The 53,959-nt window shown below is 69.5% G+C and carries 68 protein-coding genes and 2 pseudogenes (2 of these 70 cut by a window edge); 62 read left to right on the top strand and 8 right to left on the bottom strand.

The window, feature by feature from the left end:
* The 32 genes and pseudogenes from H490_RS30500 to rplQ all read left to right on the top strand — a co-directional run.
* Positions 1–715 carry the 3' portion of a polysaccharide biosynthesis protein gene (locus H490_RS30500; RefSeq protein ID WP_017885329.1) on the top strand. Its footprint begins 1,085 nt before the window's first position, so the window shows 715 of its 1,800 coding nt (coding positions 1,086–1,800); the start codon falls outside the window, past its left edge; the stop codon is at positions 713–715.
* The gene (locus H490_RS30495; RefSeq protein WP_017885328.1) at positions 712–1,812 is read left to right on the top strand and encodes a hypothetical protein; all 1,101 of its coding nucleotides are present in this window, start codon (positions 712–714) and stop codon (positions 1,810–1,812) included. The genes H490_RS30500 and H490_RS30495 overlap by 4 nt, the downstream gene beginning before the upstream one ends.
* 571 nt (positions 1,813–2,383) lie before the next feature.
* Positions 2,384–2,692: a 30S ribosomal protein S10 gene (gene rpsJ, locus H490_RS30490; RefSeq protein WP_010156393.1), complete on the top strand. Its 309-nt coding sequence runs from the start codon at positions 2,384–2,386 to the stop codon at positions 2,690–2,692.
* A 14-nt stretch (positions 2,693–2,706) separates the two neighbouring features.
* Positions 2,707–3,360 (top strand): 50S ribosomal protein L3, encoded by a 654-nt coding sequence (gene rplC / locus H490_RS30485; protein WP_017885327.1) that lies wholly within the window; start codon positions 2,707–2,709, stop codon positions 3,358–3,360.
* A gap of 3 nt (positions 3,361–3,363) precedes the next feature.
* Complete coding sequence (rplD, locus tag H490_RS30480) at positions 3,364–4,017, top strand: 50S ribosomal protein L4 (RefSeq protein ID WP_017885326.1); 654 nt, start codon at positions 3,364–3,366, stop codon at positions 4,015–4,017.
* A complete protein-coding gene (rplW, locus tag H490_RS30475; RefSeq protein ID WP_017885325.1) occupies positions 4,014–4,313 on the top strand; it encodes a 50S ribosomal protein L23 in 300 nt (99 codons plus the stop codon). The genes rplD and rplW overlap by 4 nt, the downstream gene beginning before the upstream one ends.
* 22 nt (positions 4,314–4,335) lie before the next feature.
* The gene (rplB, locus tag H490_RS30470) at positions 4,336–5,172 is read left to right on the top strand and encodes a 50S ribosomal protein L2 (protein ID WP_017885324.1); all 837 of its coding nucleotides are present in this window, start codon (positions 4,336–4,338) and stop codon (positions 5,170–5,172) included.
* Positions 5,173–5,196: 24 nt separating this feature from the next.
* The gene (gene rpsS / locus H490_RS30465; RefSeq protein WP_017885323.1) at positions 5,197–5,478 is read left to right on the top strand and encodes a 30S ribosomal protein S19; all 282 of its coding nucleotides are present in this window, start codon (positions 5,197–5,199) and stop codon (positions 5,476–5,478) included.
* Between the two features lie 25 nt (positions 5,479–5,503).
* A complete protein-coding gene (gene rplV, locus H490_RS30460; protein WP_017885322.1) occupies positions 5,504–5,884 on the top strand; it encodes a 50S ribosomal protein L22 in 381 nt (126 codons plus the stop codon).
* Positions 5,885–5,888: 4 nt separating this feature from the next.
* Complete coding sequence (rpsC, locus tag H490_RS30455) at positions 5,889–6,647, top strand: 30S ribosomal protein S3 (RefSeq protein ID WP_017885321.1); 759 nt, start codon at positions 5,889–5,891, stop codon at positions 6,645–6,647.
* Positions 6,648–6,649: 2 nt separating this feature from the next.
* On the top strand, positions 6,650–7,069 hold the full coding sequence (gene rplP, locus H490_RS30450) for a 50S ribosomal protein L16 (protein ID WP_017885320.1): 420 nt from the start codon (positions 6,650–6,652) through the stop codon (positions 7,067–7,069).
* The gene (gene rpmC / locus H490_RS30445; RefSeq protein ID WP_017885319.1) at positions 7,069–7,380 is read left to right on the top strand and encodes a 50S ribosomal protein L29; all 312 of its coding nucleotides are present in this window, start codon (positions 7,069–7,071) and stop codon (positions 7,378–7,380) included. The genes rplP and rpmC overlap by 1 nt, the downstream gene beginning before the upstream one ends.
* A gap of 2 nt (positions 7,381–7,382) precedes the next feature.
* A complete protein-coding gene (gene rpsQ / locus H490_RS30440) occupies positions 7,383–7,655 on the top strand; it encodes a 30S ribosomal protein S17 (RefSeq protein WP_017885318.1) in 273 nt (90 codons plus the stop codon).
* Positions 7,656–7,686: 31 nt separating this feature from the next.
* A complete protein-coding gene (gene rplN, locus H490_RS30435; protein WP_017885317.1) occupies positions 7,687–8,055 on the top strand; it encodes a 50S ribosomal protein L14 in 369 nt (122 codons plus the stop codon).
* A gap of 4 nt (positions 8,056–8,059) precedes the next feature.
* Positions 8,060–8,422, top strand: a complete 363-nt coding sequence (gene rplX, locus H490_RS30430; RefSeq protein ID WP_017885316.1) for a 50S ribosomal protein L24 — start codon at positions 8,060–8,062, stop codon at positions 8,420–8,422.
* A complete protein-coding gene (gene rplE / locus H490_RS0116460) occupies positions 8,423–8,977 on the top strand; it encodes a 50S ribosomal protein L5 (protein ID WP_017885315.1) in 555 nt (184 codons plus the stop codon).
* Positions 8,878–9,210: pseudogene (gene rplE / locus H490_RS31405) on the top strand (50S ribosomal protein L5); the annotation flags it as partial. The gene rplE (H490_RS0116460) and the pseudogene rplE (H490_RS31405), both read left to right, overlap by 100 nt.
* A gap of 117 nt (positions 9,211–9,327) precedes the next feature.
* The gene (gene rpsH / locus H490_RS30420) at positions 9,328–9,726 is read left to right on the top strand and encodes a 30S ribosomal protein S8 (RefSeq protein ID WP_017885313.1); all 399 of its coding nucleotides are present in this window, start codon (positions 9,328–9,330) and stop codon (positions 9,724–9,726) included.
* A 6-nt stretch (positions 9,727–9,732) separates the two neighbouring features.
* Positions 9,733–10,269: a 50S ribosomal protein L6 gene (gene rplF, locus H490_RS30415; protein ID WP_017885312.1), complete on the top strand. Its 537-nt coding sequence runs from the start codon at positions 9,733–9,735 to the stop codon at positions 10,267–10,269.
* A gap of 3 nt (positions 10,270–10,272) precedes the next feature.
* The gene (rplR, locus tag H490_RS30410; protein ID WP_017885311.1) at positions 10,273–10,647 is read left to right on the top strand and encodes a 50S ribosomal protein L18; all 375 of its coding nucleotides are present in this window, start codon (positions 10,273–10,275) and stop codon (positions 10,645–10,647) included.
* Positions 10,648–10,670: 23 nt separating this feature from the next.
* The gene (gene rpsE / locus H490_RS30405) at positions 10,671–11,339 is read left to right on the top strand and encodes a 30S ribosomal protein S5 (protein WP_228407258.1); all 669 of its coding nucleotides are present in this window, start codon (positions 10,671–10,673) and stop codon (positions 11,337–11,339) included.
* On the top strand, positions 11,339–11,527 hold the full coding sequence (gene rpmD, locus H490_RS30400) for a 50S ribosomal protein L30 (RefSeq protein WP_017885309.1): 189 nt from the start codon (positions 11,339–11,341) through the stop codon (positions 11,525–11,527). The genes rpsE and rpmD overlap by 1 nt, the downstream gene beginning before the upstream one ends.
* A complete protein-coding gene (rplO, locus tag H490_RS30395) occupies positions 11,524–11,985 on the top strand; it encodes a 50S ribosomal protein L15 (RefSeq protein WP_017885308.1) in 462 nt (153 codons plus the stop codon). The genes rpmD and rplO overlap by 4 nt, the downstream gene beginning before the upstream one ends.
* Before the next feature lie 212 nt (positions 11,986–12,197).
* A complete protein-coding gene (gene secY / locus H490_RS30390; protein ID WP_017885307.1) occupies positions 12,198–13,520 on the top strand; it encodes a preprotein translocase subunit SecY in 1,323 nt (440 codons plus the stop codon).
* Complete coding sequence (locus tag H490_RS30385; protein WP_017885306.1) at positions 13,517–14,116, top strand: adenylate kinase; 600 nt, start codon at positions 13,517–13,519, stop codon at positions 14,114–14,116. The genes secY and H490_RS30385 overlap by 4 nt, the downstream gene beginning before the upstream one ends.
* Positions 14,117–14,119: 3 nt before the next feature.
* On the top strand, positions 14,120–14,962 hold the full coding sequence (map, locus tag H490_RS30380; protein WP_017885305.1) for a type I methionyl aminopeptidase: 843 nt from the start codon (positions 14,120–14,122) through the stop codon (positions 14,960–14,962).
* 176 nt (positions 14,963–15,138) lie between these two features.
* Positions 15,139–15,360 carry a translation initiation factor IF-1 gene (gene infA, locus H490_RS30375; RefSeq protein WP_017885304.1) on the top strand — a complete coding sequence of 74 codons (222 nt, stop codon included), beginning with the start codon at positions 15,139–15,141 and terminating at the stop codon, positions 15,358–15,360.
* Between the two features lie 67 nt (positions 15,361–15,427).
* Complete coding sequence (gene rpmJ, locus H490_RS30370) at positions 15,428–15,544, top strand: 50S ribosomal protein L36 (RefSeq protein WP_017885303.1); 117 nt, start codon at positions 15,428–15,430, stop codon at positions 15,542–15,544.
* A 228-nt stretch (positions 15,545–15,772) separates the two neighbouring features.
* Positions 15,773–16,141, top strand: coding sequence for a 30S ribosomal protein S13 (gene rpsM / locus H490_RS30365; RefSeq protein WP_017885302.1), 369 nt, complete (start codon positions 15,773–15,775; stop codon positions 16,139–16,141).
* 48 nt (positions 16,142–16,189) lie between these two features.
* Positions 16,190–16,588 carry a 30S ribosomal protein S11 gene (gene rpsK, locus H490_RS30360; protein ID WP_017885301.1) on the top strand — a complete coding sequence of 133 codons (399 nt, stop codon included), beginning with the start codon at positions 16,190–16,192 and terminating at the stop codon, positions 16,586–16,588.
* A 139-nt stretch (positions 16,589–16,727) separates the two neighbouring features.
* Entirely contained in the window at positions 16,728–17,714 is a 987-nt protein-coding gene (locus H490_RS30355) for a DNA-directed RNA polymerase subunit alpha (protein ID WP_017885300.1), read from the top strand.
* Positions 17,715–17,759: 45 nt separating this feature from the next.
* Positions 17,760–18,272, top strand: coding sequence for a 50S ribosomal protein L17 (gene rplQ, locus H490_RS30350; RefSeq protein WP_017885299.1), 513 nt, complete (start codon positions 17,760–17,762; stop codon positions 18,270–18,272).
* Between the two features lie 85 nt (positions 18,273–18,357).
* Here the strand turns inward: rplQ and H490_RS30345 are convergent, their stop codons facing one another.
* Positions 18,358–20,295, bottom strand: coding sequence for an acyltransferase family protein (locus H490_RS30345; RefSeq protein ID WP_017885298.1), 1,938 nt, complete (start codon positions 20,293–20,295; stop codon positions 18,358–18,360).
* Between the two features lie 204 nt (positions 20,296–20,499).
* On the opposite strand from H490_RS30345, the gene truA reads away from it, so the two are divergent.
* From truA to H490_RS32775, 6 genes are all read left to right on the top strand, one after another.
* Positions 20,500–21,411, top strand: coding sequence for a tRNA pseudouridine(38-40) synthase TruA (gene truA, locus H490_RS30340; protein WP_017885297.1), 912 nt, complete (start codon positions 20,500–20,502; stop codon positions 21,409–21,411).
* Between the two features lie 294 nt (positions 21,412–21,705).
* A complete protein-coding gene (rplM, locus tag H490_RS30335; protein ID WP_017885296.1) occupies positions 21,706–22,152 on the top strand; it encodes a 50S ribosomal protein L13 in 447 nt (148 codons plus the stop codon).
* Positions 22,153–22,190: 38 nt separating this feature from the next.
* Positions 22,191–22,670 carry a 30S ribosomal protein S9 gene (gene rpsI / locus H490_RS30330; RefSeq protein ID WP_017885295.1) on the top strand — a complete coding sequence of 160 codons (480 nt, stop codon included), beginning with the start codon at positions 22,191–22,193 and terminating at the stop codon, positions 22,668–22,670.
* Positions 22,671–22,687: 17 nt separating this feature from the next.
* Entirely contained in the window at positions 22,688–24,037 is a 1,350-nt protein-coding gene (gene glmM, locus H490_RS30325; protein ID WP_031290369.1) for a phosphoglucosamine mutase, read from the top strand.
* 199 nt (positions 24,038–24,236) lie between these two features.
* Positions 24,237–24,470 carry a type IV toxin-antitoxin system AbiEi family antitoxin domain-containing protein gene (locus H490_RS32780; protein ID WP_152424349.1) on the top strand — a complete coding sequence of 78 codons (234 nt, stop codon included), beginning with the start codon at positions 24,237–24,239 and terminating at the stop codon, positions 24,468–24,470.
* Positions 24,471–24,538: 68 nt separating this feature from the next.
* Positions 24,539–25,057, top strand: coding sequence for an endonuclease domain-containing protein (locus H490_RS32775; protein ID WP_051066260.1), 519 nt, complete (start codon positions 24,539–24,541; stop codon positions 25,055–25,057).
* 124 nt (positions 25,058–25,181) lie between these two features.
* Here H490_RS32775 and H490_RS30315 read toward each other — a convergent pair whose 3' ends face one another.
* Positions 25,182–26,123 carry a helix-turn-helix transcriptional regulator gene (locus tag H490_RS30315; protein WP_017885293.1) on the bottom strand — a complete coding sequence of 314 codons (942 nt, stop codon included), beginning with the start codon at positions 26,121–26,123 and terminating at the stop codon, positions 25,182–25,184.
* A 78-nt stretch (positions 26,124–26,201) separates the two neighbouring features.
* On the opposite strand from H490_RS30315, the gene H490_RS30310 reads away from it, so the two are divergent.
* Entirely contained in the window at positions 26,202–26,750 is a 549-nt protein-coding gene (locus H490_RS30310) for a DinB family protein (RefSeq protein ID WP_017885292.1), read from the top strand.
* A gap of 165 nt (positions 26,751–26,915) precedes the next feature.
* Here H490_RS30310 and coaA read toward each other — a convergent pair whose 3' ends face one another.
* Positions 26,916–27,938 (bottom strand): type I pantothenate kinase, encoded by a 1,023-nt coding sequence (coaA, locus tag H490_RS30305; protein ID WP_017885291.1) that lies wholly within the window; start codon positions 27,936–27,938, stop codon positions 26,916–26,918.
* 32 nt (positions 27,939–27,970) lie between these two features.
* Here coaA and glmS point away from each other — a divergent pair, with 32 nt between their 5' ends.
* The 8 genes from glmS (at position 27,971) to H490_RS0116440 (ending at position 35,040) form a co-directional block, all read left to right on the top strand.
* Entirely contained in the window at positions 27,971–29,821 is a 1,851-nt protein-coding gene (glmS, locus tag H490_RS30300; RefSeq protein ID WP_017885290.1) for a glutamine--fructose-6-phosphate transaminase (isomerizing), read from the top strand.
* A 241-nt stretch (positions 29,822–30,062) separates the two neighbouring features.
* Complete coding sequence (locus H490_RS32925) at positions 30,063–30,338, top strand: hypothetical protein (RefSeq protein ID WP_017885289.1); 276 nt, start codon at positions 30,063–30,065, stop codon at positions 30,336–30,338.
* 11 nt (positions 30,339–30,349) lie between these two features.
* Positions 30,350–31,471, top strand: a complete 1,122-nt coding sequence (gene alr / locus H490_RS30290; protein ID WP_017885288.1) for an alanine racemase — start codon at positions 30,350–30,352, stop codon at positions 31,469–31,471.
* Positions 31,468–32,151: a tRNA (adenosine(37)-N6)-threonylcarbamoyltransferase complex ATPase subunit type 1 TsaE gene (gene tsaE / locus H490_RS31845; protein ID WP_017885287.1), complete on the top strand. Its 684-nt coding sequence runs from the start codon at positions 31,468–31,470 to the stop codon at positions 32,149–32,151. Before alr ends, tsaE begins: the two co-directional genes overlap by 4 nt.
* A complete protein-coding gene (gene tsaB / locus H490_RS30280; RefSeq protein WP_017885286.1) occupies positions 32,148–32,834 on the top strand; it encodes a tRNA (adenosine(37)-N6)-threonylcarbamoyltransferase complex dimerization subunit type 1 TsaB in 687 nt (228 codons plus the stop codon). Before tsaE ends, tsaB begins: the two co-directional genes overlap by 4 nt.
* The gene (gene rimI / locus H490_RS30275; RefSeq protein ID WP_017885285.1) at positions 32,831–33,379 is read left to right on the top strand and encodes a ribosomal protein S18-alanine N-acetyltransferase; all 549 of its coding nucleotides are present in this window, start codon (positions 32,831–32,833) and stop codon (positions 33,377–33,379) included. Before tsaB ends, rimI begins: the two co-directional genes overlap by 4 nt.
* Positions 33,376–34,491, top strand: coding sequence for a tRNA (adenosine(37)-N6)-threonylcarbamoyltransferase complex transferase subunit TsaD (tsaD, locus tag H490_RS30270; protein WP_017885284.1), 1,116 nt, complete (start codon positions 33,376–33,378; stop codon positions 34,489–34,491). Before rimI ends, tsaD begins: the two co-directional genes overlap by 4 nt.
* A gap of 114 nt (positions 34,492–34,605) precedes the next feature.
* On the top strand, positions 34,606–35,040 hold the full coding sequence (locus tag H490_RS0116440) for a hypothetical protein (protein ID WP_017885283.1): 435 nt from the start codon (positions 34,606–34,608) through the stop codon (positions 35,038–35,040).
* Between the two features lie 130 nt (positions 35,041–35,170).
* Here H490_RS0116440 and H490_RS32770 read toward each other — a convergent pair whose 3' ends face one another.
* The 4 genes and pseudogenes from H490_RS32770 to H490_RS30255 all read right to left on the bottom strand — a co-directional run bounded on the left by H490_RS32770 (position 35,171) and on the right by H490_RS30255 (position 37,499).
* Complete coding sequence (locus H490_RS32770; protein WP_238560360.1) at positions 35,171–35,308, bottom strand: THUMP-like domain-containing protein; 138 nt, start codon at positions 35,306–35,308, stop codon at positions 35,171–35,173.
* 76 nt (positions 35,309–35,384) lie between these two features.
* Positions 35,385–35,627: pseudogene (locus H490_RS32765) on the bottom strand (THUMP-like domain-containing protein); the annotation flags it as partial.
* A gap of 962 nt (positions 35,628–36,589) precedes the next feature.
* On the bottom strand, positions 36,590–37,042 hold the full coding sequence (locus H490_RS30260; RefSeq protein WP_017885281.1) for a DUF4190 domain-containing protein: 453 nt from the start codon (positions 37,040–37,042) through the stop codon (positions 36,590–36,592).
* A gap of 46 nt (positions 37,043–37,088) precedes the next feature.
* Complete coding sequence (locus H490_RS30255; RefSeq protein ID WP_017885280.1) at positions 37,089–37,499, bottom strand: DUF4190 domain-containing protein; 411 nt, start codon at positions 37,497–37,499, stop codon at positions 37,089–37,091.
* 254 nt (positions 37,500–37,753) lie between these two features.
* Here H490_RS30255 and groES point away from each other — a divergent pair, with 254 nt between their 5' ends.
* The 4 genes from groES (at position 37,754) to H490_RS0116425 (ending at position 41,293) form a co-directional block, all read left to right on the top strand.
* Entirely contained in the window at positions 37,754–38,050 is a 297-nt protein-coding gene (groES, locus tag H490_RS30250; RefSeq protein WP_017885279.1) for a co-chaperone GroES, read from the top strand.
* Positions 38,051–38,250: 200 nt separating this feature from the next.
* Positions 38,251–39,285, top strand: coding sequence for a zinc-binding dehydrogenase (locus tag H490_RS30245; RefSeq protein WP_017885278.1), 1,035 nt, complete (start codon positions 38,251–38,253; stop codon positions 39,283–39,285).
* Positions 39,282–39,716, top strand: coding sequence for a PaaI family thioesterase (locus H490_RS31255; protein ID WP_017885277.1), 435 nt, complete (start codon positions 39,282–39,284; stop codon positions 39,714–39,716). The genes H490_RS30245 and H490_RS31255 overlap by 4 nt, the downstream gene beginning before the upstream one ends.
* A gap of 23 nt (positions 39,717–39,739) precedes the next feature.
* Positions 39,740–41,293: a class I adenylate-forming enzyme family protein gene (locus H490_RS0116425; protein ID WP_017885276.1), complete on the top strand. Its 1,554-nt coding sequence runs from the start codon at positions 39,740–39,742 to the stop codon at positions 41,291–41,293.
* Here H490_RS0116425 and H490_RS30235 read toward each other — a convergent pair.
* The gene (locus H490_RS30235; RefSeq protein WP_017885275.1) at positions 41,265–41,909 is read right to left on the bottom strand and encodes a GntR family transcriptional regulator; all 645 of its coding nucleotides are present in this window, start codon (positions 41,907–41,909) and stop codon (positions 41,265–41,267) included. The two genes, H490_RS0116425 and H490_RS30235, sit on opposite strands and share 29 nt — an antisense overlap.
* A gap of 124 nt (positions 41,910–42,033) precedes the next feature.
* Between H490_RS30235 and H490_RS30230 the strand changes: the two genes are divergently transcribed.
* The 11 genes from H490_RS30230 to guaB all read left to right on the top strand — a co-directional run.
* Positions 42,034–43,080 (top strand): ABC transporter substrate-binding protein, encoded by a 1,047-nt coding sequence (locus tag H490_RS30230; protein ID WP_017885274.1) that lies wholly within the window; start codon positions 42,034–42,036, stop codon positions 43,078–43,080.
* Positions 43,081–43,137: 57 nt separating this feature from the next.
* Positions 43,138–43,917: an ABC transporter ATP-binding protein gene (locus tag H490_RS30225; RefSeq protein ID WP_017885273.1), complete on the top strand. Its 780-nt coding sequence runs from the start codon at positions 43,138–43,140 to the stop codon at positions 43,915–43,917.
* Entirely contained in the window at positions 43,910–44,728 is an 819-nt protein-coding gene (locus H490_RS30220) for an ABC transporter permease (RefSeq protein WP_017885272.1), read from the top strand. Before H490_RS30225 ends, H490_RS30220 begins: the two co-directional genes overlap by 8 nt.
* Before the next feature lie 3 nt (positions 44,729–44,731).
* Positions 44,732–45,946, top strand: coding sequence for a M24 family metallopeptidase (locus H490_RS30215; RefSeq protein ID WP_017885271.1), 1,215 nt, complete (start codon positions 44,732–44,734; stop codon positions 45,944–45,946).
* 16 nt (positions 45,947–45,962) lie between these two features.
* Positions 45,963–47,147, top strand: coding sequence for a hypothetical protein (locus tag H490_RS30210; RefSeq protein ID WP_017885270.1), 1,185 nt, complete (start codon positions 45,963–45,965; stop codon positions 47,145–47,147).
* Positions 47,119–48,408: an amidohydrolase gene (locus H490_RS30205; protein WP_017885269.1), complete on the top strand. Its 1,290-nt coding sequence runs from the start codon at positions 47,119–47,121 to the stop codon at positions 48,406–48,408. The genes H490_RS30210 and H490_RS30205 overlap by 29 nt, the downstream gene beginning before the upstream one ends.
* A complete protein-coding gene (locus H490_RS30200; RefSeq protein ID WP_017885268.1) occupies positions 48,405–49,547 on the top strand; it encodes an NAD(P)/FAD-dependent oxidoreductase in 1,143 nt (380 codons plus the stop codon). The genes H490_RS30205 and H490_RS30200 overlap by 4 nt, the downstream gene beginning before the upstream one ends.
* A 9-nt stretch (positions 49,548–49,556) precedes the next feature.
* Positions 49,557–50,666, top strand: coding sequence for a saccharopine dehydrogenase NADP-binding domain-containing protein (locus tag H490_RS30195; RefSeq protein WP_017885267.1), 1,110 nt, complete (start codon positions 49,557–49,559; stop codon positions 50,664–50,666).
* A 31-nt stretch (positions 50,667–50,697) separates the two neighbouring features.
* Positions 50,698–51,804 carry a mandelate racemase/muconate lactonizing enzyme family protein gene (locus H490_RS30190; RefSeq protein WP_017885266.1) on the top strand — a complete coding sequence of 369 codons (1,107 nt, stop codon included), beginning with the start codon at positions 50,698–50,700 and terminating at the stop codon, positions 51,802–51,804.
* Positions 51,805–51,940: 136 nt separating this feature from the next.
* Positions 51,941–52,858, top strand: coding sequence for an EamA family transporter RarD (gene rarD / locus H490_RS30185; protein WP_041205910.1), 918 nt, complete (start codon positions 51,941–51,943; stop codon positions 52,856–52,858).
* 67 nt (positions 52,859–52,925) lie between these two features.
* On the top strand, positions 52,926–53,959 hold the 5' portion of the coding sequence (guaB, locus tag H490_RS30180) for an IMP dehydrogenase (protein WP_017885264.1). Its footprint extends 469 nt past the window's final position; 1,034 of the gene's 1,503 nt are visible here — the first part of the coding sequence; the start codon lies at positions 52,926–52,928; the stop codon falls past the right edge of the window.

Here is a 53,959-nt window from a genome sequence, read left to right as displayed (position 1 = left end):
GCGCCCCGAGGTCGTGTTCCACGCGGCGGCGCTCAAGCACCTGCCGATGCTCGAGCAGTACCCCGATGAGGCCTGGAAGACCAACGTGATCGGCACGCTCAACGTGCTGCGCGCCGCCCGCAGCGCCGGCGTCGGCACGTTCGTCAACATCTCCACCGACAAGGCCGCGAACCCCACGAGCGTGCTCGGCCACTCGAAGCGGGTCGCCGAGAAGCTGACCGCCTGGATGGCCGAGCAGACGGGGCAGCGCTACCTCTCCGTGCGCTTCGGCAACGTGATCGGCAGCCGCGGGTCCATGCTGCCCACCTTCCGCAAGCTCATCGAGGCCGGAGGCCCGCTCACCGTCACTCACCCCGACGTCACCCGCTTCTTCATGACGATCCCCGAGGCCTGCCAGCTCGTCGTGCAGGCCGGCGGCATCGGGCGACCCGGCGAGGTGCTGATCCTCGACATGGGTGACCCCGTGCGCATCGTCGACGTCGCACGTCGCATGATCGCGCAGTCCGGCAAAGACATCGAGATCGTCTACACCGGTCTGCGCCACGGCGAGAAGCTGCACGAAGAGCTCGTGGGCCGCGGCGAGGGCGACGAGCGCCCGTTCCACCCCAAGATCTCCCACGCCCACGTCGACACGATCTCGCCCGACGTGCTCGATCACGAAGGCTGGATCGCCCGCCTCGACCTCACCGAAGCCGCTGAGGAGCGGGTGCAGTGACGGGCCTCGGCACGGTGCTCGGGATCGGGGCGCTGACGCTCGCGCTCAGCCTGCTGCTGCCGTTCGCGGTAAAGCCGCTGCTCATGAAGCTCGGCATCATGGACGTGCCCAACGAGCGATCCTCGCACGAGCGCCCCGTGCTGCGCGGGCTCGGGCTCGCCGTGCTCATCGCGATGGCGGCCGGCGGGATCCTCGCGGCGCTCGTCTACCCGCTGCTCGGTTACCCGTACGTCTCGACCAACACGATCACCGTGGTCGCCGGCTCGATCGCGGCCGGTCTGCTCGGCCTGGCCGAGGACCTGCGCGGATTGAGCGTCAGGGTGCGCAGCCTCTGCCTGCTGCTCATCGCTTCGGGCGTGGCCGCATCGCTGCTCTGGCAGCCCCAGCTCTTCGGCGGCTCGTCGGGGCTCGTGAGCCCCGTCTTCCTGCAGTGGGTGAGCGGATGGCTGGAGACCGACCTGCCGCTGTGGGGGCTGCTGCTGCTCGCCGTCTACGCGGTGCTGTTCATCTCGAGCTACATCAACGTCGCGAACTTCATGGACGGGCTCAACGGCATCAGCGGCTTCCACGGGGTCATCGCGGGTCTCACGTTCGCGGTTGTCGGATACCTCACCGGTCACGGGTGGCTGCTGGTCGTCGGTCTCGTGCTCGCAGCGGGTTTCGGCGGGTTCCTGCCCTGGAACCTCACGAAGCCGGGCGCCTTCCTGGGCGACGTCGGCAGTTACCTGCTCGGCGGTTCGGTCGCGGTGACGAGCTTCGCCGCCCTCGTCGCAGGGATACCGTTCCTGGCCACCATCGGGCCGATGGTGATCTACTTCGGTGACGTCGGCGCGACGCTGGTGAAGCGGGTGCGCGCCGGCAAGCGGTGGGACGAACCCCACAAGGAGCACGTCTACCAGCGCATCCAGCAGCTCGGCTACACGCACGTGCAGGCCTCGGCGATCACCGCCGGGTGCACGGCGGTCGCCTCGCTGCTCGGCATCGGTTCGCTCTTCACCGGGCTCTGGGGCACGCTCGCGCTGCTCGTCGCGGGGCTCGCCGTGGTGGTCTGCTACTCGCTGCTGCCGCGAGTGCTGCCCGCGCGCACACAGCCGTAGCCGCGGTCCATCGGCCTCTCCCTGAAGGGCGGTGAGGAGACTGGAGTTCTGCGCGTATCGGGGAGCCGTTCTCAGGCGGTGAGGGATCGCGGAGAGCGAGCGCATCGGGGTTGGCGCGGCTGAGCGAAGCGAGGACGCGCCGGGGGTCCCCGCCTAGCGAGCGCGCGATCCCGAACCGCGACACGCCCGGGTTGCATCAACCAACTTTCCCGTGCGAGAATAGACAGGTTCAGTACTCCGCGCCTCGGTGCGGATCACTGCCAGGCAGTGCATAACCGCCGCTTCGGCACTCCGACATGATCGGGGAGCGAGACGGTTCGGGTTAGGCCGCGGGTAGCGAACACCACCCGTGCATCGAAGCGGCTCGGCGAAAGCCCGGTCGCTTCATGTGTGCGGGGCCGTCCCTGCGCACGTCGCAGGCGCGGTTCTTGACAGGTGAACAGAGACCCAGCACGGCGCGCTCATCGGAGTGCGTGTGCCAGGGCGCTGGTACGCAAGACGTCCAATGCCGCCGGCCCTTCGACACGCTCAGGGGCATGCGGTACGACGCAAGTAGAAAGTAGAGAGTCACATGGCGGGACAGAAGATCCGCATTCGACTGAAGTCGTATGACCACGAGGTCATCGACAGCTCCGCACGTAAGATCGTCGACACGGTGACCCGCGCGGGTGCGACCGTGATCGGCCCCGTGCCGCTCCCCACGGAGAAGAACGTGATCGCCGTGATCCGTTCGCCTCACAAGTACAAGGACAGCCGCGAGCACTTCGAGAAGCGCACGCACAAGCGCCTGATCGACATCGTCGATCCCACCCCGAAGGCCGTCGATTCGCTCATGCGTCTCGATCTGCCTGCCGACGTCAACATCGAGATCAAGCTCTAAGGGGGGATCCGAACATGTCAGTAGCACGCAACGTGAAGGGTCTTCTGGGCACCAAGCTCGGTATGACGCAGGTCTGGGATGAGAACGGCAACGTCGTTCCCGTGACCGTCATCGAGGTGGCCCCCAACGTGGTCACCCAGATCCGCACCCCCGAGGTCGACGGCTACAGCGCCGTGCAGATCGCCGCGGGTCAGATCGATCCCCGCAAGGTGAACAAGCCTTCGGCCGGTCACTTCGAGAAGGCGGGCGTCACGCCCCGCCGTCACCTCACCGAGGTGCGCACGGCCGACGCGGCCGAGTACGCCCTCGGCCAGGAGCTCACCGTCGACGCCACCTTCGAGGCCGGTCAGCAGATCGACGTCGTGGGCACCTCGAAGGGCAAGGGCTTCGCCGGCACCATGAAGCGCCACAACTTCAAGGGCGTCTCGGCTTCGCACGGTGCTCACCGCAACCACCGCAAGCCCGGCTCCATCGGCGGCGCCGCGACCCCCGGTCGCGTCTTCAAGGGCCAGCGCATGGCCGGTCGCATGGGTGGCGAGCGCGTCACCGTGCAGAACCTCACCGTGCAGGCGATCGACGCCGAGAAGGGTCTCATCCTGGTCAAGGGTGCGGTTCCCGGCGCTCGCGGTCGTCTCGTTTTCGTTCGCAACGCAGTGAAGGGGGCGTAGTTCATGGCTACCGCTACCAAGCTCGAGGTGCTCGACGCCAAGGGTAAGAAGGCCGGCTCGGTCGACCTTCCCGAGGCCATCTTCGGCGCCGAGACCAACGTCCCGCTGATCCACCAGGTGGTCACCGCTCAGCTCGCAGCTGCGCGTCAGGGTACGCACAAGACCAAGAACCGCGGCGAGCGCTCCGGTTCGGGTGTCAAGCCGTTCAAGCAGAAGGGCACCGGCCGCGCCCGCCAGGGTTCGGTCCGCATGCCGCAGCACCGCGGCGGCGGCATCGTGCACGGCCCCGTGCCGCGCGACTACTCGCAGCGCACCCCCAAGAAGATGATCGCTGCCGCGCTCACCGGTCTGCTCTCGGATCGCGCCCGCGCGAGCCGTCTGCACATCGTCGAGTCGTTCGGCATCGGCGACAAGCCCAGCACCAAGTCGGCTCGCGAGTTCCTCGCGTCGGTCGCGCCGGGCAAGCGCGTGCTCGTGGTCGTCGTCCGCGAGGACGAGAACACCGTGCTCAGCGTTCGCAACCTGCAGCACGTCCACGTGCTGTACCAGGATCAGCTCAACGCCTACGACGTGGTCGTCAGCGACGATCTCGTCTTCACCAAGGCTGCCTTCGACGCGTTCGTCGCCGGCCGAGCCGCCAAGGAGGACACGAAGTGAGCCTGAACAAGTCCGCACACGACGTCATCATCCGCCCGATCGTCTCGGAGAAGAGCTACAACCTCATCGACGCGAACGGCCAGTACACCTTCGAGGTGCAGCCGACCGCGAACAAGACTGAGATCAAGCTCGCCATCGAGCAGGTCTTCGGCGTGAAGGTCGAGAAGATCCGCACCCTCAACCGCAAGGGCAAGACCCGCCGCACGAAGTTTGGCATGGGCAAGCGCAAGGACACCAAGCGCGCCATCGTCACGCTGAAGTCGGGCTCCATCGACATCTTCACGGCTGCGCTGTAGAAGGGGCGAAGAGGAACACAACATGGCTATTCGCAAGTACAAGCCGACGACCCCGGGTCGTCGTGGCTCGAGCGTCGCTGATTTCGCCGAGATCACGCGCTCGACCCCTGAGAAGTCGCTGCTCCGCCCGCTCCCCAAGACGGGCGGCCGCAACAACCAGGGCCGCATCACCACCCGCCACATCGGCGGTGGCCACAAGCGCCAGTACCGCGTCATCGACTTCCGTCGCAATGACAAGGACGGCGTGAACGCCAAGGTCGCGCACATCGAGTACGACCCGAACCGCACGGCGCGCATCGCGCTGCTGCACTTCGAGGACGGCACGAAGCGTTACATCATCGCCCCGAACAAGCTGAAGCAGGGCGACATCATCGAGTCGGGCGCCGGTGCCGATATCAAGCCCGGCAACAACCTGCCGCTGAAGAACATCCCCACCGGTACGGTCATCCACGCGATCGAGCTGAAGCCGGGCGGGGGAGCGAAGCTCGCTCGTTCCGCCGGCGCGTCGGTTCGCCTCGTCGCCAAGGACGGCCCCTACGCCCAGCTGCGTCTGCCCTCGGGCGAGATCCGCAACGTCGACGTGCGCTGCCGCGCAACCGTCGGCGAGGTGGGCAACGCCGAGCAGTCGAACATCAACTGGGGCAAGGCCGGCCGCATGCGCTGGAAGGGCGTCCGCCCGACCGTGCGCGGTGTCGTCATGAACCCGGTGGATCACCCGCACGGTGGTGGCGAAGGCCGCACCTCGGGCGGTCGCCACCCGGTCAGCCCCTGGGGTCAGAAGGAAGGCCGCACGCGCCACCCGAACAAGGAAAGCGACAAGCTCATCGTGCGTCGCCGTCCGACCGGCAAGAAGCGCTAAACGGCAGGTAGGAGAGAGTAGAAGATGCCTCGTAGTCTCAAGAAGGGCCCCTTCGTCGACAACCACCTGCTGCACAAGGTGGTTGCCCAGAACGAAGCCGGCACCAAGAACGTGATCAAGACCTGGTCGCGCCGCTCGATGATCATCCCGGCCATGCTCGGCCACACGATCGCGGTGCACGACGGTCGCAAGCACATCCCGGTGTTCGTCACCGAAACCATGGTGGGTCACAAGCTGGGCGAGTTCGCGCCCACCCGCACCTTCCGTGGTCACGTGAAGGACGACAAGAAGGGCCGTCGCCGCTAAGCGGTGACGTGAAGGAGGAAGAGAAATGGTGGAGTCGATCGCACGCGTGCGTCATATCCGCATCACCCCCCAGAAGGCCCGTCGCGTTGTTGACCTGATCCGCGGTAAGAACGCCCAGGAGGCCCTGGCCATCCTGAAGTTCGCCCCGCAGGCCGCCGCAGAGCCCGTGTTCAAGCTCGTCGCCTCGGCGATCGCGAACGCGCGCGTCAAGGCCGATAACGAGAACCTGCGTTTCAACGAGGACGAGCTCGTCGTGGCTCGCGCCTTCGTCGACGAGGGCGCGACGCTCAAGCGCTTCCGCCCCCGCGCACAGGGTCGCGCATTCCGCATCAACAAGCGCACGAGCCACATCACGGTCATTCTGCAGACCGCCGACGAGCTCGCGGCCGCGAAGAAGGGAGCCTAACGGTATGGGCCAGAAGATTCATCCCTACGGCTTCCGCCTCGGGGTCACCACCGACCACGTGTCGCGCTGGTTCTCGGACTCGACCAAGAAGGGTCAGCGCTACGCCGACTACCTGGCCGAGGACATCAAGATCCGCCAGCACCTGACGAAGCAGCTCGATCGCGCCGGCGTCTCGCGCGTCGAGATCGAGCGCACCCGCGACCGCGTCCGCGTGGACATCCACTCGGCGCGTCCCGGCATCGTCATCGGCCGCCGCGGCGCCGAGGCCGAGCGCATCCGCGCCGACCTCGAGAAGCTCACCGGCAAGCAGATCCAGCTCAACATCCTCGAGGTCAAGAACCCCGAGGCCGACGCCCAGCTCGTCGCGCAGGGCATCGCCGAGCAGCTCGCCGCACGCGTGGCCTTCCGCCGCGCGATGCGCAAGGGCCTGCAGGGCGCTCAGCGCGCGGGCGCCAAGGGCATCCGCATCCAGGTCTCCGGCCGCCTCGGCGGCGCCGAGATGAGCCGTTCGGAGTTCTACCGCGAGGGTCGTGTGCCGCTGCACACGCTGCGCGCGAACATCGACTACGGCTTCTACGAGGCGAAGACCACCTTCGGCCGCATCGGCGTGAAGGTCTGGATCTACAAGGGCGATCTCACCAACAAGGAACTCGCTCGCGAGCAGGCGGCCCAGAAGCCGTCGCGCGACCGCGGCGATCGTCGCCGTGCGCCCCGTGGCGCTCAGGCCGAGGCTGCACCCGCTGCAGCAGGAGCGGAGAAGTAAGCATGCTGATTCCCCGTCGAGTCAAGTACCGCAAGCAGCACCACCCCAGCCGCAGCGGTCAGTCGAAGGGCGGCAACACGGTCGCCTTCGGCGAGTTCGGTATCCAGGCCCTCACCCCCGCGTACGTGACCAACCGTCAGATCGAGTCCGCTCGTATCGCGATGACCCGTCACATCAAGCGCGGCGGCAAGGTGTGGATCAACATCTACCCCGACCGTCCCCTCACCAAGAAGCCCGCGGAAACCCGCATGGGCTCCGGTAAGGGCTCGCCGGAGTGGTGGGTGGCCAACGTCAAGCCGGGCCGCGTGCTCTTCGAGGTCGCCGGCGTCGACGAGCAGCTCGCTCGTGAGGCGCTGACCCGCGCGATCCACAAGCTGCCGCTCAAGGCCCGTATTATCAAGCGCGAGGAGGGCGACGCGTAATGGCGATCGGTACCAAAGAACTGGCCATCACCGAACTCGATAGCTTCGAGGACGAGCGTCTGGCCGAGGAGCTCAAGAAGGCCAAGGCCGAGCTCTTCAACCTTCGTTTCCAGTCGGCCACCGGCCAGCTGGAGAGCCACGGCCGCGTACGCCAGGTGAAGCGCGACATCGCTCGCATCTACACCGTGCTGCGCGAGCGCGAGCTCGGCCTCCGGGTCACCCCGGCGGCCGCCCCTGCTCCCGCGAAGGCGAAGAAGAGCAGCAAGAAGACCGAGCAGGCGGACGCCGCCGCTGAGACGAAGGAGGCCTAAGAATGGCTGAGGTCGAGAAGGAACAGCGCGGCTACCGTAAGGCTCGCCGCGGCTACGTCGTCAGCGACAAGATGGACAAGACCATCGTCGTCGAGGTCGAGGACCGCGTGAAGCACCCGCTGTACGGCAAGGTCATGCGCCGTTCGTCGAAGGTCAAGGCCCACGACGAGCAGAACACCGCCGGCATCGGCGATCTCGTGCTCATCCACGAGACCCGTCCGCTGAGCGCCACCAAGCGCTGGCGTCTGGTCGAGATCCTCGAGAAGGCGAAGTAAGCCTCGCGCTTACTGACTGAAGGAGTAACAAGTGATTCAGCAGGAATCCCGACTCAAGGTCGCCGATAACACCGGCGCCAAGGAGTTGCTCACCATCCGTGTGCTCGGGGGCTCGAAGCGTCGTTACGCCGGTCTCGGCGACACGATCGTCGCGACCGTCAAGGACGCGATCCCCGGCGGCAACGTGAAGAAGGGCGACGTGGTCAAGGCCGTCGTCGTCCGCGCTCGCAAGTCGACCCGTCGTGCCGATGGCTCGTACATCAGCTTCGACGAGAACGCAGCCGTCATCCTCAAGGCCGACGGGGAGCCCCGCGGCACCCGTATCTTCGGGCCGGTCGGCCGTGAGCTGCGCGACAAGCGGTTCATGAAGATCGTCTCGCTCGCACCGGAGGTGATCTAGTCCTATGGGCGCAAAGATCAAGAAGGGTGACCTCGTCGAGGTCATCTCGGGCCCGTCGCAGGATCGCGGCGGCTACAAGGGCAAGCAGGGGCGCGTCATCGAGGTGCTCGCCGAAAGCGACCGCGTGGTCGTCGAGGGCGTGAACTACGTCACGAAGCACGTGCGCGTCGGCCAGTCGGATCGAGGCACCCGCGAGGGCGGCATCGAGACCGTCGAGGCCCCGATCCACGTCTCCAACGTCGCCATCGTCGATCCCGAGACGAAGAAGCCGACTCGCGTCGGGTTCCGCGTCGAGGAGGTCGAGAAGGACGGCAAGAAGAAGACCGTTCGCGTGCGCTACGCCAAGCAGTCTGGGAAGGACCTCTAAATGACTGAGACCAAGGTTCAGCCCCGTCTCAAGCAGAAGTACCGGAGCGACATCGTTCCGCAGCTGCGCGAGGAGTTCGACTACGCCAACATCATGCAGGTTCCGGGCATCGTCAAGGTGGTCGTGAACACCGGTGTCGGCGACGCGGCTCGCGACAGCAAGGTGATCGAGGGCGCCATCGCCGACCTCACCAAGATCACCGGCCAGAAGCCCATGGTGACCAAGGCCCGCAAGTCGATCGCGCAGTTCAAGCTGCGCGAGGGCCAGGCCATCGGCGCGCACGTCACCCTCCGCGGTGATCGCGCGTGGGAGTTCCTCGATCGCCTGATCAGCCTCGCACTGCCGCGAATCCGCGATTTCCGCGGCCTTTCGCCCAAGCAGTTCGACGGAAACGGCAACTACACCTTCGGATTGACCGAGCAGAGTGTGTTCCACGAGATCGATCAGGATAAGANCGCAAGTCGATCGCGCAGTTCAAGCTGCGCGAGGGCCAGGCCATCGGCGCGCACGTCACCCTCCGCGGTGATCGCGCGTGGGAGTTCCTCGATCGCCTGATCAGCCTCGCACTGCCGCGAATCCGCGATTTCCGCGGCCTTTCGCCCAAGCAGTTCGACGGAAACGGCAACTACACCTTCGGATTGACCGAGCAGAGTGTGTTCCACGAGATCGATCAGGATAAGATTGATCGGGTGCGTGGTTTCGACATCACCGTCGTCACCACCGCGAAGTCCGACGACGAGGGTCGCGCGCTGCTCAAGGCGCTCGGCTTCCCCTTCAAGTCGGAATAACTGAATAGTCCAAGCGGAGAGGGTGTCCGGGAGTTTCCCGGGCACCCGATCCGTGTGTCACCCAGGTCGCACCCCGTGTAACGGTGTGTGATACCAGGCGAGAAAGAAGAGTCACTCATGACGATGACTGATCCGGTAGCAGACATGCTGACCCGGCTGCGCAACGCCAACTCTGCGCATCATGACGACGTTTCGCTCCCCGGCTCGAAGCTGAAGGAGCGGATCGCTGAGATCCTCAAGCGCGAGGGCTACATCAAGGACTGGAAGGTGGAGGCGGCTCGCGTCGGCACCACCCTCACCATGTCGCTGAAGTACGGCCCGAACCGCGAGCGCTCCATCGAGGGCATCAAGCGCGTCTCCAAGCCCGGCCTCCGGGTATACGCGCGCTCCGCCGAGATCCCGAGCGTGCTCGGCGGCCTCGGCATCGCGATCCTGTCCACCTCCTCGGGGCTCCTCACCGACCGCGAGGCCGAGCAGAAGGGCGTCGGCGGGGAAGTCCTCGCTTACGTGTGGTAAGCCGTCATGTCACGTATTGGTAAGCTTCCCATCACCGTTCCCGGTGGTGTAGACGTCAAGATCGAGGGCCAGAAGGTCACGGTCAAGGGTTCGAAGGGCGAGCTGTCGCTCGTCGTCGCCGAGCCGATCCGCGTCGCTCTCGAGGACGGCCAGGTTCTGGTCACCCGTCCCGACGACGAGCGCGACTCCCGAGCGCTGCACGGTCTCACCCGCACGCTCATCAACAACAACATCATCGGTGTCACCGAGGGCTACTCCAAGCAGCTCGAGGTCGTGGGCACGGGCTACCGCGTGCAGCAGAAGGGCACGGGCCTCGAGCTCGCCCTCGGCTTCTCGCACCCGGTCAACGTCGATGCTCCCGAGGGCATCTCGCTCGCAGTCGAGGGCAACACGAAGATCACCGTGAGCGGCATCTCGAAGCAGGCGGTCGGCGAGGCCGCCGCCAACATCCGCAAGCTGAAGAAGCCGGAGCCCTACAAGGGCAAGGGCATTCGCTACGCGGGCGAGAACGTCCGCCGCAAGGCAGGAAAGGCTGGTAAGTAACCCATGGCCGCTTCAGTATCTCGGGCTAAGGGTCGTACGGCTGCTCGTATCCGCCGCCACACCCGCCTGCGCAAGAAGATCGTCGGCACCGAGGCGCGTCCCCGCCTCGTCGTGAACCGTTCGGCGCGCCACATCTTCGTCCAGATCGTCGACGACTCGAAGGGCGTCACCGTCGCTTCGGCTTCGACGATGGAGGCCGATCTGCGCTCGTTCGACGGTGACAAGACCGCCAAGGCGCGCAAGGTCGGCGAACTCGTCGCCGAACGCGCCAAGAACGCCGGTGTCGAGGCTGTCGTCTTCGACCGCGGCGGCAGCAAGTACGCAGGCCGTGTCGCCGCGATCGCCGATGGCGCTCGCGAAGGGGGGCTGGCGCTGTGAGCAACGAAACGAAGGAGCAGGAAGTGTCTGCTGAGACTCAGGCCGCCGAGGCCCCGGCTCAGGATCACCGCAACGAGCCCCGCGAGCAGCGTCGCGGCAGCCGTGATCGCGGGACCCGTGGCGAGCGCGGCGGACGCGACCGCAACGAGAGCCAGTTCCTCGAGCGCGTCGTCACCATCAACCGCGTCTCGAAGGTCGTCAAGGGCGGCCGTCGCTTCAGCTTCACCGCGCTCGTCGTGGTGGGCGATGGCAACGGCACCGTCGGCGTCGGCTACGGCAAGGCGAAGGAGGTGCCCCTCGCCATCTCCAAGGGTGTCGAGGAGGCCAAGAAGAACTTCTTCCGCGTGCCCCGCGTCGGCAGCACCATCCCGCACCCCGTGCAGGGCGAGGCCGCTGCCGGTGTCGTGCTGCTGCGCCCGGCCGCTGCCGGTACCGGTGTCATCGCCGGTGGCCCGGTTCGCGCCGTGCTCGAGTGCGCCGGCATCCACGATGTGCTGAGCAAGTCGCTCGGCTCGTCGAACACCCTGAACATCGTGCACGCGACCGTCGAGGCGCTGCAGCAGCTCGAGGAGCCCCGCTCCGTCGCAGCCCGCCGCGGTCTCGACTTCGACCGCGTCGCCCCGGCCCGCATCGTGCGCGCCGAGGCGAAGGCCGCGGCCGACGCTGCCGCGAAGGCAAAGGCAGGTGCGTAATGGCGAAGAGCCTGAAGATTACGCAGACGAAGTCCGTTATCAGTGAGAAGCAGAACCAGCGCAACACCCTGCGCAGCCTCGGCCTCAAGAAGATCGGCCAGTCGGTCGTTCGTGAGGACACCCAGGCGAACCGCGGCTACGTGCGCGCTGTCGCTCACCTTGTAGAGGTTGAGGAGATCGACGCATGAGCGAGAACAACGAGGAGCGCGAGCAGGTGCTCAAGGCGCACCACCTCCGTCCGGCTCCCGGCTCCAAGAAGGCCAAGACCCGCGTGGGTCGCGGCGAGGGGTCGAAGGGCAAGACGGCAGGCCGCGGTACCAAGGGCACCAAGGCTCGCTACCAGGTGAAGGCCGGCTTCGAGGGCGGGCAGATGCCGCTGCACATGCGCACCCCGAAGCTGCGCGGGTTCAAGAACCCGTTCCGCACCGAGTACCAGGTGGTCAACGTCGCCAAGCTCGCAGAGCTCTACCCGCAGGGTGGCGACGTGACCGTCGACGATCTCGTCGCCAAGGGCGCCGTGCGCAAGAACCAGCCCGTCAAGGTGCTGGGCGACGGCGACCTGCAGGTGAAGCTCACCGTCTCGGTCGACAAGGTCTCCGGCTCGGCAGAGCAGAAGATCGTCGCCGCCGGCGGAGAGATCAAGTAAGGGTCCGTCAGGACTCGAACACTCGGGTATGACTCGGGTAGCGGGGGCGCGGCGGAGTCGGCACACGTGCTGCTCCGCCCACCCCCGCTTTATCTTTTGAGGGATCCCGCTCGGCGGATCCCCGTTTTTCACGCCCCAACCGACATGTAGGCTGGTGCAATCGGTTCTCGTCGTCAGGCGAAGGCCCTCACGACGTTCCCAGGAGGCAGATTTTGTTCAGCGCCATCGGACGGATCTTTCGGACTCCCGATCTGCGACGGAAGATCGTCTTCACGCTCGCGATCGTGTCGCTGTTCCGACTCGGTTCATTCATCCCGGCACCGTTCGTCGACTTCAACAACGTCCAGGCCTGCCTGGCGGCGAACGCGAACAGCACCTCCGGCCTCTACGACATGATCAACCTGTTCAGCGGCGGCGCGCTGCTGCAGCTGTCGATCTTCGCGCTGGGCATCATGCCCTACATCACGGCCTCCATCATCACGCAGCTGCTGCGCGTGGTGATCCCGCACTTCGAGGCGCTGCATAAGGAGGGCCAGGCCGGCCAGGCCAAGCTCACCCAGTACACGCGCTACCTCACCATCGCGCTCGCCGTGCTGCAGTCGACGACCCTCATCACGGTCGCGCGCTCCGGCCAGCTCTTCGGCGCCGTCTCCAACCAGGCCTGCCAGAACCTCGTCTCGCAGGAGTGGTGGGCGATCCTCATCATGATCATCACGATGACCGCCGGCACCGGCCTCATCATGTGGTTCGGCGAGCTCATCACCGAGCGCGGCATCGGCAACGGCATGTCGCTGCTCATCTTCACCTCGATCGCCGCGACCTTCCCGAGCGCCATGTGGATGATCAAGGAGTCGAAGGGCTGGGAAGTGTTCTTCCTGGTGCTCGCCGTCGGCCTCGTCGTCGTGGCGGCCGTGGTGTTCGTCGAACAGTCGCAGCGCCGCATCCCGGTACAGTACGCCAAGCGGGTCGTGGGCCGCCGCACCTACGGGGGCAGCAGCACCTACATCCCGATCAAGGTCAACATGGCGGGCGTGATCCCGGTCATCTTCGCCTCCGCGATCCTGTACCTGCCGATGCTGCTCACCCAGTTCAACCAGCCCCAGATCGGCGAGGAGCCGAAGGCCTGGGTCGTGTGGATCCAGAACAACCTGGTCTACGGCGACCAGCCGATCTACATGCTCGTCTTCTTCCTGCTCACCATCGGCTTCACCTTCTTCTACGTGCAGATCACGTTCAACCCCGAAGAGGTCGCCGACAACATGAAGCAGTACGGCGGGTTCATCCCCGGCATCCGCGCCGGCCGACCCACCGCCGAGTACCTCAACTACGTGCTCACCCGCATCACCAGCGCCGGCTCGCTCTACCTGGGCGTCATCGCGCTGATCCCGCTCATCGCGCTCGCATTCTTCGGAGCCAACCAGAACTTCCCGTTCGGCGGCGCTTCGATCCTCATCATCGTGGGTGTCGGCCTCGAGACCGTCAAGCAGATCGACGCCCAGCTGCAGCAGCGCCACTACGAAGGGCTCCTCAAGTGACCGACACCCAGACCACCCGCCTGCTCATCATCGGCCCCCCCGGAGCCGGCAAGGGCACCCAGGCCGCCGCGATCGCGGAGCGCTACGGCGTGCCCGCCATCTCGACGGGCGACATCTTCCGAGCCAACATCAAGGGCGGCACCGAGCTCGGCAAGCGCGTGCAGGCGATCATCGAGAAGGGCGAGCTCGTGCCCGACTCGCTCACCAACGAGATCGTGCAGGATCGCCTCGCGCAGCCCGATGCGGCGGCGGGCTTCCTGCTCGACGGCTACCCCCGCACCGTCGACCAGGTGCACGCTCTCGACGGCATGCTCGAGGGCTCGTCGCTCGACGCGGTCGTGCTGCTCGAGGCCGACGTCGACGCCGTGGTCGCCCGCCTGCTCAAGCGCGCCGAGATCGAGGGCCGCGCCGATGACACCGAAGACGTGATCCGTCACCGTCAGCAGGTCTACGCGCAGCAGACGGCCCCGCTCATCGAACTGTTCTCCGAGCGAGGCATCCTCGTCACCGTCGACGGGCTCGGCACCGTCGAGGAGGTCGCGGCCCGCATCGCCGAGGGCCTCGAGTCGAAGCTCGCCGCACCGGTGGAGAGCTAAACCGTGGCCCGTCGGGGGATCCTGCGCCGCTCCATCTACAAGTCGCCGGCCCAGCTGCGCTTGATGGTCGAGCCGGGCCTCGCGACCGGCGCCGCCCTCGCGGCCATGCGCGACGCGGTGCGCGCGGGGATCACCCCGCTCGAGCTCGACGCGATCGCGGAGGACGCGATCCGCTCGCGCGGGGGAGCCCCCAACTTCATGCTCGAGCCCGGCTACCGCCACACCATCTGCGCCAACGTCAACGAGCACGTCGTGCACGGCATCCCCACCGACCGCCCCCTCGAGCCCGGCGATATCGTCGCGCTCGACGCCGGCGCGGTCGTGCAGGGCTGGAACGGCGACGCCGCGATCACCGCGGTGATCCCGGATCCCGCCCGCCCCGAGCACACCGCCGCTCTCGAGAAGCTCAGCGAGGTCACCGAGGCCGCCATGTGGCGCGGCATCGCCCGGCTCGCGTCGGCCGCCCACCTCAACGAGGTGGGCGAGGCGGTCTCCGGCTACGTGCGCTCGCACAGCGACTTCGGCGTGCTCGAGGACTATATCGGCCACGGCATCGGCCGCAGCATGCACGAGGATCCACCGGTCTTCAACGTTCCCGTGAAACGGCGCGGCCCCGAGGTGAAGCCGGGGCTCGTCGTGGCGATCGAGCCCATCATCTCGGCGGGCGGCATCGACACCGTCGTCGAGGACGACGACTGGACCGTGACCATGGCCGACGGATCGATGAGCGCCCAGTGGGAGCACACCGTGGCCGTGCACGACCGGGGCATCTGGGTGCTGACCGCCGAGGACGGCGGTGCCAGCGGCCTCGTACCCCTCGGGATCACGCCCGTCCCCATCCCGTAACCCGCCCGGCGTGTCGTAAACCCCGGGTTTACAAATGCGCCACGCCCGGGTACGCTTGATCTTTGGTGCTTTGCGCCTGTTTTTGCGTTCCCGGTTGCCGTCACGGCTCGGGCCCGCGAGACGGACGAGGGGCATTCGCAAGACCAGCACACACCTACGCAAGCGATAGTGAGGCTATGGCGAAGAAAGACGGCGTCATCGAGATCGAGGGACAGGTTGTCGAGGCTCTGCCGAACGCGATGTTCCGCGTCGAGCTGACCAATGGACACAAGGTACTCGCTCACATCTCGGGAAAGATGCGCCAGCACTACATCCGCATTCTCCCCGAGGATCGCGTGATCGTGGAGCTGACGCCCTACGATCTGACCCGCGGCCGCATCGTCTACCGCTACAAGTAGGTCGCTGGAAAGTAACGGCTCGCGGCGCCCCGCGAGTACGAGGACAGCGAACCATTAAGGAAACATCATGAAGGTCAAGCCCAGCGTCAAGCCGATCTGCGATCACTGCAAGGTCATTCGTCGTCACGGCCGCGTCATGGTGATCTGCAAGAGCAACCCGCGCCACAAGCAGCGTCAGGGCTAAGCAGATCGTCATTCCGCGCGAGCGGGGCGAGCCGCGGGATCCGATCCGGATTCGGCAGCCGCTCCAGGGTCGCGGAACGACAGCAACACAACTCAACAACTGATCCAGCGCATCGAAGAACCCGCACCGACCCGGCACCGAGCCGGGAGAGGCGCGGGGGACACCTCGGGGCGGAGGCCCGAACCCCCGATGCGCACCAAACCTCCACGATCCGCAAGGAGAGCCAACATGGCACGTCTCGCAGGAGTCGACATCCCGCGCGATAAGCGCGTCGAGATCGCACTCACCTACATCTACGGCGTCGGCCGCACCAGCGCGCTGAAGACCCTCGCCGACACCGGCATCGACGGCAACATCCGCGTCAAGGACCTCACCGACGACCAGCTCGTCGCGCTCCGCGACTACATCGAAGGCAACTTCAAGGTCGAGGGCGACCTCCGCCGCGAGGTCGCCGCCGACATCCGCCGCAAGGTCGAGATCGGCAGCTACCAGGGTCTCCGTCATCGCAAGGGCCTGCCCGTGCACGGTCAGCGCACCAAGACGAACGCTCGCACCCGCAAGGGCCCGAAGCGCACCGTCGCCGGCAAGAAGAAGTAACCGCCGGTTCACTGACCGAACACACAGAGCTTTTCAGGAGAACACTCAATGGCTGCACCCAAGACCGCGGCTCGTAAGCCGCGTCGCAAGGACAAGAAGAACGTCGTCGTGGGCCAGGCCCACATCAAGTCGACGTTCAACAACACGATCGTCTCGATCACCGACACCACCGGTGCCGTGATCAGCTGGGCCTCCTCGGGCGGCGTGGGCTTCAAGGGCTCGCGCAAGTCGACCCCGTTCGCCGCGCAGCTCGCCGCGGAGTCGGCCGCGCGCAAGGCGCAGGAGCACGGCATGAAGAAGGTCGACGTCTTCGTGAAGGGTCCGGGCTCGGGCCGCGAGACCGCGATCCGCTCGCTTCAGGCCGCCGGCCTCGAGGTCGGGTCGATCACCGACGTCACGCCGCAGACGCACAACGGCTGCCGGCCGCCGAAGCGTCGTCGCGTCTGAGCCTATAGTCGCGCCGCGTTCGCGCGGCGCGACTGTCGCCCTTCGGGGCGACGGCCCAGGACGCACCCCCGTTGACCTGGGCTCCTTTCAACATCACGCATGAGTCATATAGCGGACTCCAGCGAAAGGACCACACACCGTGCTCATTGCACAGCGACCCACTCTGACTGAAGAATCGATCTCCGAGTACCGTTCGCGCTTCGCCATCGAGCCGCTCGAGCCCGGCTTCGGCTACACGCTCGGCAACTCGCTGCGCCGCACCCTGCTCTCCTCGATCCCGGGCGCCGCGGTCACCAGCGTGCGCTTCGAGGGCGTCGCCCACGAGTTCACGACGATCCCCGGCGTGACCGAGGACGTCACCGAGATCATCCTCAACATCAAGGATCTCGTCGTCTCGAGTGAGCACGACGAGCCGATCACCGCCTACCTGCGCAAGACGGGTGCGGGCGAGGTGACCGCCGCCGACATCTCCGCTCCCGCGGGCGTCGAGGTGCACAACCCCGAGCTCGTGATCGCGACCCTCAGCGACACCGCGCAGTTCGAGCTCGAGCTCACCATCGAGCGCGGCCGCGGCTACGTGTCGGCCGCTCAGAACCGCAACGAGGACGCCGAGGTCGGCCGGATCCCGGTCGACTCGATCTACTCGCCGGTGCTCAAGGTCACCTACCGCGTGGAGGCCACGCGCGCCGGTGAGCGCACCGACTTCGATCGCCTCGTCGTCGACGTCGAGACCAAGCCCGCCATCAGCCCCCGCGACGCGATCGCGTCGGCCGGCTCCACGCTGGTCGAGCTCTTCGGTCTGGCCCGCGAGCTCAACACCGCGGCCGAGGGCGTCGAGATCGGCCCCGCGCCGGTCGAGGTCGTCGCCGAGGGCGAGCTCTCGATCCCGATCGAGGATCTGGACCTCTCGGTGCGCAGCTACAACTGCCTGAAGCGCGAGGGCATCAACACGGTGAGCGAGCTCGTTGCGCTCTCCGAGGCGCAGCTGATGAACATCCGCAACTTCGGCCAGAAGTCCGTTTTCGAGGTGCGCGACAAGCTCACCGAGATGGGCCTCTCGCTGAAGGACGCCGTGCCCGGCTTCGACGGTGCGCAGTTCTACAGCTACGAAGACGACAACAACTAACGATCCGGCACTGCTCGCCTGATCGCATACTTACTGGAGTAAACAATGCCCAAGCCCAACAAGGGCCCCCGCCTCGGAGGCGGCCCCGCACACGAGCGCCTCATGCTGAACCAGATGGCTGCGCAGCTCTTCGAGCACAAGCGCATCCAGACCACGGAGACCAAGGCCAAGCGCCTGCAGCCCGTGGCCGAGCGCCTCGTGACCTTCGCCAAGCGCGGTGACCTGCACGCCCGCCGTCGCGTGATGCGTCAGATCCTCGACAAGAGCGTCGTGCACGAGCTCTTCACCGAGATCGCTCCGCTCGTCGAGAACCGCGAGGGCGGCTACACCCGCATCGTCAAGACCGGTTTCCGCAAGGGCGACAACGCTCCCCTCGCGGTGATCGAGCTCGTGCTCGAGCCCGTCAGCCCGAAGCCCAAGGCGAAGAAGGCCGCGGCCGAGCAGCCGAAGGCCGAGGAGGTCGTCGAGACCCCCGCCGAGGAGACCGAGGTCGTCGAGGAGGCCCCCGCCGAGGAGACCGCCGAGACCGAGGCTCCCGCCGAGGAGAAGGCCGAGTAAGGCACTCGCGCTCGCACTGCTGAAGCGCCCCGCGATCCGCTGAGGATCGCGGGGCGCTTCGCTGTCTGCGGGACGGGAAGAGCCCTCAGCGGCGGGGGAGCCCGAAGCCGATGCCCTCGCCGGGGCTCTGCAGCTCTTCGAGCGCGCGCTGCACGGAGCCCGCGTAGATCTCGCCGCCGCTCGGGTTCGGGTGGATGTCGTCGCCCGCGAGCGCGTCGGGCACGCCGGTGACGGAACCCGTCCAGTCGGCGACCACGACTCCGCGATGCGCCGCGGCGTAGTCGGTGAGCAGCTGGTTGACGCTGGGGATCCAGTCGCGATCGGCGTGCGCGTTGACCAGCACGACGGGCCTCGTGCCGGCGCTCGCGCGGATCGTGTCGAGGTCTTCGGCCTGCACGGGGCCGTTCGTGCCGAGCCCGACGACGAGCACGCCGCGCAGCGAGCCCTGCGACGAGAGGCCGGTGACGATCTCGGCACCCGTTCCCATGCCCCGCGACACGGCCGCGTCGATCGAGATGCCCGGGTAGGCGGCCTCGAGCTCGGGCAGGCTCGCGAGCATCACCGAGTCTCCCACGGCGACGAGGTCGCGGCCGTCGGGGGAGAGGGGCGCCGGCTCCGCGGACTGCTCCTTCGCCCCGCCGCCCGAGCCCTTCCCCGGAGCCGGGTTCTCGGTCTTCCCGGTTTCCGAGGCGCCCTCCGAGCGCTCGCCTCGGCCGCTGCGCCCCTCGTCGGCCTGCTGCGCGGCGCGGCTGCGCTCGAGAGCCTCCTGGCCGCGCGCGATCGCCTCGGCTGCGGAGCTCTGCTGCGGCGCCGTCACGATCGCGACGACCGCCGCGGGTGCGGCCACGGCCACCACGGCCGCCAAGCCGATCGCGACGAACCGCCGTCGAGGCGTGTGATCGCCCACGCGCACGAGCATGCGCAGCGATCGGCGCAGCCCGAAGCGGCGCACGGGCTGCTCCACGAAGCGGTAGGAGAGTGCGGCCGCGAGGACGGTCGCGGCCAGGGCGAGCGGAGCCACGAGCCACTCGAGGTCGGGCCCCAGGGCGCCCGCGCAGATGAGCAGCAGCGGCCAGTGCCACAGGTAGATGCCGTAGGAGCGCTCGCCCACCCACCGCAGCGGGGGCGCATCGAGCGCACGGCCGACCCACGCCCCCGGCCGGGTCACCGCCCACACGACGAGCAGCGCAGCCGCCGTCGCGAGCTGGAAGCCCCACTGGAAGCTGGCGGGGCTGCCCTCGGAGAGCGTCGCGGCCAGCCAACCGAGCACGGCCAGCCCGGCGAGCGCCGCCGCGGCCGCGGCGAGCTGGCGCAGCGGGCCCGGATTCAGCACCTCTGAGGCCTCGGGCCGGTGCAGCACGGCGGCCATCGCGGCTCCCAGCAGCAGGCCGAAGGTGTGACTGTCGGAGCCGAAGTAGATGCGGGTCGGATCGACGCCGGCCCGCGACAGCTCGAACATCAGCGCCGCGGATGCGAGACCGAGGGCGGCGAGCGGGATCGCGCGGGACGGGCGCGAGCGCAGCCTGACGAGCAGCAGTACGACGAGCGGCAGCACAATGTAGAACTGCTCCTCGATGGCGAGCGACCACATGTTGCGGAAGAGCTCCGGGGTGTCCCGCGCGAAGTAGTCCGCTCCGTTCGCGATGAAGACCCAGTTGCTCACGAAGAACGCGGCGCCCGCGATCTGCTGCCCGATCCCGACCAGCAGATCGCCGCCGACCGGCAGCGCGAGCGCGGTGCTCACGAGCAGCACGAGACCGAGGGCCGGCAGCAGCCTGCGGGCGCGTCGGCGCCAGAACGCGCCGAGACGGATGCGCCCGCCGAGCTCGTACTCGCGCAGCAGCAGCGAGGTGATGAGAAAGCCGCTCATCACGAAGAACACGTCGACGCCGAGGAAACCGCCCGGCAGCAGGGGCGGGAAGAGGTGGTAGCAGAGCACCAGGCCGACAGCGATGGCACGCAGCCCGTCGAGACCGCCGAATCGGGCGGTTCGCGGGGCGGGTCTGGTCTGAGGCTGGGGCATGGGGGTCCTTCGGCGGCGCGGGTGCGCGCGCATCCGACCATTCTACGCGGCGGGCCCGGGAGCGAACCCGTGGCTTCGGCCGAGCGGACCGGCCCGGACCGGGTCGGCTCGGGGCCGAGCGGGCGGGTCGGGGCGGGCGGATCAGCCGTCGGCCGTCGGCCCGGCCTGAACGGGGCCCGGACGGGCGTCTGGCAGGATCGAGGGGTGACCATCGATCCCGAACCCCGTGCGGCCCTCACCAGGGTGCGCCTCGACCTCGCCTACGACGGCACCGAGTTCTCGGGGTGGGCGGCGCAGCCGGGGCTGCGCACCGTGCAGGGCGAGCTCGAGGAGGCGATCGCCGTGCTGCTGCGCACCGGCGCCGGTGCTCGAGTGCGGCTCACGGTCGGCGGTCGCACCGACGCCGGCGTGCACGCCCGCGGTCAGGTCGCGCACCTCGACGTCACGCACGAGCAGCTCGCCAAGTGGAGCGCGCGCCGCGGACCCGATGCGCGGCGCGACGCCGCCGCCGAGTCGGCCACCCGCGCGCGCAAGCTGAACGGCGTGCTGCAGCGCGGTGCCCCCGACATCGCGATCCACTCGGCCAGGATCGTGCCCGCCGCGTTCGACGCCCGCTTCTCGGCGCTGCGCCGACGCTACGAATACCGGTTGCGGGGTGAGGGAATGCGCCGAGATCCCCTGACCGCGCGGTTCACCGCCGAGGTGCCGAAGCCCCTCGACCTCGCCGCGATGCAGCGCGCCAGCGATGAGCTGCTCGGTCTCAACGACTTCACCACCTTCTGCAAGGCCCGCGAGGGAGCCACCGCCGTGCGCGACCTGCTCTGCTTCGAGTGGCGCGAGACCGAGGACGCCGCCTACGCCGCCCGCATCGAGGCCGACGCCTTCTGCCACTCGATGGTGCGCGCGCTCGTAGGCGCGATCGTCGCCGTGGGCAGCGGGCGGATCGGCGAGGACGAGCTCCTGGCGCTGCGCGACGCCCGCGAGCGGTCGAGCCGCTTCACCGTGATGCCCGCACACGGGCTCTCGCTCGAGGAGATCGCCTATCCCGCCGACGACGAACTCGCGCTGCGCGCCGAGCAGACGCGGGCGCGTCGGGATCCGCTCGACGCGGGCTGAGGCGGTACCGGACCGGAACGCGGGATCGGCGCCGGCGGCGGCGTGCGGTCCGGATCGGCGGCGGTGAGCCGCGGCCGGTGCTCGCCGGAGTGCTCGGGCGGAGCGCCCTCGGATCCCGCAGTCCCGGATCCCGAACCGCGGCCCCTCGGCCCATCGGCCAAGCTGTGCTAAAGTAGATCCTTGGTGCGCAAGCACCCGATTTGTTGAGCCCTCCAACGCTCGCGCACCCGCAGGGGACCGGGCAACGGAGCGGGATCCACGAACACCTCCAATTCGACAGAAAGCAGCACGATAGTGACTCGCACGTATTCGCCGAAGGCCGCTGAGCAGAAGCACGACTGGCTCGTCATCGACGCCACCGATGTGGTGCTCGGCCGCCTCGCCTCGCACGCCGCAGCCCTGCTCCGCGGCAAGCACAAGCCGACGTTCGCCCCCCACATGGACATGGGCGACTACGTCGTCATCATCAACGCCGACAAGGTCGTCCTGACCGCCAACAAGGCGGCCAAGAAGAAGGCCTACCGCCACTCGGGCTACCCGGGCGGTTTGCGTTCGATCAGCTACACCGAGCTGCTCGAGAAGAACCCCGAGCGCGCCGTCGAGAAGGCCATCCGCGGCATGCTGCCGAAGAACTCCCTCGGCGCCGACCAGTTCCGCAAGCTGAAGGTCTACGCGGGCGCAGAGCACCCGCACGCGGCGCAGCAGCCCACCCCCTACACCTTCGGCCAGGTCGCGCAGTAACCGCGGCGCCGACGAGACATTCAGAGAGAGACTGCACAGTGACTGAAGAGCAGACCGTGGCCCCCGAGAGCTACACCACCGAGACGCCCGCCTCGCAGGCCACCGCCTCGACCCCCCGCCCCGCGCTCACCGTTCCTGGTGCCGCCGTGGGCCGCCGCAAGCAGGCCATCGCCCGCGTGCGCCTCGTGCCCGGCTCGGGCAAGATGACCGTCAACGGCCGTGAGCTCGACGAGTACTTCCCGAACAAGCTGCACCAGCAGCTCATCACCGACCCCTTCACCGTGCTCGAGCTCGGCGGCTCGTACGACGTGATCGCCCGCATCGTCGGCGGCGGGCCCTCCGGCCAGGCCGGCGCCCTGCGTCTCGCGATCGCCCGCGCGCTGAACGAGATCGACGCCGAGCACAACCGCCCGACGCTCAAGAAGGCCGGCTTCCTGAGCCGCGACGCCCGCATCAAGGAGCGCAAGAAGGCCGGCCTCAAGAAGGCCCGCAAGGCGCCTCAGTACTCGAAGCGCTAAGCCGGGAGCACCCTCGCATGGGACGCCTCTTTGGCACCGACGGGGTTCGTGGTCTGGCCGGGGTCGATGTGACCGCCGAGCTGGCCATGAACCTCGCTCACGCAGCGGCTCTCGTTCTCGGGCGTTCAGCCCGGGGCGAGAGCCGTCGCGCTGTCGCCGTCGTCGCGCGAGATCCGCGCGTCTCCGGTGAGTTCATCGCCGCCGCCGTCTCCGCCGGCCTCGCCGCGGCCGGCGTCGACGTGCTCGACGCCGGCGTGATCCCGACCCCCGCCGCCGCCTACCTCGTGGCCGACACGGGCGCCGACTTCGGGGTCATGGTCTCGGCCTCGCACAACCCGGCCCCCGACAACGGCATCAAGTTCTTCGCCGAGGGGGGCCGCAAGCTCGCCGACGACATCGAAGACGAGATCCAGGCCGCCATGGGCGGGCCCGCGATCGCGGTCACCGGCCGTGAGGTGGGACGCATCCGCCGCTTCGCCGACGCCGAAGACCGCTACCTCGTGCACCTGCTCGGCACGCTGGAGGGCGTGCGACTGAAGGGCCTGCACGTCGTGCTCGACTGCGCGCACGGCGCGGCCGCCGGCATCTCGCCCGACGTCTTCACCGACGCCGGCGCGAAGGTCACGGTGATCGGCAACGATCCCGACGGCTTCAACATCAACGACGGCGTGGGATCCACGCACCTCGAACCGCTCATCGCGGCCGTGCGCGAGCACGGGGCCGACCTCGGCATCGCCCACGACGGCGACGCCGACCGCTGCCTCGCCGTGGACGGCTCGGGAGAGGTCGTCGACGGCGACAAGATCATGGCGATCCTCGCGCTCTCCATGTCGGGCCGCGGCAGACTCGAGCGCAACACGCTGGTCGCCACCGTGATGTCGAACCTCGGCCTGAAGCTCGCGATGGCCGACAACGGCATCGACGTGGTCGAGACCGGCGTGGGCGACCGCTACGTGCTCGAGGCCATCAACGAGCACGGCTACTCGCTGGGAGGCGAGCAGTCGGGCCACGTCATCATGAGCGACTACGCGACCACCGGAGACGGCATCCTCACCGGCCTGCACCTCGCAGCCGAGGTGGTGCGCAGCGGCAAGCCGCTCGCCGAGCTCGCGCGGTGCATGACGGTGTACCCCCAGGTGCTCGTGAACGTGCGCGGCGTCGACCGCTCGGGCGTCGCCGGCGACGAACTGCTGCAGCAGGCCGTGCACCAGGCCGAGATCGCGCTGGGCGGCAAGGGGCGGGTGCTGCTGCGCCCCTCCGGCACCGAGCCCGTGGTGCGTGTGATGGTCGAGGCCGAGCACGAGGATCAGGCGCAGCGCCTGGCCGACGACCTGGCGGCCATCGTGAAGGATCGCCTGGCGGTCTGAGCGGCTGGCCTTGCCGGGTGGTCTACGGTATGAGATCTGCCGTGGATACGGTGGTTTCCTTCGGAAACTCCATATCCACGGCAGTTTCCATATCTGCGCACCTCGCTCACAGGCGGCAGTTTCACCCCCGGTGAGGCCGGTTCTCCACAGATTCGTGGTTCCGGGCTTTCGGCGGGCGGGCATCGTCCAGACTGAGGCCATGCTTCGAGAGATCCTCGCCTCCCACGATGGCGTCATGCGCACCCGCACCCTCCTCGAGAGCGGGGTGAGCAAGCATCGTGTGGCCTGCGCCGTGTCGGCCGGTCGCCTGCTGAGGATCAGGCGCGGCTGGGTGGCCTCGCCCCAAGCCGATCCCGCTCTGGTCTTCGCCGCTCGCTCCGGGCTGATGCTCAGCTGCGCCTCACCCAGGCCCGCCGGCTCGGGATCTGGGTGAGAGAGGCGGATCCGGGGCACTTCGCCGTGCCGCGACCGGGGGCCGAGGTCAGGCCCGATGGAGCCAGGTTGCACTACGGGAAGCCGCTGATCCCGCGTGACCCCTTCACTCTCGTGGATCGCGTCGAGAACGTGCTCGGCATCATCGCGCACTGCCAGCCGCGCGAGGACGCCGTAGCGGCCTGGGACTCGGCATTGAACCGCAACCTCGTGGACCGCGCCGCGCTGGAACGGCTGCCGCTCGACGGCACCGCGCGGACGGTGCTCGCGCAGACCACCCCCTTCGCGGACTCCGGGCTCGAATCGTACGTACGGCTGCGGCTGCGCTGGCTCCGGCTGAGGATCGTCTGGCAGCCCTGGTTGTACGGGCACCGCATCGACTTCCTCATCGGCGAACGGCTGGTGCTGCAGATCGACGGCTCCCATCACGCGGGCCGGCAGCGCACGAGCGACATCAGCCACGATGCCGTGCTGCGGCTGCGCGGCTACTCGGTGCTCCGCGTCGGATACGAACAGGTGATGTTCCGCTGGCCCGAGGTGCAGACGCTCGTCATGGAAGCCGTCGCCCAGGGCCTGCACCTGGCGTGACCGGATCGGACTGCGACCGGCGATATGGGATCTGCCGTGAATATGGAGAATCCGGGCGGGGGCGGCATATCTTCGGCGGATCCCAGATCGACGGCAGGTGCCGTACCGTCGGTCGAGGGGCGGATCACCCGGCGAGGCGACCCGCCCAGTCGCGCAGCAGGGCGGCGAACTCCGGCGGCTCGGTCGAGATCACCCGCGCCCCGGAGAGGCCCACCACGAAGACCGCCCAGTCGAACGACGAGGCCTCCACCTCGATCCGGCAGCGATCCCCGAGGGCCATCACCGTCGCCCACCGGCCGACGTGTGGGCGCACTTCGACGGCCGGCCGATCCAGTTCCGCGACGACGGTCACCTCGGATCGCCCGTGCACGCCGGCTCGCACGAAGGCCGCGGGATCCGCATCCCCCGGCAGTCGGCGCTGCCTGAAGCGCTCACCCGTGCCGGCCACCTCGCTCATGCGGTCGAGACGGAAGCTGCGCCAGTCGCCGCGGCCCAGGTCGTAGCCCACGAGGTACCAGCGCCGGGCGAGCATGACGAGGCGGTGCGGCTCGACCCGGCGAGACGTCTCTGCGCCCTCGGCGGAAGTGTAGCCGAAGACGATGCGCTCGTCGTCTCGGCACGCGCGCGCCACCGCGACCAGCGTGCCCGGGTCGATGGTGCTCGACCACGGCGACTCGGCGCTGACCGTCGCCGCGCGCAGCGCCTCGACACGGCCGTGCAGGCGGGCCGGCAGCACGGGCACCACCTTCGCGAGCGCCCGGGCCGAGGTCTCGGCGGTGTCGGCGATCGGAGACTGCGAAGAGAGCAGGAGACCGACGACCACGGCCACGGCTTCGGCGTCGTCGAGCATCAGCGGCGGCAGCGAAGCGCCGGGATCGAGCCGGTAGCCGCCGCCCACGCCGGGGTCGGCGCGCACCGGATAGCCCAGCTCTCTGAGGCGGTCGACGTCCCGACGCAGGGTGCGCAGCGAGACTCCGAGGCGGGAGGCGAGATCCGCACCGGCCCAGAAGCCCCGCTCCTGCAGCAGTGCGAGCAGACTCAGCGCCCGAGATCCGGTGCCTGCCATGTGCACTCCTATCAGGGACAGAAACTGACCGCTATTGCTTCTAGCGTAGGTGATACACCCCGTCGAAAGGACCAGACTATGCACAGCACCGACACGTCTCCCGCGCCGCTCCACGGCGAGCGCGCCGACCTGCTCGCGAGCCTCGCCCACGCGCGCTTCTTCCTGCGGCACACCTCCCGCGGCCTCACCACCGAGCAGGCCGCCCTGCAGCCCACGGCGAGCACGCTCTCGATCGGGGGCCTCATCAAGCACGTGTCGGCGGTCGAGCAGGGCTGGGCCCGGTTCATCCACGGCGGAGCGGAAGCGATGACGCAGGGCCAGAAGCCGTTCTCCGAGTGGACCGCTGAGGACTTCGCCGAGCGCGAGAGGGAGTTCCAGTTGCAGCCAGGCGAGACGCTGGAGGGCGTGCTCGCCGCCTACGAGGAGGTCGCCAGCGAGGTCGACGGGCTCGTGCGATCCGAGCCGTCCCTCGACACGGCATACGAGCTGCCGAAGGCGCCCTGGAACACCGACGTGGCGTGGTCGATCCGCCGTGCGCTGCTGCACATCGTCGCGGAGACCGCGCAGCACGCCGGGCACGCCGACATCATCCGAGAGTCGATCGACGGGGCGCAGAGCATGGCCTAAGGGCGGGCTGCTGTGGATATGGGATCTGCCGTGGATATGGAGAATCCGGCCGATAGCGGCATATCGACGGCAGATCCCATATCGAAGGGAAATGAGGATGTGAGGGCCGGGAAGTGCTGGGGAGGACGCAGGGAGGTGAAGGGCGGAGGACGGAAGGCCGGATCCCTACAGCTTGCGCAGCAGCACCTTCTGCACGCGGTGATCCGACTCCTTGCGCAGCACCAGCGTGGCGCGCGCCCGCGTCGGCCGGATGTTCTCGACCAGGTTCGGCTCGTTGATGTTGTTCCAGAACTCGTCGGCGATCGCGCTCGCGGCCTCGTCGTTCAGGGTGGCGAAGCGGCGGAAGTGCGAGCGGGGGTTCGAGAAGGCGCTCTCGCGCAGGTGCAGGAAGCGATTGCGGTACCAGCGCTGGATGTCGGAGACCCGGGCATCGACGTAGACCGAGAAGTCGAAGAGGTCGCTCACCGCGAGCGGGTGCTGCATCGAAGCGGGCTGCAGCACGTTGAGGCCCTCGACGATGAGGATGTCGGGCTGCCGCACGATCGTGAACTCGTCGGGCACGATGTCGTACACGAGGTGGCTGTAGACGGGCGCGCGCACCTCTTCGACGCCGGCCTTCACCTGCGAGACGAAGCGCAGCAGCGCGCGCCGGTCGTACGACTCGGGAAAGCCCTTGCGGTGCACGATGCCGCGGCGCTCGAGCTCGCGGGTGGGGTAGAGGAAGCCGTCGGTGGTGACGAGCTGCACGCTCGGGGTCTCGGGCCAGCGCGCCAGCAGATCCCGCAGGATGCGGGCCACCGTCGACTTGCCGACCGCCACGGAGCCCGCGATGCCGATCACGAAGGGGCTCTGGCGCTCGCCGTTGCGCTGCAGGAAACCGCGGGTGCGCTGGTGCATCTCGCGGGTCGCGATCGCGTACTGGTTGATGAGCCGGCTCAGCGGCCGATACACCTCGGACACCTCGGCGAGGTCGAGCGGCTCGCCGAGACCGCGGAAGGAGTCGACCTCCTCCTCCGTGAGCGGCATCGGCGTCTCGCCGGCCAGCCGTGCCCACTCGGCGCGGTCGATCTCGGTGAACGGCGACGTGAACTCGGGGCGCATGAGCGCCTGGGTGTCGGTGCTCACATCTGCGGGTTCCCGCGGGGCTTCTTCGACACGCGCAGGGTCGGGGGTGCTGTACTCGGCCATTGTTCATCCATCGTGCCACTAAACTTGGGCTCATGTGTGGAATCGTCGGATATGTCGGCCCCAACGATACGGTTGAGGCGCTCATCACTGGTCTGCGGCGTCTCGAGTACCGCGGCTACGACTCCGCGGGCATCGCGGTGATCGATGAGGGCGGCGAGATCGCCGTCCGCAAGCGCTCCGGCAAGCTGGCGCGCCTCGAAGAGCTGCTCGAGGTCAATCCCGTGCAGGCGGCCGGCACGGGCATCGGACACACCCGCTGGGCGACCCACGGCGGCCCGACCGACGCGAACGCCCACCCCCACCTGGGCGACGGCGGCAAGCTCGCGCTCATCCACAACGGCATCGTCGAGAACTTCGCCGAGCTGCGCTCCGAGCTCGAGGCCGACGGCCTCGAGCTGATCAGCGAGACCGACACCGAGGTCGTCGCCGCGCTCGTCGGCCGCGAGGTGGCGCGCCAGGGCGACCTCGAGACCGCCTTCCGCACAGTGGTCGCGCGACTCAGCGGCACCTTCACCCTGCTCGCCATGCACCGCGACGAGCCCGGCAAGGTGGTCGCCGCGCGTCACCACTCGCCGCTCGTGGTCGGCATCGGCGAGGGCGAGAACTTCCTCGGCTCCGATGTCGCGGCCTTCGTCTCCTCGACCCGGCGCGCCGTCGCGGTCGACGAGGACAACATCGCGATCATCACCCCCGAAGAGGTGCGCATCACCGACTTCGCCGGCAACCCGGTCGAGTTCTCGGAGTACGAGGTGCAGTGGGACGCCGAGGCCGCCGACAAGGGCGGCTGGTCGTCATTCATGGCGAAGGAGATCAACGAGCAGCCCGACGCGGTCGAGAACACCGTGCGCGGCCGCATCTCCGAGACCGGCGTCGAGATCCCCGAGCTCACCGAGCTGGGCGACGAGCGCCTGCGCGGCATCGAGCGCATCATCATCATCGCATGCGGCACGGCCTCGTACGCCGGCCAGGTCGCGGCCTACGCGATCGAGCAGTGGGCCCGCATCCCCGTCGAGGTGCAGCTGAGCCACGAGTTCCGCTACCGCGATCCCGTGCTCTCGGATCGCACGATGGTCATCTCGGTGAGCCAGTCGGGCGAGACGATGGACACCCTCATGGCCGTGAAGTATGCGATCGAGCGCGGCGTGACCACCGTCTCGGTGTGCAACACGCAGAGCGCCACCATCCCGCGCGAGTCCGACGCGGCCGTGTACACGCACGCCGGCCCCGAGGTCGCCGTCGCCTCGACCAAGGCCTTCATCGCCCAGATCACGGCGCTGTATCTCATCGGCCTGCACCTGGGCCGCGTGCGCGGCACCCTCTCGGACGAGGTCTCGGCGCAGGCCGTGGCGCAGTTCGAAGAGCTGCCCGCCAAGGTGCGCGAGGCGGTCGACACTCACGAGCAGATCGCGCAGCTGGCGCACTGGATGGCCGACACGCGCTCCGTGCTGTTCCTCGGCCGCCACGTGGGCTTCCCGGTCGCGCTCGAGGGCGCGCTGAAGCTCAAGGAGATCGCATACATCCACGCCGAGGGCTTCGCCGCGGGCGAGCTGAAGCACGGCCCGATCGCGCTCATCGACCACGGGCAGCCGGTGTTCGTGCTCGTGCCGAGCCCGCGCACCTCGCCGCTCATGCACTCGAAGGTCGTGTCGAACATCCAGGAGATCCGGGCGCGCGGCGCGCGGGTGATCGCGGTGGTCGAGAAGGGCGACACCGCGGTGCTGCCGTTCGCCGACGACGTGATCCGCCTGCCGCTCGCAGACGCGTTCTTCGAACCGCTGCTGCAGGTCGTGCCGCTGCAGTGGTTCGCGCTGGAGCTCTCGACGGTGAAGGGCCTGGACGTCGACCAGCCTCGCAACCTCGCGAAGTCGGTGACGGTCGAATAGACCCGTCGCTCGACCGCACGAAGCAAGTCGGAACCGTCGGAGACCAGGGGCTGCATGATTCGGGGGATCGGCGTCGACACCGTCGACATCTCGCGGTTCGGGCGTCAGCTCGAACGCACCCCGACGCTGCGAGCGCGGCTGTTCGCGCCCGGTGAGCGGGATCTGCCCCTCGCCTTTTCGAAGAAGTTTTTCCGCGGCCNCTGCTCTTCCCAAAATCGATTCGAAAAGGCACGATCTCGAGGTGGTGCGCGACGAGGATCGAGCGCCGTCGTTCGCGCCGACGCCCGCGCTGGCGGCCGCGCTCGCGGAGCGGGGGGCGGATCGCGCGCACCTGTCGATGACGCACGACGCCGGCGTCGCGACGGCCTTCGTGATCGTCGAGTCGGCAGGGGCGGCAGCGGCATCGGAGGGCCCCGCGAGCGCCCGGGGCGCCGCGATGTCGGAGGCTCGGAGTACGCTCGCATCATCGCCGCAGCCGGGCCTTCCGGCGGCGGAACAGGGATCGGAGACGTCATGAGAACAGGGTCGATGCGCGTCGCGGAGATCTCGCTGCCCGCGATCCGGCAGAACGTCGCCCACGTGCGCGACCTCACCGGCGGCGCGGTGATCGTGGTGGTGAAGGCCGACGGCTACGGCCACGGTGCGAGCATCGTCGCCGAGGCCGCGCTGGCCGGCGGAGCGGCGATGATCGCGACCGCCGACCTCGAGGAGGCGCTCGCGCTGCGCGAGGCCGGCATCGAGGCGCCGATCCTCTGCTGGCTGCACGGCGTGCGGGTCGACTTCGCCGACGCGGTGGCCGCCGGTATCGAGATCGGCGTCAGCCACGTGCAGCAGCTCGAAGCCCTCGCCGACGCCGCGCGGCGCGTGGGCCGCGGCGCGACGGCTCAGCTGAAGATCGACACCGGGCTCAGTCGCAACGGCGCGGCCCCCGACGAGTGGCGCACGCTCTTCACCCGCGCCGCCGAACTCTCGCGAGAGGGGCTGGTGAGGGTGCGGGGCATCTTCAGCCACCTCGCCAACGCCGGCGACGAGAACGACCGGGCGCAGGCGGCCCGCTTCGACGAGGCGATCGCGATGCTGCGCGAGGCCGGAATCGACCCCGAGCTGCAGCACCTGGCGGCCAGCGCTGCGACGCTCTCGTCGCCCCACCTGCGCTACAACGCCGTGCGCGTGGGCATCGCGGCCTACGGGCTGAGCCCCTTCGCCGACAAGACCTCAGCACAGCTCGGTCTGGTGCCTGCGATGACGCTGCGCTCGGAGATCGTCGCGCTGCGCGGCGTGCCCGCGGGCACAGGAGTCTCGTACGGCTTCAACCACGTCTGCGAGACCGCCACCACACTCGCCCTCGTGCCGATGGGCTACGCCGACGGCATGCCGCGCGCCCTCAACGGCGCCGGTGCGTGGGTCACGGTGGCAGGAGAGCCCCGGCCCATCGTGGGGCGCATCGGCATGGACCAGTTCATCGTCGACGTGGGGCCGCTCGCCGGGCGCGTCGGTCTGGGCGAGCCGGTGGTGCTGTTCGGCGATCCCGAGCTGGGGCATCCGCCCGTCGAGATCTGGGCGGGCCTCATGCGCACCATCAACTACGAGATCGTATCCGGCATCGGGCCGCGCGTGCTGCGGGTGGCCGCCGACGGGAGCGAGGCGTGAGCGGCGAGGAGCGGGTCGTGCGGGCTCGGATCGAGGATCCCGACGCGATGCACCGGCTCGGCGTGCAGCTCGGACGGGTGCTGCGCGCCGGCGACCTGGTGCTGCTCACCGGCCCGCTGGGAGCCGGCAAGACCACCCTCACCCGCGGAATCGGCGAGGGGCTCGGCGTGCGCGGGCCGGTCCAGAGCCCCACCTTCGTGCTGGCGCGCACGCACCCCTCCCTCGTGGGGGGCGCGCCGCTCGTGCACGTCGACGCCTACCGCCTCGGCGCGCTCAGCGAGCACGGCGGCGGCGCCGAGGAGCTCGACGACCTCGACCTCGACTTCGAAGGCTCGGTCGTGGTGGCCGAGTGGGGCGCCGGTGTGGTCGCCGCACGCGACTCCTGGATCGAGGCGGTGATCGAGCGGCCACTCGGCGGTGGCGCCGGCGTCCCAGATGGTGGGGCTCCCGGCGGCGGCCCCGATGCTCACGCCGCCGATCTCGACGAACCGGCCGCGTGGATCGCCGAGCCCGACTGGTCGCAGACCCCCGTCGAGGCGCGAACCGTCACCGTCACGGGGTACGGCCCGCGCTGGTCGGTCGATGCCGGCGATCCGCTCGGGGCCCTCTGGGTCGCTGCGGCCGCGCCGAGCGACGCTGCAGCGGAGGCGCCGGGCGAAGCGGCCGAGGGGGCGCGATGACGGGCGAAGCAGCGATGACGGCGGCAACCGGCCTGCGCAGCCGCGAGGTGGAGGCGCCCGAGCTGGGCGACCGGGTGCTGCTGGCGATCGACACGGCGATCGGCACGAGTGTGGCCCTCGGCGCGAGCGGGCGCGTGGTCGAGATCTCGAGCGATGACCCCCGGGGCCACGCCGAGGCGATCGGCGGTCTGCTGGCCGAGGCGTTCCGCCTGAGCGGCGTCTCGCCCGCGGCGATGACCGGCGTGGTGGCCGGCATCGGGCCGGGGCCGTTCACCGGCCTGCGGGTGGGCATCGCGGCCGCGCACGCCTTCGCGGTCGCGCGCCGTGCCCCGCTGCTGCCCCTGCAGGGGCACGAGGCGGTGGCCCTCGACGCGTTCGAGGGCGCGGCGAGCGGCGTCAGGGTCGTGCAGGACGCCCGGCGGCGCGAACTCTTCGTGACCGAGTTCTCGGATCTCGACTGGGCGGGCATCCCCGTGCGCTCGGCGGGCCCCGGGCTCGTCGCCCGCGCCGACTACGAGGCGGTGCCGAACGAGGTGTGGCCCGAGCGCATCCCCACCGCGACGCTCGTGCGCCTGGCTGCGAGGCGGCTCGCCGCGGGCCGCGACTTCGAGTCGGATCGCGCCGTGTATCTGCGCGCGCCCGACGTGAAGCAGCCGGGGGCTCCGAAGCGGGTGTCGGCGTGAACCGCCCCAGCGGCCCGCAGAGCGGAGCCGAGACGCCCTGCGCCGCGGTTCCCGCTTCGTCGCCCCCTACGCCACCGCCGCCCGCGGTCGAACTGAGTCTGCGCGGGGCGACCGCGGCCGACCTCGACGCGATCTGGGCCATCGAGAGCGCGGTGTTCGGATCCGACGCCTGGAGCCGCGAGATGATGCGGGAAGAACTCGCCGCAGACCACCGGCACTACGTCGTGCTGGTCGACGGCGACGACGCCGTGCGCGGATACGCGGGTCTGCTGATGGTGGGCGCCGAGGGCGATGTGCAGACGATCGCGGTCGCCCCCGAGGCCCGAGGCGGCGGACACGGTCGCCGGCTCATGGAGGCGCTGCTCGACGAGGCCGAACGGGCGGGAGTGCGTGAGGTCTTCCTCGAGGTGCGGGCCGACAACCCCGTCGCCCAGGGGCTCTACCGCTCGCTCGCGTTCGAGCAGCTCGGCGTGCGCCCCCGCTACTACCAGCCCGACGGGGTGGACGCCGTGATCATGAAGCTCGAGATGAGGAGTCGTCCATGAACGCCACCGAGCCGCTCGGCGCCGCCGACGAGACGCGCGGCGGGCCGCTCGTGCTCGGCATCGAGACGAGCTGCGACGAGACGGGCGTGGGCATCGTGCGCGGCCGCACGCTGCTCGCCAACGCCATCGCCTCCTCCATGGACGAGCACTCCCGCTTCGGCGGGGTCGTTCCCGAGGTCGCGGCGCGCGCCCACCTCGAGGCGATGACCCCCACGATCGAGCGGGCGCTCGACGAGGCCGGGGTGACGCTCGACGAGCTCGACGCGGTGGCCGTCACCTGCGGCCCCGGGCTCGCGGGCGCGCTCATGGTGGGGGTCGCGGCGGCCAAGGCGCTGGCCGTCGGTCTGGGCAAGCCGCTCTACGCCGTGAACCATCTCGTCGGGCACGTCGGCGCCGACCTGTTGCAGGGCGAAGGCCTGCGGGAGGCCGTGGGCGCCGTGGGCGAGCTCGGACTGCCCACGGTGGCGCTGCTCGTCTCGGGCGGCCACACCTCGCTGCTGCTCGTGCGCGACCTCGTGAGCGACGTCGAGATGCTGGGCGAGACGATCGACGACGCGGCGGGAGAGGCCTTCGACAAGGTGGCGCGCCTGCTCGGCCTGCCCTATCCCGGGGGGCCGCAGATCGACCGTGTGGCCGCCGACGGCGACCCGAACGCGATCCGCTTCCCGCGCGGGCTCACCCTGCCGAAGGATCTCGAGCGGCACCGCTACGACTTCTCGTTCTCGGGCCTCAAGACCTCGGTGGCACGATGGGTCGAGAAGCACGAGCAGAGCGGCGAATCGCTGCCGGTCGCCGACGTCGCGGCCAGCTTCCGCGAGGCCGTCGCCGACGTGCTGATCACGAAGGCGCTCGCCGCATGCCGAGACCTCGCGGTGCCGCGCCTGCTGCTCGGCGGGGGAGTGGTCGCGAACGCGCGAGTGCGGGAACTCGCACGCGAGCGCTGCGAGGCGGCCGGGGTCGAGCTGCGCGTGCCCCCGCTCTCGCTCTGCACCGACAACGGCGCCATGATCGCCTCCATCGGAGCGCAGCTGGTGGCGGCCGGGCACGAGCCCTCGGGGCTCGGGTTCGGAGCAGATTCGACCCTGCCCGTGACGGAGATCCAGGTCCGCTGATCATCCGATGAATTCGGTGACGCACCGATTCGGGGTCGCGGTCGCCGCCCGCTCGACATTATGGTGGAAGAGCGATCGGGGGAGCGCCCCGTCGAGCTTGATCGAAGGAGCAACATGTCTGACACGCAGCCCGGCGGCCAGCCCGCCTCGAACCCCGTCCCGCCGGTTCCGCCGGCGGCTCCGTCGGAGCAGCCCGCAGCGCCGGCGTACGGCGCCGCTCCGGCTCAGCCCAAGAAGGCCCTGGCCATCACCGGCATGGCGCTCGGCATCGCCGGCCTCGTGCTGAGCTTCGTGCCGTTCCTCGGCGCGATCCTCGCGCTCGTCGGCCTGGTGCTGAGCATCGTCGCGCTGATGAAGAAGCAGCCGAAGGCGTTCTCCATCACCGGCCTCGTCACCGGCGCGATCGGCCTCGTCATCGGCATCATCGTCACGATCACCGTCGTCTGGGCGTTGGGCGCGGGGGTGGATGCCGTGCAGCAGTGCATGAACGGCGCCGAGTTCGTCGAGATCGCCGGGCAGACCGTCTCCTGCTCCGACGTGAACTACTGAGCGGCTCGCGCGCCGCACGAGCGGGGCGGGTCCGGGATCATTCCGGACCCGCCCCGCTCGGCGTGTGTGGCGGCGGCGCGCTGCTCGCACTGGGGCCGCGCACAGGCGCTCGGCCGGGCAGGGCTCGGGCTCAGCAGCGCTCGGCGAGCAGCGCGACGTGCCGGCCCTGCGCGTCGCGTGTGAGAAACAGCGTGGCGCTGCGCGACCCGCGCAGCTTCAGTCGGCGCCGCAGCGCCGCGGGGTCGACGTCCGCACCCCGCTTCTTGATCTCGAGCGCGCCGATGTCGCGAGCGGCGAGGGCCCGGCGCAGATCCTTCTCGCNGAGTTTTCGAATGCCTTTTCTGCGCGTCGCGTGTGAGAAACAGCGTGGCGCTGCGCGACCCGCGCAGCTTCAGTCGGCGCCGCAGCGCCGCGGGGTCGACGTCCGCACCCCGCTTCTTGATCTCGAGCGCGCCGATGTCGCGAGCGGCGAGGGCCCGGCGCAGATCCTTCTCGCGCGAGCTCAGGGTCTCGACGACGCGGAACGCGCTCGCGAACGGCGTCTCCACGAGCCGGTCGGCCGTGAGATAGGCGATCCCGGCCGACATCATGCCGGCGTGGAGCCGATCGGCGAGCGAGCCGATGAGGCGGGCGCGGATCACGGCGCCGTCGGGTTCGTAGAGGTACTCGCCGAGCGGGCGCACGTCGGCATCGGCGGAGTCGTGCGCGCCCGTGAGCTCTGCGGCCTCCTGGGCGCCTCGCAGCACGAGCGCGGCCCGGCGCACGCCGGGCCGGGCGAGCGCACCGAACCAGAGCCCGGTCTCGACGAGCTGCCCGTCGAGCGACACCCACTGGGCTTCGGCGTCGTCGGGGATCAGTTCGCGGTCGAGGCCGGGGCCGAGCTTCACTCCGGTGGGCCGCTCGCGCGCGAGGCCGAACGCGAAGCTCAGCGAGGGGGAGTAGTCGTCGGGCGAGGCGAGCCTGCGCGTGCCGGTGTGGCCGGCGGTGCGGCGGGCGGGATCGAGGAACACGGCTTCGGCGTCGCCCGGACCGATCGACTCGGCGTCGCCGAGGCGCACCGCGGGAGCCGCCGCTCCCAGCCGCTTCGCCGCGAGGGCGAGGTTGTGCTGCGCGAAGGCGGCGGTGAGGGGATCGAGCTCGACCGGATGCACGTCGAGACCCGCCTCGAGAAAGGCCAGGGATTCCGCGCCGATGCCGCATCCGTGGTCGGCGACCGAGCGGCAGCCGGCCGCTCGAAACCGCGCTGCGTGCAGCTCCGCCGCACGCGATCGGGTGGCCTGCTCGAGGGCCGCCCGCGTGAAGAGCATGTGCGAGGCGCTCTCGCCGAACTTGGCCGCCGCGCGCGAGCGCAGATCGGTCTGGGTGAGCGCGGCGGCGAGCAGCGCGGGATCGGCGCCCTCGGAGCGCAGGTCGCGCGCGATCCGGTCGAGTGCGCGGCCGTGCTGCAGTTCGCCGGTGATACGAGCGAGGAGCTCGCCACCCGCCGGGGTGACGAGCTCCTGCCAGCCGGGGGCTGCGATGCTCGGGGTCGGCGCGGCTGCCGCCATCGTCAGTAGCTCGAGGAGGAGGCCAGACCGATGATGAGGATCACGTAGAAGAGCACGACGATCGCGCCGATCGCGAGACCCACGTATCCGATGATGAGGCCGGCGAGCGCGAGGCCGCGGCCGCTCTCGCCGGTGCGCTCGATCTGCTTCAGCGCGATGTGGCCGCAGATGACGCCCGCCAGCGAGATGAAGAACGAGCTGATGAGTGCGATGATCGCCAGGGTGTTGGTGGGCGGCGCGGCGGCGTACGCCTGCGGGTAGGGGGCCTGCTGCGCGTAGGGCTGCTGAGCGGCGTAGGGCTGCTGAGCCTGCGGGTAGCCCGGCTGCGGCGGCGGCGCGTACTGGGGCTGCTGCGGGGCGGCGTACTGCGGCTGCTGGCCCGGGTCGCCGGGGGCGGCTGAGGCGTTCTGCTGGGGCTGGGAGGCGTCGCCCGCGGGCGGCTGGTTCTGGGACACTGCGTGTTCCTTTCGTTGGGCGGTGTACCGCGGCCGAGGCGGCGGCTCAGTAGTAGTAGTCGGATCCCGAGAAGGCGCTGCCCATGGCCGCGATCATCATGGCGATGAACCCGATGTAGACGACGATGAAGATCGCGATGAACGCGAAGTAGGCGTAGCCCACGATCAGGCCGGTGAGGGCGAGACCGCGACCGGGGTCGCCGTTGCGCTTGATCTGGTTGAGGCCCATGTGGCCGAACACGATGCCGGCGATGGGCACGAGGAAGCCGAAGATGATCGCGAGCACGGCGTAGGTGTTGGTGGCGCCGAGCGTGGTGGCCGTGGAGGCCTGGGGCCGATATGCGGCGGGCTGCTGGACCGGCTGCTGGAACTGAGGGGCCGCGGGCGCTCCCTGCGGGTTCTGCGGATATGCGGCGTGGGGCGTTCCGGGCTGCTGGGGAGGGTGTGGGGTGGTCATGACTGCTCCTCGAGCGGTTGGGGCGCCGATCCGCCGTGATGCGCATCGGCTGTCACTTCGATTCTAGGCGGCGATAGGCTGGCGTGGGCGAGTGCGTGTCGTCGGGTGACGGATCCCGTTCGCTTTGGGCGATCCGACGGCGCCGCGTTGGCACTCCCCTTGCGAGAGTGCCAACGGGGGTTCTAAACTCTGCTTAGGCGCGCTCGCATGGGGCGGGCGCGAGAGAACCTTCAGACATTGGAAAGAGGTCAACCGTGTCGGTAGCCATCAAGCCGCTCGAGGATCGTATCGTCATCAAGCAGGTCGAGGCAGAGCAGACCACCGCGTCCGGTCTGGTGATTCCGGATAGCGCCAAGGAGAAGCCGCAGGAGGGCGAGGTCGTGGCCGTGGGTCCCGGTCGCGTCGCCGACAGCGGCACCCGCATTCCGCTCGACGTGAGCGTCGGCGACGTGGTGATCTACTCGAAGTTCGGCGGCACCGAGGTGAAGGTCGGCGGCGACGACTACCTCGTGCTCTCGGCGCGCGACATCCTCGCGGTGGTCGAGCGCTGAGCGCTCCCTCCCGCACGAGGCCGGGCCCCGATCCTTCATGGATCGGGGCCCGGCCTCGTTGTATGCGTGTGCGAGGAGCCTCGCCCGAGCCGGACGGTCTCCCGCGGTCGAGGTAAAGAGTATTCAGTTTTAAGTATCAGTATTTATTTTTCTCAAAGTGATGTATTCTTCGGGTGTTGCCACTCGAAGGAGAGTCTTGAATGCGCGCTGTCGTCCTGCCCGAGCACGGGGATATCGATGTTCTGCAGATCCGTGATGACCGAGCGAGACCCGCAGCCGGGCCCGGGAGGGTGGTGCTGCGCGTCGGCGCGTCGTCGCTGAACTACCACGACATCTTCACCGTCCGCGGGATGCCGGGCATCACCATACCGATGCCCGTCGTGCCCGGTATCGACGTGGCGGGCCGCATCGTCGAGGTCGGCGAGGGCGTCGCCGCCGAGTGGGCGGTCGGAGACCGCGTCGTCGTGATGCCCTGGCTCGCCTCTCTGCCGGAGCTGGGCCTGATCGGAGAGGTGTACGATGGCGGCCTCCAGCAGTACGTGGAGGTCGACGCCCGCCTGCTGATCAGGCTTCCCGACGACGTGAGCGAGCACCTCGCGGCGGCGCTGCCCGTCGCCTACGGCACCGCGCACCGCATGGTGATCGGCAAAGGGGCGATCCGCGCGGGGGACCGCGTGCTGGTGCTCGGCGCATCCGGCGGGGTGGGCGTCGCTTGCGTGCAGCTCGCGAAGCGCCTCGGCGCGCACGTGGTCGCCGCCGTCGGAAGCGAGGAGAAGGGCCGGGCGCTCTTGGCGCTCGGGGCCGACGAAGTGCTGAACTACCGCGAAGAGGACATCTTCGCGTGGGTGGTGGAGCACCACGGCAAGCCGAGCCGCTTCGACGACCGCACCGGCATGAACGTCGTCATCAACTTCACCGGCGGAGACACGTGGCGCCCGACGCTGAAGTCGACCGCGCTCGGAGGCAGGATCCTGACGTGCGGAGCCACCGCCGGATACGCCCCCGAGGAGGACCTGCGGTACATCTGGACCTACGAGCTTCAGGTGATCGGTTCGAACGGATACGGTCCGGAGGACATCGTCGCGCTGCTGGCCGACGTGTCGGAGGGGCGCCTCGAGCCCTGCATCAGCGACGTGCTGCCGCTGAGCCAGACGGTCGAGGGACTCCGGCGGATCCGCGATCGCGAGGTGATCGGGAAGATCCTGATCGATCCCTGGGGCGACGAAGACCGATGAGCGGGGCCGAGAACGAGGCGGAGATCCTCGAACGGATCTCGGACGTGATCGACGATGCTCCGTTCCAGGCGTGGCTCCCGGCCCGGCTCACGGGGATCGACCCGGACGGATCGGTGCGTCTCAGGGTGGAGTGGGTGCCGAGCTGGGGCAACGGCGGAGACGGCGGTCACACGCACGGAGGCGTCATCGCCGCGCTGCTCGACCTCGCCGCGGAGTGCGCCGTGATGGCGGCGTTCGGCGCGGCCGCCCCGACCGTCGACCTGAACGTGCGGTTCCTCGCGCCGACTCGGGAGGAACCGCTGACGGCGACGGGTTCGCTCGTGCGGAAGGGCAGGACGCTGACGGTGGCGGAGGCGCGAGTGCTCCGAGAGGACGGAGTGCTCGTCGCGATGGCGAGCGGCGCGTTCGCGACCTTCGCGATCGCGCGGTGAAGCGGGACGAGGAGAGGCGAGAGATGGGAACCGGGAACGAATCGACTGCGTGGGAGCGGCTGCTCATCCCCGACTCGGCGGAGGCGGAGGTCATCGAGATGTCGGAGACCGGCGAGCACCGCTGCACGCTGCGCCGACTGGCTCTGCTGCGGGACCGGATGCTCTCGGAGTACTCGGCGGAGCTGAGGCCGGGCCGCGCGATCGGCATCTTCGCCGATAACGGCATCGCCTGGATCGCCGCCTTCGCCGCGGTCGTGCACGCGGGGGCGGTGCCCGTGCCGATCAGCGTGAAGCTGCCTCGGCCCGGCGTGGAGTTCATCGTCGCCGACGCCGACCTGCACACGGTGCTCGCCGACCGACCGCGCATCGCATCGCTCTCGGAGTGGGGCGTCTCGGCGCTGCCGCTGCTGGAGCCAGGCGACGCCGAAGAGCGGGGGAGCGGCGGGGCGGGGGGCGAGGCGGTGCGGCGCCCGGACGACGAGCTGGGCCTCATCCTCTACACGTCGGGCTCGACGGGGCAGCCCAAGGGTGTCGAACTCGGCAATCGCACGCTGAGGTGGATCGTCGAGACCGTCGCGCCCGCCGTCGCCCGGCCCGAGACGCGGATGCTCGTGGCGGCTCCGCTCAATCACATCGCGGCGCTCATGTTCGCCCTGTCCTGCGTCTCGCAGCGGGGAACCCTGGTCGTCATGCCGAGATTCGAGTCGCGAGCCTTCCTCGGCGCCGTGGAGCGCCACCGCGTCACCGATCTCACGGGTGTGCCGCCGATGTTCGCGATGCTGGGCAGGGAGCACGATCTCCTCGGGGAGCTGGATCTGTCGAGCGTCGCGCGCGTGACGATGGGCTCTGCGCCCTCCTCCCACGAGATGCTCGCCGAGATCGAGAGCTGGTTCCCCGGAGCGTCGGTGACGACCTCCTACGGCACCACGGAGTCGGGGCCCGGGGTGTTCGGCCCCCACCCGGACGGCCTTCCGACGCCCCTCGGGTCGGTCGGCGCCGCGCGGCGGGTGCCCCGGATCCGCCTGGTCGACTCCGACGGCGAGCCGACGAGCGGCAGAGGGGTCCTGGAGGTGCGCAGTCCCTCGATGATGATGCGCTATCGGAATCGCCCGGATCTCGTGCCTCCCATCACGTCCGACGGGTTCCATCACACGGGCGATCTGTTCGAGGTGGACGACCAGGGGTTCTTCTGGTTCGCGGGGCGCGAGGACGACGTCTTCAAGTGCGGCGGCGAGACCGTCTACCCGCAGGCGGTAGAGGAGGCGCTGGAGGCGCATCCCGCGGTCCTCTCCGCGGTCGTGCTGCCCGTGCCGGACGCGTTGAAGGGGCGGAAGCCGGTCGCGTTCGTGCTGGTCAGCCCGGGTTTCGAATTCGACGAGCGCGCCCTGCAGCAGCACGTGCTGGGCAGGCTCGAGCCGTTCGCGCACCCGCGTCGCATCTGGCCGCTCGACGCGTTCCCGCTCGCCGCGGCGAACAAGGTGGATCGGAAGCGGCTCGCAGAGGCGGCGTTTCTCGCGTGCGCCGAGGAGCGGCCCGGCCCGCCGGCCGCTACTCGACGATCGGGGCGAGCTGAGTGATGCCGCGCTGGCGGTGGCTGTCGGAGAGCGCGATGACGAGCTCGGCGTCGCCGGTCTTCACCGCCTCCAGGATCTCGGTGTGCTCGGCCAGCGCGCTCTCGAGGTGCCCGTGGTTCTCGTAGTAGAGGATGCGGTAGGGGTCGGTGCAGTCCCAGAGCTGTCTGATCAGTCGCACTTGCGCGGCGGTCGCGCCGTCGAAGACGGGGAAGTGGAACTCGCGGTTCAGCTTGGTGCTCAGGATGATGTCGCCGCCGGGAGCGGCGAGCTCTCGCTCGTGCGCCTGCTCCATCTTCCAGATGAGCTGCCGGGAGGCGCCCTGCGCGAGGGTCTGGCGGATGGCGTCGGATTCGAGGATCTCCCGGAGCCGGTAGATCTCCTCGATCTCGCGAAAGCTCAGCTTGGACACGATGTAGCTGCGGTTCGCGGTGTGCTGCAGCAGCCCGACGGCTTCGAGGGTCTTGAGCGCCTCTCTGACGGGCACGCGACTCACGCCGAGGCGCTCCGCCAGCTCGACCTGCCGGATGGCCTGTCCGGGGCGCAGCTGACCGGTGGTCAGGAGATCGCGGACCGCTTCGAGTACGTCTTCGTCGGTGGTCCCGCTGCGTGTCCTGCTCACTGTTCTCCTATCGCTCCAGCCCGTTCGGGCTTCTTAATAAAAGTGTAACATTTGCGATCCATTTATGCTTTACTGTATACACAATACGGATTTGGTAGCCAAAACTCGATGATGAGGAGAAACCATGAAAACCATCCGCGCAGTGGGCGCCGTGTTCGCCGGCGTCCTGATCGCAGCCACCGTCGCCTGTTCCGGCGGCGGCTCGCCCGCCCCGGACTCCGAGAGCGAGCAGCCGACGAAGCTGCGGCTCGCGCTCCACTGGACCTACCCCGTGGCGGAATGGGACGGGATCGTCGTCGCCGATGAGCTCGGATACTACGAGGAGGCGGGCCTCGACGTCGAGCTCCAGTTCCTCTCGGGCTCCACGGCCACCGTGCAGGCCGTCGCGGCGGGCGAGAGCGACCTCGGCCTCGCCGGCCCGGACACGATCCTGAGCGGAGTGGACTCGGGCCTCGAGTTCACGGTGGTCGCCAACCACCTGCAGCGCACCTCCTCCGGTGTCATCGCGCCGGCCGCCAGCGGCATCGAGTCGTTCGAGGACCTCGAGGGCAAGACCGTCTCGACGGCCGCGGCGAGCCCCGAGCAGGCGATGCTCCGATCGAAGCTCGCCGAGGCGGGCCTCGACTCGGAGAGCGATCTCGCGCTCTCGTTCGTGGACCCGCAGGCCAAGTGCACGGTGGTGCTCTCCGGGGCGGCCGACGCCTGCACCGGTCAGAACAACCACCACGTGATCCAGTTCGCCGACGAGGGCGTCGACCCCGTATTCCTCTCCTTCAGCACGGAGGAGCAGCCGATCCTCGGCCACTCGATCTTCGCGAACGACGCGTACCTGGCCGATCACGCCGACGCCGTCTCGCGCTTCCTCGAGGCCACGATGCGCGGGTACGAGACCGCCGCAGAGGACCTCGACGCCGTCGTCGACATCTACGTGAAGCAGCGCCCGGAGACGGACGCGGCGTTCCTGCTGAAGACCCTGGAGGCGTCGCACGAGCTGATGTACAGCGACCGCACCGACGAGCACGGCTGGGGATGGATGGACGACACCGCCTGGCAGGCCCTCGCGGACAGTCTGCTCGCGGGCGAGGTGCTCGGATCCGAGGTCTCGGTGAGCGAGATCTACACGAACGACTACCTGCCCGAGGACGCCTGGAAGCCGCAGCCGCTCGACTGAGCGGGCTGCGCGACCGAGAGACCTCGAAACGACACGGAAAGCTGTGGTGACCCCCTCATGACCTACATCGCGATCAAGGATCTGAGTCTGACGTATCAAACGAAGACGAAGTCCGTGCACGCGCTCTCGCACATCGACCTGGACATCGAGGAGGGAGAGTTCGTGAGCCTCATCGGCCCATCGGGGTGCGGGAAGAGCACCCTCCTCTCCACGATCGGGGCTCTGCTGGAGCCCACGTCGGGGTCGGTCACGATCGCGGGGCAGACCGTGCAGGAGGTGCGGAAGCAGCGCAAGATCGGCAACGTGTTCCAGGAGGCCCGACTGCTGCCGTGGCGAACGGTCGGCGCGAACATCGCCTATCTCTCCGAGCTGGCGGGGCAGCGGCCCCGCCAGTCGGAGATCCAGGAGATCGCCGACTTCGTGGGGATCGGGGCGTTTCTCAACTCGTATCCGCACGAGCTCTCGGGCGGTATGCGGCAGCGGGTCTCCCTCTGCCGGGCGATGATCCTCGACCCGATGGTGCTGCTGATGGACGAGCCCTTCGGGGCGCTCGACGCCATCACGCGGGAGAAGATGCAGGTCGAACTGCTCCGGATCTGGGAGGAGACGAAGAAGACCATCGTCTTCGTCACGCACGCGATCGACGAGGCCGCCTATCTCTCCGACCGCATCGTGGTGATGTCGGCGAGGCCGGGGCGGATCCAGGCCGACTACGTCAACCCCCTCGTGAGGCCGAGAGAGCCGTTCGGCCGCCAGACCCACGAGACCTCCGACTTCCAATCCGTGCTGCACAGCGAACTGATGCGAGCAGAGACCGAGGAGCGCACCGATGCTTAAATCGAAGAACTTCCTGCAGGGGGTGCTCTCTCCCGTCCTGCTCATCCTGCTGCTGCTCGTCTTCTGGGAGCTGTCGACCCAGTGGTTCTCGATCCCGAAGTTCATCCTTCCCTCGCCGATCGAGATCACGCAGAACCTCGGGGAGCGCTTCGGCATCTACCTGCCGCACATCCTCGACACCCTGATCCCGATCCTCGTCGGGTTCTTCATCGGATCGCTGATCGGCGTGGCGCTCGCGGTGCTGCTCGACGTCTCGCAGGTGCTGCGGAACACGCTGTACCCCATCATCCTCGCGCTGCAGACGACTCCGAAGATCGCGATCGCGCCGCTGCTGATCGTCTGGTTCGGCATCGGCCTGACGCCCAAGGTGATCATCGTGGCGCTCCTCGCGCTGTTCCCCGTGCTGATCAATGTCGTGGCGGGCCTCGAATCCGCCGATCGCGGCCTGGTGACGCTGGGGAGATCCGTGAACGCCTCTCAGGGCCAGATCTACCGCACGGTCAAGATCCCGTCGTCGATCCCGTACCTGTTCGCCGGTCTGAAGCTCGCGATGACGAACTCGGTGATCGGTGCGATCGTGGGCGAGTGGATGGCGTCCGACCGCGGTCTCGGCTACCTGCTGGTCTACTACAACGCGACGCTCGACACCACGGCCCTCTTCGCCGTGCTCATCATCCTGGTGGTGCTCGCCGGGCTGCTGTTCGCCACCATCGGCATCGCAGAGCGGCTCCTCTCGTGGGACGCCCGCCAGCGCAGACAGCTCTCGTCGACGACCAGCGGCAGTACGCGGGCCGCGGGATCGGGGGTCTGAACCATGAACGGACACGACGGCACGCAGCCCGGGACTGCGACGAGGCGCACGATCAATGCGCACGCCCGGCAGGATCTCGGCCTCCCGTACCCGTTCGACGAGGCGACCTACCGCGCGCGACTCGCGAGAGTGCGCGAGTCGCTCCGCCGACGCGGAAGCGGCGGGCTCCTGATCTTCGATCAGGCCTCGATGTTCTACCTCTTCGGATACGACCAGCTCGGGTACTGGGTCTTCCAAGCGGTGTGGGTGCCGACGTCCGAGTCCGAGCCGGTGCAGGGCATCTGCAGGGCGCCCGACCGAGAGCTCATGGCGCGAGGAGTGGGCATCGACGAGGTGCGCGTCTGGCTCGACGACGATCGGGAATCGCCGACGGCGACCCTCATGCGCTGGGCGCGGGAGTCCGGCGCGGACCGGATCGACGTCGAACTCGCCTCGCACGCGCTGCGCGGCGACTACGTGCGCGAGCTCTACCTGCATGCGGAGTCGTGCGGCATCTCGCTGGAGAGCGGCGACGAAGTGGTGCTCGCCCTCAGGGAGGTCAAGGACGACGGAGAGCTCGATCTCATGCGCGCGGCGGGTCGCGCCCTGGACCGCGCCTACCTCGCGGTGGAGGAGAGGATCGCCCCGGGGGTGCTGGAGACCGAGCTGAGCAGCGCCGTGCTCGCCGCGCTGCTGGCCGAGGGGTGCGATCCCGCCTCCGTGCCCCCGTGCATCTCGGCGGGGAGCCGCACCCTGGCTCAGACCCACCTCTCGGCGAAGCCGCTGCCCGTGCCGGAGGCGGACATCGTCACGGTCGAGCTCGGAGCCGCGAAGGAGCGGTATCACGCGGTCGCGTTCCAGACCTACTTCATGGAGGGTGCGCCTCGGGCGTACCTCGACCAGTATCGCGCGATTCGGGACACCGTGCTCGCCGGCGTCGAAGAGCTGGTCCCCGGCAGGAACGCCGCAGAGGTCGCGGGATCGATCCACGACCGGCTGGTGCGCGCCGGCAGCGGCCGCGTCGGGCGCCACGTGGGGTACGGCACCGGGATCGGCTTCGCGCCCACCTGGCTCGAGGGGCTCAGGATCAAGCGCAGCCAGGAGTACGAGCTGCAGCCGGGCATGACGTTCTTCCTCTTCGCCGGGGCGCCCACCCTGGACGGCGCCCGGCACATGGGGTACGGCGTGCCGGTGGCCGTCACCGCGAACGGGCCCGAGCTCTTGAGCAGTCACGTCTGAGGGAGGGCGCACAGCGATGCGAACACCGACCGCGCCCACGATCTCGGGCACCGTCGCCGGCGTGAGGCGACGCGACGACGAAGGCCTCGTCGACATCGTGATCCGCAGAGGCCGGATCGTCGAGGTGGCAGAGGCGAGCCCCAGAGCCCCCTCCGATCTCCTCTTCGACGCCTCGGGAGCCCGGGTGTCGCCCGGGCTCATCGACCTGCACTGCCACCTCAGCGGCGGCGGGGGAGCGTTCGGACCGGTCTCCCGGCCGCAGCCGCTGAGCGCGGACGACCTGCTGCGCGCCGGGGTGACGCGCGCTCTCGGATGCATCGGCCGCGAGGCCTGGGAGGGCGCCGGCCAGCAGATGCTGCGGAGCGTCGCCGCGATCGAGCAGGGGGGCGTGGCCGCCGCGATGTTCACCGGCGGTCTCGGGCCGCTGCCCGCCTCGGTGCTCGGCGACCACTCGCTGGACGTCGCCCTGGTGGCGGGGGTGATCGGCAGGAAGATCGCCCTGGACGACGATTCGCCGACGGCGACCCCTGCCGAGCTCCGCGAGGAGATCGTGCGGGAGGTGGCGCTCGCGAGGGACTTCGGGCGGGTGCCGCGGTTCATGGTGCACCTCGGCACCGACATGCGGCACGCCGATGCGGCGATCGAGCTGCTGACGCTGCTGCCTCGACAGCTGCGCCGGCTCGTCGTCGTGACCCACCTCAACTGGAGCCGAGCGCACATCGGAGGGGCGCGAGAGCTGCACGAACTCGGCTGCCACGTCGACATGACGGCGGCGATCCGCCCCGACACTTTCGCGGGGTCGTACGCCGCCGAGGAGGCCCTCGAAGCGCTGCTCCCCGTGCTCCGCTCCGAGGATCGGGTGTCGGTCTCGTCCGACTCGAACGGCGCGACGTCGCATCGGCTCGAGACCGGGCTCCTGCAGGTGGAGCACCACCCCATCGGAATGCTGGCCGACTGCTACCAGCGAGCCGCCTCGCGCCTCGGGAGACGACTGGCGGATCGGGTCTTCTGCCGCAACCCCGCGCGCTTCCTCTCGGAGGATCCGGTGTCCGACGACGACGCCCGCGACGACCTCGTCTGCGCGCCCGGCGCGGACGCCGAGTTCCTCCTGAGGGATCACGAGAGCCGACTGATCGCCGCAGTGGTCCCGCGGCGGCTGCTGAGGATGGCGGGTGAGGGCGCTGGCCACGACATCGGTTGATCGCTTCCGGCGGGAGCTGCACGCTCACCCCGAGCCGGGATGGGCGGAGTTCCGCACCACCGCGCGCCTGATCGAGGAACTCGCCCTGCTGCAGCACGCGCGGGTCGTGTACGGCGGCGCGCTCGGCCTGGGCGAGCGGCGTCTCGGCGTGGAGCCGCAACAGCAACGGGAGTTCGCCCGTCGCGCCGTCGAGGCCGGGTGCCCGACGGATCTGATCGCCGAGCTCGCCGACGCCGGAACCGGCGTCGTGTGCGAGTTCGGCGACGGCAGTCGGGGCGGGTGGCTGGTGCTCCGATTCGACATCGACGCGTTGGCGGTGCGGGAATCGGACGACCCGGTTCACGCGCCAGTCGCGCAGGGGTTCGCCTCCGGCATCGACGGCTACTCCCACGCCTGCGGGCACGACGGGCACGCGGCCATCGGTCTCGGGGTGGCGCGTCGCGTCGACCGGCTGGTCGGACAGCTGCCCCTCGGACTCGGCGTCCGCATCGTCTTCCAGCCCGCAGAGGAAGGCACTCGCGGGGCTGCGGCCCTGGTGGATGCGGGCTGGCTCCGAGGCGCCGGGTGGTTCTTCGGTCTGCACCTCGACGCGCTCGAGGGCCTGCCCGCGGGAACGGTCGTCCCCGGAACGCGGCGCATCCTCGCGACCGAGAAGCTCGACGTCGTGCTCACCGGCAGGGCCTCGCACGCCGCGGAGAGCCCGGAACTCGGGCGTGACGCCCTCGCGGCGGCGGTGGACGTCTACGCGGCGCTGCGGGGCTGCGATTGGGACGGCGCGACGGTCTCGTGCAACGCGCTCGCCGGCGGCGAGGCGCGCAACGTCATCGCGGCGCACGCCGAGCTGAAGTGCGAGATCAGGGCGGTGGAGTGGGCGGCCGTCGTCCGCGCGCGCGAGCGCTTCACGCGGATCGTCGAGGAGGAGTCCGCGAGGCGCGGCGTGATCGCGCGCGTCGACACCGTCGGGCGCAGCATCGGGGGCGGCTCCGACGGCCCCGGGACCTCCCTCATGCGCGAGTCGGCGGAGCGGGCCGGCCTCCCGGTCGTCGACGTACGCGATTTCGGTGCGAGCGACGACGCGGCCGACCTGATGGCGGCGACGCAGCGCGGCGGCGGGATCGGCTCCTACGGGCTCCTGGCGACCGGTGGTCTCGCGGACGCGCACAGCGCCCGCTTCGACTGCTCGCCCGCCGCGCTCGAGAGCGGAGTGGCGCTGATGACGGAGTGCGTGCGCACGGTGATCCGAGAGATGAGGCAGGAATGACGAAGCAGCAGACCGTGGCGATCGTGGGCGGAGGCGTCGCCGGGCTCGGAGCGGCCCTCGGGCTGATGGATCACGGGTTCGCGGGGCGCGTGGTGCTCATCGAGAGCGAGACGGAACTCGGGCAGCGCGGCTCCCGCCGAGCGGCGGGCGCCCTGCGGCGCGCCGGCCGCGCCGACGCGGAGGCAGAGCTCGCGGAACGGGCGTTCGCGCACTGGCGCGCGCTCGAGAAGCGGTTCTCCGTCGACGTCGGCATCCGGCAGGGGGGCGTGCTGCTCGTCGGATCCTCGGCCGAGCACGTCGCCGACCTGAGGGAGAAGCACGCCCGCGCCGGTCGAGGGGGAGGCGCGACGCGACTCCTGGAGCGCGAGGAGATCCGCGGTCTCATGCCGTGGATCCGGCACGACGTCGAACTCGGTCTGCTCAGCCCCGAGGACGGCCAGGTGGACCCGGCGCTCGCCACCCAGCAGGTCGCGAAGCTCGTGCGCTCCCACGGCCGCGTCGAGATCCGGTCCGGCGCCGCGGTGACGGGCATCGAGCAGCGCGCCGGCCGCTGGAGACTCGCGCTCGCGGGTGGAGAACCGATCGAGTCGGACTGGCTGATCCTCGCGGCGGGAGCCGCCGCACCGCGGATCCTCGAGTCGGCGGGGCTCACGCTCCCCGTCATGAGCGCCAAGGTCGTGACGCTGCGCTCGGCGCCCGTCGAGCCGCGCTTCGCGCAGTTCTTCCAGGACTGGGACGCCCAGCTCTTCCTGCGGCAGAACGTGCGCGGAGAGCTGCAGTTCGGCTGCCTCGGACAGGACCTCATCCGCGTCGACGACGGCGTATCCGACCGGGAGGCGGCTCTCGTGCTCGAAGCCTTCCGGCATTCGCTCCCGGGTCTCGGCGAGCCGCGGGTGGTCGACTCCTGGGCGGGGATCATCGACGAGTCCCGCGACCGCCTGCCGATCATCGGGTCGATCGATGGGGCCGACCGCCTGCTGGTCGCGGCGGGGTGGTCCGGGCACGGCTTCCTGCTCGGGCCGTACGTCGGCGACCTCATCGCACGCCAGGTGATGACGGGGGAGCCCGATCCGATCCTGATGCCGTTCGCCCTCGCACGGTTCTCGTACTCGCCGAGCACGAGCAACGTCGACGCCTAGGAGAAGCCCATGCACAGATCAGTCATCATCATCGGGGCCGGCGGACTCGGCCAGCAGATCGCGGCGGCGGCGAGAATCCGCGGATGCCGCTGGCGCATCACGCTCGTGGATCGCGACCGGGAACGCGTCGACGAGGCGGTCGCGGGCCTCCGAGCGCTGGCCGTCGCGCCCTCGCCCCACGTCGAGGGCATCGCTCTCGACGCGCTCGACGAGCAGGGCCTGCGATCGCTCATCGAGGCCTCCCGAGCGGACGCCGTCGTGAACGTCGCGACGCTGCTGCCGGTCGAACGGTGGTGGGCCATCGCCGGGAGGCAGGACGTGGGCCGCGGTTTCAACGAACTCGGCTTCGGGCCCTGGCTGGCGCTGCACCTGGTGATCGCCTCGGCCGTCGCCTCAGCGGTCGGCGCGAGCGAACCCCGACCGCTGTTCATGAACGCCGCCTACCCCGACGCCATCAACGCGCTGCTCGCCCGCTGGCACGGCTTCGCCCCCGCGGGGGCGGGGAACATCAGGCTCCTCGAGCCCGGACTCCGCACGGCGCTGTCAGAGCGCGCCGGTTCAGCCGGCGATGACCTCGAGATCGCTCTGAGCGCGCACTACGTGCACGTGAGGAACCTGCTCATGCGGGAGCCCGAGCTGCCGCAGGGGTGGCGGCTGAGCATCACCTGGCGGGGAGCGCCGGAGGGGCCGGGCGCGGACGAGCAGCGCGCACTGCTGAGGCGAGCCGGGGCCGCCGTGCCGCGCGGAGCCGCTTCCCACACCTGGACGGCGACCTCGATCGTCGAGGATCTCGAAGCACTCCTCGGGCAGGGGCCCGCGCGGCGCAGCCTCATGGCCGGTCCGCTGGGGATGGTCGGCGGGTATCCCGTCGAGCTCGCCGAGGGCTCGGTGCGGCTCGCCCTGCCCGAGGACTGGGACGAGGGCGAGCTCGCAGCCGAGCAGCGGCGAGCCGCCCGGCTGGACGGCATCGGCGGGATCGACCCCCGGGGCGCCGTCGAGTTCTCGCCCTCCGCTCGCGACCTCTATCAGAGCATCACGGGCGCCGCCCTCGAGCCGGTCACCCGCGAGAACGTCGCGGACGTCGCGCGCTCGCAACTCGAAATCCTTCGCAAGCTATGACCCGCAACGGGTCGGGAACGGAACGTGCACCATGAAGATTCGCGAGATCGTCGTTCGGATCATCGACGCCGACGGGCTGTCGTTCTCCCTCGGAGAGGGGTTTCGCCTCGGGCAGGAACTGCTGCTCGTGGAGGTCGTCACCGACTCCGGTGCGAGGGGAACCGGCGGCACGTCGACCTACGGCAACGGGCGCGAACTGGTGGAGTCCATCCTCAGCACCTACGCCCCGATGCTGCTCGGGCGCGACCCCTTCGACACGGAGGGGTTCTGGAAGCGCGCCCTCGGGGTGATCAAGCTCTACGCCGCGCCTCAGGCCGCGGCCGCCCTCGACCTCGCGCTGTGGGACCTGATCGGCACGCTCGCCCAGCAGCCCGTCTACCGCCTGCTCGGCGGCGGCCGCGAACGCATCCCCGTGTACGGTTCGCTCCCGCATCTGCCGACCGTCGAGGAGCACGTCGAGCTCATCGACGCCTACCGCAGCGAGCGCGGGCTGACCGCCTTCAAGATCCACCTCTCCGGTCGGGTGCGGGACGACCTGCGCCTCGTCGAGGAGTTGCGGGAGCGCGTCGGCGACGAGACCGTGCTGCTCGCCGACGCGGTCGGGCACTACGACTACACCGACGCGCTGCGGGTCGGACGAGCACTCGAGTCGGCCGGCTTCGAGTGGTTCGAGATGCCGATGGAGGACTACCTCGAAGAGGGGTACCGCAAGCTGAGCTCGACGCTCGAGATCCCGATCACCACGGGCGAGGTCACCAATGCGACCCTCTTCGCGAACGCGAACGCGATCGCCGGCAGAGGATGGAGCATCGTGCGGGGAGACGTCGCGAACTGGGGCGGCATCACGCAGGGCCGGAAGCTCAGCGCGCTGGCGGAGGCCTTCGGCCTGCGGTGCGAGTTCCACTCGTGGGGGTTCGCGGTCAACCAGTTCGCGAATCTGCACGCCATGCTGCCCTGCCCGACTTCGCGCTACTTCGAGTGGCCGATCCCGCCGCAGCCGTTCGAGTTCGGCTTCGCGCCCGTCGTGGTGCGCGACGGCTTCGCAGCGGCGCCCACCCTTCCGGGTCTCGGGCTCGTGCCCGACGTCGACCGCCTCGACCGCGGGGAGCAGTTCCGCGAGGTCTTCGCGCGGGAGTAGCCGGCGCCCGCGGGCGGCGCGCCGTCCGAGACCGGCGAGCTCCCTCCTCCCCGGGCCGGCACCCGGGCGGCGCCACGCGCGGACCCCGCCCCGACGAGACCGCGCACCGGATCGGGAGTAGCCTGATCCGGTGCGCATGACTCGTTCAGGACTGGGATACGGGCTGGGCGCCTACCTCATCTGGGGTGTCTTCCCCTTCTTCTTCGGCCTCATCGCGGTGGTCGGGCCGTTCGAGGTGGTGCCCTGGCGGGTCGGCGCGACCCTCACGTTCTGCGTGATCCTCGTCTCCGCGACCCGTCGCTGGGGCCAGGTGGGGGCGATCCTGCGCTCGCCGCGACTGCTCGGCTGGTTCACCCTCTCAGCGCTGCTGCTCTACGCGAACTGGCAGCTCTTCGTGATCGGCGTGATGACGGGGCACGTGCTCGAGACCTCGCTCGGCTACTTCATCAACCCGCTCTTCACGATCCTCATCGGCGTCATCGTGCGCAAGGAGCAGCTCACGCGTCCCCAGTGGATCGCGGTCGGGATCGCGGCCGCGGGCGTCGCGGCCGCCGCGGTCGCCTACGGCGCCTTCCCGTGGATCGCGCTCGGCATCGCGACGTCGTTCGGCCTCTACGGCGCCGTGCACAAGCACGCGGGGGAGCAGGTCGACGGCATCACCGGCCTCACCGTCGAGACCTTCGCATCGCTGCCCGTCGCGGCCGTGCAGCTGCTGATCGTCGCGGGCGTCTCGGGGATCGGCGTCTTCTCCTTCGGCCCCGGCATCACCGCGCTCGTGATGTTCAGCGGCATCATGACGGCGGTGCCCCTCATCCTCTTCGGAGAGGCCACGCGCAGGCTGCCGCTCTCCTATATGGGGTTCCTGCAGTTCCTCACCCCGATCCTCGGCTTCCTCTACGGCTACTTCGTGATGCACGAGGAGATGCCCGTCAGCCGGTGGGTCGGATTCATCGCGGTGTGGATCGCGCTCATCATTCTCATCGCCGACATGGTCGCGCAGATCCGGCGTTCGCCCACCGCACAGACGAACACCGGGCCGATTCCCTTAGACTGAACGGGGTAGGCGCCGCGATCCGGCCGCCTGAACCCACCGGCCCCACACACACAGCAAAAGAGGTTCCATGGAACAGCGCGACCCCTTCGCGTTCACCGGTCTGACCTACGACGATGTGCTGCTGCTTCCGGCGCACACCGACGTCATCCCGAGCGACGCGGACACCTCGACCCAGCTCACGCGTCGCATCCGCCTCAACATCCCGCTGATCTCGGCGGCCATGGACACGGTGACCGAGACCCGCATGGCGGTCTCGATGGCGCGCAACGGCGGCCTCGGCATCCTGCACCGCAACCTGTCGATCCAGGATCAGGCCGAGATGGTGGATCGGGTCAAGCGCAGCGAGGCGGGCATGATCACCAACCCGGTCACCACGTCGGTCGACGCGACCGTGGCCGAGGTCGACGCGCTCTGCGGCGAGTACCGCGTCTCGGGCCTGCCCGTCGTCGACTCGAACGGGGTGCTGCTCGGCATCATCACGAACCGCGACATGCGCTTCGTCGATCCGAAGGACCGCTCGCAGGTGCGCGTCTCCGAGGCCATGACGAAGATGCCGCTCATCACGGGCCCCGTGGGCATCTCCCGCGACGACGCCGCGGCGATCTTCCGCCGGCACAAGATCGAGAAGCTGCCGCTCGTCGACGACGAGGGCCGCCTCACCGGCCTCATCACGGTGAAGGACTTCGACAAGGAAGAGCAGTATCCGCTCGCCACGAAAGACGACGCCGGCCGTCTGCGCGTGGGCGCGGCGGTGGGCTTCTTCGGCGACGCCTGGAAGCGCGCGGGCGAACTGATCGACGCCGGCGTCGACGTGCTGGTGGTCGACACCGCCAACGGCGACAGCAAGGGCGTGCTCGACATCATCGCGAAGATCAAGAGCGACCCCGCCTTCGCGGGCGTCGACGTGATCGGCGGCAACGTGGCGACGTACGCCGGCGCGAAGGCGATCGCGGACGCGGGCGCCGACGCCGTCAAGGTGGGCGTCGGGCCGGGCTCGATCTGCACGACGCGCGTCATCGCGGGCGTAGGCGTGCCGCAGGTGACCGCCGTGTACGAGGCGGCGAAGGCGGCGACCCCCGCCGGCATCCCCGTCATCGCCGA

It is taken from the genome of Leucobacter sp. UCD-THU, from assembly GCF_000349545.1.
In the GTDB taxonomy this organism is placed as follows: domain Bacteria; phylum Actinomycetota; class Actinomycetes; order Actinomycetales; family Microbacteriaceae; genus Leucobacter; species Leucobacter muris.
Note: the sequence above shows the minus strand (reverse complement) of the source record. Positions and strands in the feature narration are given on the sequence as shown.

What these genes read in the sequence shown, in the direction of transcription:
- rpsJ (WP_010156393.1), top strand. Translation starts at nt 2,384, where the DNA reads ATGGCGGGACAGAAGATCCGCATTCGACTGAAGTCGTATGACCACGAG.
- rplC (WP_017885327.1), top strand. Translation starts at nt 2,707, where the DNA reads ATGTCAGTAGCACGCAACGTGAAGGGTCTTCTGGGCACCAAGCTCGGT.
- rplD (WP_017885326.1), top strand. Translation starts at nt 3,364, where the DNA reads ATGGCTACCGCTACCAAGCTCGAGGTGCTCGACGCCAAGGGTAAGAAG.
- rplB (WP_017885324.1), top strand. Translation starts at nt 4,336, where the DNA reads ATGGCTATTCGCAAGTACAAGCCGACGACCCCGGGTCGTCGTGGCTCG.
- rpsS (WP_017885323.1), top strand. Translation starts at nt 5,197, where the DNA reads ATGCCTCGTAGTCTCAAGAAGGGCCCCTTCGTCGACAACCACCTGCTG.
- rplV (WP_017885322.1), top strand. Translation starts at nt 5,504, where the DNA reads ATGGTGGAGTCGATCGCACGCGTGCGTCATATCCGCATCACCCCCCAG.
- rpsC (WP_017885321.1), top strand. Translation starts at nt 5,889, where the DNA reads ATGGGCCAGAAGATTCATCCCTACGGCTTCCGCCTCGGGGTCACCACC.
- rplP (WP_017885320.1), top strand. Translation starts at nt 6,650, where the DNA reads ATGCTGATTCCCCGTCGAGTCAAGTACCGCAAGCAGCACCACCCCAGC.
- rpmC (WP_017885319.1), top strand. Translation starts at nt 7,069, where the DNA reads ATGGCGATCGGTACCAAAGAACTGGCCATCACCGAACTCGATAGCTTC.
- rpsQ (WP_017885318.1), top strand. Translation starts at nt 7,383, where the DNA reads ATGGCTGAGGTCGAGAAGGAACAGCGCGGCTACCGTAAGGCTCGCCGC.
- rplX (WP_017885316.1), top strand. Translation starts at nt 8,060, where the DNA reads ATGGGCGCAAAGATCAAGAAGGGTGACCTCGTCGAGGTCATCTCGGGC.
- rpsH (WP_017885313.1), top strand. Translation starts at nt 9,328, where the DNA reads ATGACGATGACTGATCCGGTAGCAGACATGCTGACCCGGCTGCGCAAC.
- rplF (WP_017885312.1), top strand. Translation starts at nt 9,733, where the DNA reads ATGTCACGTATTGGTAAGCTTCCCATCACCGTTCCCGGTGGTGTAGAC.
- rplR (WP_017885311.1), top strand. Translation starts at nt 10,273, where the DNA reads ATGGCCGCTTCAGTATCTCGGGCTAAGGGTCGTACGGCTGCTCGTATC.
- rpmD (WP_017885309.1), top strand. Translation starts at nt 11,339, where the DNA reads ATGGCGAAGAGCCTGAAGATTACGCAGACGAAGTCCGTTATCAGTGAG.
- rplO (WP_017885308.1), top strand. Translation starts at nt 11,524, where the DNA reads ATGAGCGAGAACAACGAGGAGCGCGAGCAGGTGCTCAAGGCGCACCAC.
- infA (WP_017885304.1), top strand. Translation starts at nt 15,139, where the DNA reads ATGGCGAAGAAAGACGGCGTCATCGAGATCGAGGGACAGGTTGTCGAG.
- rpmJ (WP_017885303.1), top strand. Translation starts at nt 15,428, where the DNA reads ATGAAGGTCAAGCCCAGCGTCAAGCCGATCTGCGATCACTGCAAGGTC.
- rpsM (WP_017885302.1), top strand. Translation starts at nt 15,773, where the DNA reads ATGGCACGTCTCGCAGGAGTCGACATCCCGCGCGATAAGCGCGTCGAG.
- rpsK (WP_017885301.1), top strand. Translation starts at nt 16,190, where the DNA reads ATGGCTGCACCCAAGACCGCGGCTCGTAAGCCGCGTCGCAAGGACAAG.
- rplQ (WP_017885299.1), top strand. Translation starts at nt 17,760, where the DNA reads ATGCCCAAGCCCAACAAGGGCCCCCGCCTCGGAGGCGGCCCCGCACAC.
- H490_RS30345 (WP_017885298.1), bottom strand. Translation starts at nt 20,295, where the DNA reads ATGCCCCAGCCTCAGACCAGACCCGCCCCGCGAACCGCCCGATTCGGC.
- glmM (WP_031290369.1), top strand. Translation starts at nt 22,688, where the DNA reads ATGGGACGCCTCTTTGGCACCGACGGGGTTCGTGGTCTGGCCGGGGTC.
- H490_RS32780 (WP_152424349.1), top strand. Translation starts at nt 24,237, where the DNA reads ATGCTTCGAGAGATCCTCGCCTCCCACGATGGCGTCATGCGCACCCGC.
- H490_RS30315 (WP_017885293.1), bottom strand. Translation starts at nt 26,123, where the DNA reads ATGGCAGGCACCGGATCTCGGGCGCTGAGTCTGCTCGCACTGCTGCAG.
- H490_RS30310 (WP_017885292.1), top strand. Translation starts at nt 26,202, where the DNA reads ATGCACAGCACCGACACGTCTCCCGCGCCGCTCCACGGCGAGCGCGCC.
- coaA (WP_017885291.1), bottom strand. Translation starts at nt 27,938, where the DNA reads ATGGCCGAGTACAGCACCCCCGACCCTGCGCGTGTCGAAGAAGCCCCG.
- glmS (WP_017885290.1), top strand. Translation starts at nt 27,971, where the DNA reads ATGTGTGGAATCGTCGGATATGTCGGCCCCAACGATACGGTTGAGGCG.
- alr (WP_017885288.1), top strand. Translation starts at nt 30,350, where the DNA reads ATGCGCGTCGCGGAGATCTCGCTGCCCGCGATCCGGCAGAACGTCGCC.
- tsaB (WP_017885286.1), top strand. Translation starts at nt 32,148, where the DNA reads ATGACGGGCGAAGCAGCGATGACGGCGGCAACCGGCCTGCGCAGCCGC.
- tsaD (WP_017885284.1), top strand. Translation starts at nt 33,376, where the DNA reads ATGAACGCCACCGAGCCGCTCGGCGCCGCCGACGAGACGCGCGGCGGG.
- H490_RS0116440 (WP_017885283.1), top strand. Translation starts at nt 34,606, where the DNA reads ATGTCTGACACGCAGCCCGGCGGCCAGCCCGCCTCGAACCCCGTCCCG.
- H490_RS30255 (WP_017885280.1), bottom strand. Translation starts at nt 37,499, where the DNA reads ATGACCACCCCACACCCTCCCCAGCAGCCCGGAACGCCCCACGCCGCA.
- H490_RS30245 (WP_017885278.1), top strand. Translation starts at nt 38,251, where the DNA reads ATGCGCGCTGTCGTCCTGCCCGAGCACGGGGATATCGATGTTCTGCAG.
- H490_RS31255 (WP_017885277.1), top strand. Translation starts at nt 39,282, where the DNA reads ATGAGCGGGGCCGAGAACGAGGCGGAGATCCTCGAACGGATCTCGGAC.
- H490_RS0116425 (WP_017885276.1), top strand. Translation starts at nt 39,740, where the DNA reads ATGGGAACCGGGAACGAATCGACTGCGTGGGAGCGGCTGCTCATCCCC.
- H490_RS30230 (WP_017885274.1), top strand. Translation starts at nt 42,034, where the DNA reads ATGAAAACCATCCGCGCAGTGGGCGCCGTGTTCGCCGGCGTCCTGATC.
- H490_RS30225 (WP_017885273.1), top strand. Translation starts at nt 43,138, where the DNA reads ATGACCTACATCGCGATCAAGGATCTGAGTCTGACGTATCAAACGAAG.
- H490_RS30220 (WP_017885272.1), top strand. Translation starts at nt 43,910, where the DNA reads ATGCTTAAATCGAAGAACTTCCTGCAGGGGGTGCTCTCTCCCGTCCTG.
- H490_RS30215 (WP_017885271.1), top strand. Translation starts at nt 44,732, where the DNA reads ATGAACGGACACGACGGCACGCAGCCCGGGACTGCGACGAGGCGCACG.
- H490_RS30210 (WP_017885270.1), top strand. Translation starts at nt 45,963, where the DNA reads ATGCGAACACCGACCGCGCCCACGATCTCGGGCACCGTCGCCGGCGTG.
- H490_RS30200 (WP_017885268.1), top strand. Translation starts at nt 48,405, where the DNA reads ATGACGAAGCAGCAGACCGTGGCGATCGTGGGCGGAGGCGTCGCCGGG.
- H490_RS30195 (WP_017885267.1), top strand. Translation starts at nt 49,557, where the DNA reads ATGCACAGATCAGTCATCATCATCGGGGCCGGCGGACTCGGCCAGCAG.
- H490_RS30190 (WP_017885266.1), top strand. Translation starts at nt 50,698, where the DNA reads ATGAAGATTCGCGAGATCGTCGTTCGGATCATCGACGCCGACGGGCTG.
- rarD (WP_041205910.1), top strand. Translation starts at nt 51,941, where the DNA reads ATGACTCGTTCAGGACTGGGATACGGGCTGGGCGCCTACCTCATCTGG.